The 57671-nt window shown below is 55.2% G+C and carries 52 protein-coding genes and 1 pseudogene (2 of these 53 running past the window's edge); 20 read left to right on the top strand and 33 right to left on the bottom strand.

Features of this window, described 5'->3' with window-relative positions; translation table 11 throughout:
• On the bottom strand, positions 1-368 hold the start of the coding sequence (locus BBB56_RS13345; RefSeq protein ID WP_123801436.1) for a sensor domain-containing diguanylate cyclase. It extends 1180 nt beyond the left edge of the window; 368 of the gene's 1548 nt are visible here — the first part of the coding sequence; it begins with the start codon at positions 366-368; its stop codon lies off the left edge, out of view.
• A gap of 312 nt (positions 369-680) precedes the next feature.
• Here BBB56_RS13345 and BBB56_RS13340 point away from each other — a divergent pair, with 312 nt between their 5' ends.
• Positions 681-1442, top strand: coding sequence for a hypothetical protein (locus BBB56_RS13340; RefSeq protein ID WP_123801435.1), 762 nt, complete (start codon positions 681-683; stop codon positions 1440-1442).
• Between the two features lie 87 nt (positions 1443-1529).
• Positions 1530-2393, top strand: a complete 864-nt coding sequence (locus tag BBB56_RS13335) for an oxidoreductase (RefSeq protein WP_123801434.1) — start codon at positions 1530-1532, stop codon at positions 2391-2393.
• Between the two features lie 23 nt (positions 2394-2416).
• On the opposite strand, the gene BBB56_RS13330 is transcribed toward BBB56_RS13335, so the two are convergent.
• The 4 genes from BBB56_RS13330 to BBB56_RS13315 all read right to left on the bottom strand — a co-directional run bounded on the left by BBB56_RS13330 (position 2417) and on the right by BBB56_RS13315 (position 6055).
• Positions 2417-4741: an FdhF/YdeP family oxidoreductase gene (locus BBB56_RS13330; protein ID WP_123801433.1), complete on the bottom strand. Its 2325-nt coding sequence runs from the start codon at positions 4739-4741 to the stop codon at positions 2417-2419.
• 101 nt (positions 4742-4842) lie between these two features.
• Entirely contained in the window at positions 4843-5361 is a 519-nt protein-coding gene (locus tag BBB56_RS13325; RefSeq protein WP_123801432.1) for a DUF4865 family protein, read from the bottom strand.
• Positions 5358-5747, bottom strand: coding sequence for a tautomerase family protein (locus BBB56_RS13320; protein WP_123801431.1), 390 nt, complete (start codon positions 5745-5747; stop codon positions 5358-5360). Before BBB56_RS13320 ends, BBB56_RS13325 begins: the two co-directional genes overlap by 4 nt.
• Positions 5738-6055: a carboxymuconolactone decarboxylase family protein gene (locus BBB56_RS13315; RefSeq protein ID WP_123801430.1), complete on the bottom strand. Its 318-nt coding sequence runs from the start codon at positions 6053-6055 to the stop codon at positions 5738-5740. Before BBB56_RS13315 ends, BBB56_RS13320 begins: the two co-directional genes overlap by 10 nt.
• A gap of 98 nt (positions 6056-6153) precedes the next feature.
• On the opposite strand from BBB56_RS13315, the gene BBB56_RS13310 reads away from it, so the two are divergent.
• The 3 genes from BBB56_RS13310 (at position 6154) to BBB56_RS13300 (ending at position 10349) form a co-directional block, all read left to right on the top strand.
• Complete coding sequence (locus BBB56_RS13310) at positions 6154-7038, top strand: LysR substrate-binding domain-containing protein (RefSeq protein WP_123801429.1); 885 nt, start codon at positions 6154-6156, stop codon at positions 7036-7038.
• A gap of 443 nt (positions 7039-7481) precedes the next feature.
• On the top strand, positions 7482-8864 hold the full coding sequence (locus tag BBB56_RS13305; RefSeq protein ID WP_123801428.1) for a diaminobutyrate--2-oxoglutarate transaminase: 1383 nt from the start codon (positions 7482-7484) through the stop codon (positions 8862-8864).
• 18 nt (positions 8865-8882) lie between these two features.
• On the top strand, positions 8883-10349 hold the full coding sequence (locus BBB56_RS13300) for a pyridoxal phosphate-dependent decarboxylase family protein (RefSeq protein ID WP_123801427.1): 1467 nt from the start codon (positions 8883-8885) through the stop codon (positions 10347-10349).
• A 57-nt stretch (positions 10350-10406) separates the two neighbouring features.
• Here BBB56_RS13300 and BBB56_RS13295 read toward each other — a convergent pair whose 3' ends face one another.
• From BBB56_RS13295 to BBB56_RS13255, 9 genes are all read right to left on the bottom strand, one after another.
• On the bottom strand, positions 10407-11954 hold the full coding sequence (locus tag BBB56_RS13295) for a UbiD family decarboxylase (RefSeq protein ID WP_123801426.1): 1548 nt from the start codon (positions 11952-11954) through the stop codon (positions 10407-10409).
• 12 nt (positions 11955-11966) lie between these two features.
• The gene (locus BBB56_RS13290) at positions 11967-12368 is read right to left on the bottom strand and encodes an SRPBCC domain-containing protein (protein ID WP_123801425.1); all 402 of its coding nucleotides are present in this window, start codon (positions 12366-12368) and stop codon (positions 11967-11969) included.
• Positions 12369-12506: 138 nt separating this feature from the next.
• Complete coding sequence (locus BBB56_RS13285; protein ID WP_123801424.1) at positions 12507-13259, bottom strand: YoaK family protein; 753 nt, start codon at positions 13257-13259, stop codon at positions 12507-12509.
• Between the two features lie 216 nt (positions 13260-13475).
• The gene (narI, locus tag BBB56_RS13280; protein ID WP_123801423.1) at positions 13476-14153 is read right to left on the bottom strand and encodes a respiratory nitrate reductase subunit gamma; all 678 of its coding nucleotides are present in this window, start codon (positions 14151-14153) and stop codon (positions 13476-13478) included.
• Complete coding sequence (gene narJ / locus BBB56_RS13275) at positions 14153-14842, bottom strand: nitrate reductase molybdenum cofactor assembly chaperone (protein ID WP_123801422.1); 690 nt, start codon at positions 14840-14842, stop codon at positions 14153-14155. The genes narI and narJ overlap by 1 nt, the downstream gene beginning before the upstream one ends.
• Positions 14842-16377 carry a nitrate reductase subunit beta gene (gene narH, locus BBB56_RS13270; RefSeq protein ID WP_123801421.1) on the bottom strand — a complete coding sequence of 512 codons (1536 nt, stop codon included), beginning with the start codon at positions 16375-16377 and terminating at the stop codon, positions 14842-14844. The genes narJ and narH overlap by 1 nt, the downstream gene beginning before the upstream one ends.
• Positions 16374-20108 (bottom strand): nitrate reductase subunit alpha, encoded by a 3735-nt coding sequence (locus BBB56_RS13265; RefSeq protein WP_123801420.1) that lies wholly within the window; start codon positions 20106-20108, stop codon positions 16374-16376. The genes narH and BBB56_RS13265 overlap by 4 nt, the downstream gene beginning before the upstream one ends.
• 37 nt (positions 20109-20145) lie before the next feature.
• Complete coding sequence (locus BBB56_RS13260; protein WP_233593031.1) at positions 20146-21519, bottom strand: NarK family nitrate/nitrite MFS transporter; 1374 nt, start codon at positions 21517-21519, stop codon at positions 20146-20148.
• 851 nt (positions 21520-22370) lie between these two features.
• Positions 22371-22922, bottom strand: a complete 552-nt coding sequence (locus BBB56_RS13255) for a TetR/AcrR family transcriptional regulator (protein ID WP_123801418.1) — start codon at positions 22920-22922, stop codon at positions 22371-22373.
• Between the two features lie 118 nt (positions 22923-23040).
• On the opposite strand from BBB56_RS13255, the gene BBB56_RS13250 reads away from it, so the two are divergent.
• Positions 23041-24243 (top strand): MFS transporter, encoded by a 1203-nt coding sequence (locus BBB56_RS13250; protein ID WP_123801417.1) that lies wholly within the window; start codon positions 23041-23043, stop codon positions 24241-24243.
• A gap of 31 nt (positions 24244-24274) precedes the next feature.
• Here the strand turns inward: BBB56_RS13250 and BBB56_RS13245 are convergent, their stop codons facing one another.
• Positions 24275-24598, bottom strand: coding sequence for a KPN_00521 family repetitive protein (locus BBB56_RS13245; protein ID WP_123801416.1), 324 nt, complete (start codon positions 24596-24598; stop codon positions 24275-24277).
• Between the two features lie 191 nt (positions 24599-24789).
• On the opposite strand from BBB56_RS13245, the gene BBB56_RS13240 reads away from it, so the two are divergent.
• On the top strand, positions 24790-25485 hold the full coding sequence (locus BBB56_RS13240) for a B3/B4 domain-containing protein (RefSeq protein WP_123801415.1): 696 nt from the start codon (positions 24790-24792) through the stop codon (positions 25483-25485).
• A gap of 229 nt (positions 25486-25714) precedes the next feature.
• Complete coding sequence (locus tag BBB56_RS13235; RefSeq protein ID WP_123801414.1) at positions 25715-26707, top strand: sugar phosphate isomerase/epimerase family protein; 993 nt, start codon at positions 25715-25717, stop codon at positions 26705-26707.
• A 42-nt stretch (positions 26708-26749) separates the two neighbouring features.
• Here BBB56_RS13235 and corA read toward each other — a convergent pair whose 3' ends face one another.
• Together corA and BBB56_RS13225 are read right to left on the bottom strand one after the other, a co-directional pair.
• Positions 26750-27715, bottom strand: a complete 966-nt coding sequence (gene corA / locus BBB56_RS13230; RefSeq protein WP_123801413.1) for a magnesium/cobalt transporter CorA — start codon at positions 27713-27715, stop codon at positions 26750-26752.
• Between the two features lie 171 nt (positions 27716-27886).
• Complete coding sequence (locus BBB56_RS13225) at positions 27887-28930, bottom strand: LacI family DNA-binding transcriptional regulator (RefSeq protein WP_123801412.1); 1044 nt, start codon at positions 28928-28930, stop codon at positions 27887-27889.
• Positions 28931-29152: 222 nt separating this feature from the next.
• Here BBB56_RS13225 and BBB56_RS13220 point away from each other — a divergent pair, with 222 nt between their 5' ends.
• The 7 genes from BBB56_RS13220 to BBB56_RS13190 all read left to right on the top strand — a co-directional run bounded on the left by BBB56_RS13220 (position 29153) and on the right by BBB56_RS13190 (position 34128).
• A complete protein-coding gene (locus BBB56_RS13220; RefSeq protein WP_123801411.1) occupies positions 29153-29596 on the top strand; it encodes a PTS sugar transporter subunit IIA in 444 nt (147 codons plus the stop codon).
• A 7-nt stretch (positions 29597-29603) separates the two neighbouring features.
• Positions 29604-29870 (top strand): PTS sugar transporter subunit IIB, encoded by a 267-nt coding sequence (locus BBB56_RS13215; protein ID WP_123801410.1) that lies wholly within the window; start codon positions 29604-29606, stop codon positions 29868-29870.
• A gap of 31 nt (positions 29871-29901) precedes the next feature.
• Positions 29902-31164, top strand: a complete 1263-nt coding sequence (gene ulaA, locus BBB56_RS13210) for a PTS ascorbate transporter subunit IIC (protein WP_123801409.1) — start codon at positions 29902-29904, stop codon at positions 31162-31164.
• Positions 31165-31182: 18 nt separating this feature from the next.
• Positions 31183-31860 carry a D-allulose 6-phosphate 3-epimerase gene (alsE, locus tag BBB56_RS13205; RefSeq protein ID WP_123801408.1) on the top strand — a complete coding sequence of 226 codons (678 nt, stop codon included), beginning with the start codon at positions 31183-31185 and terminating at the stop codon, positions 31858-31860.
• A gap of 276 nt (positions 31861-32136) precedes the next feature.
• The gene (locus BBB56_RS13200) at positions 32137-32607 is read left to right on the top strand and encodes a PTS sugar transporter subunit IIA (protein ID WP_123801407.1); all 471 of its coding nucleotides are present in this window, start codon (positions 32137-32139) and stop codon (positions 32605-32607) included.
• A gap of 60 nt (positions 32608-32667) precedes the next feature.
• Positions 32668-32979, top strand: a complete 312-nt coding sequence (locus tag BBB56_RS13195) for a PTS fructose transporter subunit IIB (protein ID WP_123801406.1) — start codon at positions 32668-32670, stop codon at positions 32977-32979.
• Between the two features lie 42 nt (positions 32980-33021).
• A complete protein-coding gene (locus BBB56_RS13190; protein ID WP_123801405.1) occupies positions 33022-34128 on the top strand; it encodes a PTS fructose transporter subunit IIC in 1107 nt (368 codons plus the stop codon).
• A 432-nt stretch (positions 34129-34560) separates the two neighbouring features.
• On the opposite strand, the gene BBB56_RS13185 is transcribed toward BBB56_RS13190, so the two are convergent.
• On the bottom strand, positions 34561-35688 hold the full coding sequence (locus BBB56_RS13185; protein WP_123801445.1) for an acyltransferase family protein: 1128 nt from the start codon (positions 35686-35688) through the stop codon (positions 34561-34563).
• Between the two features lie 628 nt (positions 35689-36316).
• Here BBB56_RS13185 and BBB56_RS13180 point away from each other — a divergent pair.
• On the top strand, positions 36317-37090 hold the full coding sequence (locus BBB56_RS13180; protein ID WP_123801404.1) for an SGNH/GDSL hydrolase family protein: 774 nt from the start codon (positions 36317-36319) through the stop codon (positions 37088-37090).
• Here BBB56_RS13180 and BBB56_RS13175 read toward each other — a convergent pair.
• The 7 genes from BBB56_RS13175 to BBB56_RS13145 form a co-directional block, all read right to left on the bottom strand.
• Positions 37087-37764 carry an SDR family NAD(P)-dependent oxidoreductase gene (locus tag BBB56_RS13175; RefSeq protein ID WP_123801403.1) on the bottom strand — a complete coding sequence of 226 codons (678 nt, stop codon included), beginning with the start codon at positions 37762-37764 and terminating at the stop codon, positions 37087-37089. The genes BBB56_RS13180 and BBB56_RS13175 overlap by 4 nt on opposite strands.
• Positions 37765-38235, bottom strand: coding sequence for a NanQ anomerase/TabA/YiaL family protein (locus tag BBB56_RS13170; RefSeq protein WP_123801402.1), 471 nt, complete (start codon positions 38233-38235; stop codon positions 37765-37767).
• On the bottom strand, positions 38232-39401 hold the full coding sequence (locus BBB56_RS13165) for a sialidase family protein (RefSeq protein ID WP_123801401.1): 1170 nt from the start codon (positions 39399-39401) through the stop codon (positions 38232-38234). The genes BBB56_RS13170 and BBB56_RS13165 overlap by 4 nt, the downstream gene beginning before the upstream one ends.
• Position 39402: 1 nt before the next feature.
• Positions 39403-40815 (bottom strand): sodium:solute symporter family protein, encoded by a 1413-nt coding sequence (locus BBB56_RS13160; RefSeq protein WP_123801400.1) that lies wholly within the window; start codon positions 40813-40815, stop codon positions 39403-39405.
• 464 nt (positions 40816-41279) lie between these two features.
• Positions 41280-41678, bottom strand: coding sequence for a hypothetical protein (locus BBB56_RS13155; RefSeq protein ID WP_123801399.1), 399 nt, complete (start codon positions 41676-41678; stop codon positions 41280-41282).
• A gap of 136 nt (positions 41679-41814) precedes the next feature.
• On the bottom strand, positions 41815-42843 hold the full coding sequence (locus BBB56_RS13150) for an ABC transporter substrate-binding protein (protein WP_123801398.1): 1029 nt from the start codon (positions 42841-42843) through the stop codon (positions 41815-41817).
• A 12-nt stretch (positions 42844-42855) separates the two neighbouring features.
• Positions 42856-44985, bottom strand: a complete 2130-nt coding sequence (locus tag BBB56_RS13145) for a TonB-dependent receptor (protein WP_370661860.1) — start codon at positions 44983-44985, stop codon at positions 42856-42858.
• Positions 44986-45246: 261 nt separating this feature from the next.
• On the opposite strand from BBB56_RS13145, the pseudogene BBB56_RS13140 reads away from it, so the two are divergent.
• Both BBB56_RS13140 and BBB56_RS13135 read left to right on the top strand, forming a co-directional pair.
• Positions 45247-45624: pseudogene (locus BBB56_RS13140) on the top strand (RidA family protein).
• 376 nt (positions 45625-46000) lie between these two features.
• Positions 46001-47275 carry a Glu/Leu/Phe/Val family dehydrogenase gene (locus BBB56_RS13135; RefSeq protein ID WP_123801397.1) on the top strand — a complete coding sequence of 425 codons (1275 nt, stop codon included), beginning with the start codon at positions 46001-46003 and terminating at the stop codon, positions 47273-47275.
• A 30-nt stretch (positions 47276-47305) separates the two neighbouring features.
• Here BBB56_RS13135 and BBB56_RS13130 read toward each other — a convergent pair whose 3' ends face one another.
• Positions 47306-48046, bottom strand: coding sequence for an SDR family oxidoreductase (locus BBB56_RS13130; RefSeq protein WP_123801396.1), 741 nt, complete (start codon positions 48044-48046; stop codon positions 47306-47308).
• A 531-nt stretch (positions 48047-48577) separates the two neighbouring features.
• Here BBB56_RS13130 and proP point away from each other — a divergent pair.
• Positions 48578-50038 carry a glycine betaine/L-proline transporter ProP gene (proP, locus tag BBB56_RS13125; RefSeq protein ID WP_123801395.1) on the top strand — a complete coding sequence of 487 codons (1461 nt, stop codon included), beginning with the start codon at positions 48578-48580 and terminating at the stop codon, positions 50036-50038.
• A 55-nt stretch (positions 50039-50093) separates the two neighbouring features.
• Here proP and BBB56_RS13120 read toward each other — a convergent pair whose 3' ends face one another.
• Positions 50094-51032, bottom strand: coding sequence for an omptin family outer membrane protease (locus tag BBB56_RS13120; RefSeq protein WP_123801394.1), 939 nt, complete (start codon positions 51030-51032; stop codon positions 50094-50096).
• A 454-nt stretch (positions 51033-51486) separates the two neighbouring features.
• On the opposite strand from BBB56_RS13120, the gene BBB56_RS13115 reads away from it, so the two are divergent.
• Complete coding sequence (locus BBB56_RS13115; protein ID WP_123801393.1) at positions 51487-52842, top strand: amidohydrolase family protein; 1356 nt, start codon at positions 51487-51489, stop codon at positions 52840-52842.
• 350 nt (positions 52843-53192) lie between these two features.
• On the opposite strand, the gene BBB56_RS13110 is transcribed toward BBB56_RS13115, so the two are convergent.
• From BBB56_RS13110 to BBB56_RS13085, 6 genes are all read right to left on the bottom strand, one after another.
• Complete coding sequence (locus BBB56_RS13110) at positions 53193-53543, bottom strand: YebG family protein (protein ID WP_123801392.1); 351 nt, start codon at positions 53541-53543, stop codon at positions 53193-53195.
• A 101-nt stretch (positions 53544-53644) separates the two neighbouring features.
• Positions 53645-54442, bottom strand: a complete 798-nt coding sequence (locus BBB56_RS13105; protein ID WP_123801391.1) for an SIR2 family protein — start codon at positions 54440-54442, stop codon at positions 53645-53647.
• Positions 54439-54999 (bottom strand): non-canonical purine NTP pyrophosphatase, encoded by a 561-nt coding sequence (locus BBB56_RS13100; RefSeq protein WP_123801390.1) that lies wholly within the window; start codon positions 54997-54999, stop codon positions 54439-54441. The genes BBB56_RS13105 and BBB56_RS13100 overlap by 4 nt, the downstream gene beginning before the upstream one ends.
• A 624-nt stretch (positions 55000-55623) precedes the next feature.
• Positions 55624-56523 carry an ABC transporter substrate-binding protein gene (locus BBB56_RS13095; protein WP_123801389.1) on the bottom strand — a complete coding sequence of 300 codons (900 nt, stop codon included), beginning with the start codon at positions 56521-56523 and terminating at the stop codon, positions 55624-55626.
• A gap of 10 nt (positions 56524-56533) precedes the next feature.
• Positions 56534-57328, bottom strand: a complete 795-nt coding sequence (locus BBB56_RS13090; protein ID WP_123801388.1) for an amino acid ABC transporter ATP-binding protein — start codon at positions 57326-57328, stop codon at positions 56534-56536.
• On the bottom strand, positions 57312-57671 hold the 3' end of the coding sequence (locus BBB56_RS13085) for an amino acid ABC transporter permease (RefSeq protein WP_123801387.1). It continues 570 nt past the right edge of the window; the window shows 360 of its 930 coding nt (coding positions 571-930); its start codon lies off the right edge, out of view — the gene reads right to left on this strand; it ends in the stop codon at positions 57312-57314. Before BBB56_RS13085 ends, BBB56_RS13090 begins: the two co-directional genes overlap by 17 nt.

Below are 57671 nucleotides of genomic sequence, written 5' to 3'. Positions count from 1 at the left end.
CATTTACCCTGAGCATCGTAATAGAACAGACCGTGCAGCTGAGGCAGGCGACTCTGTAGCTCCCGCATGGTCTGGCTGAGCGCCGCGCCATCCACACCTGTCGACGCTTGATCCAGTACTTTATGCTGAACTTCGCGCAGCGATAGCTCGGTCTGAAGCAGCGTGTCATCCGCCTGGCGCGCCTGGGAAAGTGAAAGGTTGACCGCCATCTGCTGCGCCTGATTGAGGGTATCGCGCCAGGTTTCCCGCAGCGTCCAGATATTGAGTCCAATAACGGCCAGAGTAAGAATGATGCCGGATAACGCGATAATTCTCGGTAGCGAGCGATTTAGCGACCTTAGCCGGTCAGCTTTCCTTTTTAGCTTCATATTGTGTCCTGTTTAAATGCTCTTAATGAGTTAAGCACATGTAAGACACCAGGATGGGGCATTCGGGCAACTTATTCATCTGGCGCGCGCGCTGCCTGTTTCAGGAAAGGTAAAGGTGCATCTCTAATAAAAGTTTCATATTCGCCAGCCAGGCTTTAAGTCGCTAATTCGCAACGGCATTTGTGCACGACGGCGCAGACGCCAGTTAAAACAATATTTTATGCTGTATCATTTTGGACTTTGCAGGTTCACACTGTGTATTCATCCACTGTATGCACCAGTGGCTATTCGCTTTCCGATTAAGGACAGCACATGACCTATTCTTCAGAAACCATCTGCGCGCTGTCAGGCGCCGATCGCCTTAATTTAAAACGCTGGTATCGCAGTGGTCTAATTAAAGGCGCTGGCGCAGCCCAGGAGTGGTCTGACGCTCAGCTTCAGGACGTTCTGCATATGACGCAGATGACCAGAGAGGGCGCAACGATCAGGGAGATCAAAATAGCGCAGGATGCCCAATTGCCCGTGCGCACCGGAGGCTGGGCGGCAAGGCGCGGTGACATGCTGTGGCAGCTGGAGTTTGGCAGCGACCACTCCCTGACGCGTCTGCTGCGCAAACTGGCCAGTAATTTTACCGGCGATGATTTGGTGCTTAAGCTATTGCGGCCGCTCAATCACTGGCTGCGCGACGACACGCGTTCCGGGGCAGATCGACGCAGGGCGCGCTTTCACCTGCTAATCCTCGATCACGCCGACAGCGTCAACCGTAGCTCGCAGCGTTTCGCTGCTGTTCCGCTGCTGCTGGAAAGCCTGAGCGAAAGAGATAAGACTGAAGTCTGGCTGGAGTCGATCAGGCTCAGCAGTCAGGGATTCAGGGTAGAACTGCGTCCGCTGGCTGCGGCTGTGGACGTCGGCGCGCACGATCATGAACATCATCTGCTATGGTGCGGCGCAGGCATCACCGAGGTGATGCATCAGGACTTCCTTACGCGTCTTGCCGAAGGCCAGCACGTCATGCTATGCGGACCAGACAGCCGCCTGCATCACCATTACCCGCAGCTCCCCGCGGTTGCCTGAGCGGCCGCGTTTTTTCCCGTCACCCTGTTCTGCTGAAAGTGCCCGCAACGGTTACACTTACTGAGTATTTTTATTCAGGAGGTTGCTATGTCTCAGATTTCCCTTCGCTACCGTCTGGGTGACGATGAAGTCGGTCGTATCGGCTACGGCGCCATGCAGCTAGCCGGACCCGGCGTATTTGGTCCGCCCAAAGATGAAGCGCGTGCGATTCAGGTGCTACGTGATGCGGTAGCGGCTGGCGTCCGTCATATCGATACCAGTGACTTTTACGGTCCGCACCTGACGAATAAACTGATTAACAAGGCGCTACACCCCTACCCGGAAGATCTTATTATCGTCACCAAAGTGGGCGCGCGGCGTGATGCGAAAGGCGGCTGGCTGCCTGCATTTACGCCGGACGAGTTGGTCAGCGCGGTTGAAGATAACCTGCGCCATCTCGATCTTGGGGTGCTGGAAGTGGTAAACCTGCGCAGCATGCTCAACCCGCAAAAACCGGCTGAAGGCTCGCTGGTTCCGCAGCTAAAAGCGCTGATTAACCTGAAAGAGCAAGGCATTATCCGCCACATTGGGCTGAGCAACGTGACGGCGCGGCAGGTTGAAGAGGCGCAGCAGCTAACCGAGATTGCCTGCGTGCAAAACCTCTACAATCTCGCCAATCGCGAAGATGATCCCCTGATCGACTCGCTGGCCGCACAGGGTATCGCCTACGTGCCCTTTTTCCCGCTGGGCGGCTTTACGCCGTTGCAGTCAACGCAGCTTACGCAGGTGGCGCAGCAGCTTAATGCCACGCCAATGCAGGTGGCGCTCGCCTGGCTGCTACAGCGTTCGCCGAATATTTTGCTGATCCCCGGCACGTCATCGCCAGAGCATCTGCGTGAAAACCTGGCGGCGGCGCAGCTGACCTTACCGGATGAGGCGATCAAGACACTGGATGAGATTGCGAAAAAATAAGGCCGCTGATGCGGCCTTTATTTTTAGCGTAGCGCGCCTGAGGTTTCGGCAGGCGCCTCGCACAGCTCCAGTTCGACCGGAATACTTTTATAGGCAGGAATGCCGCTTTCGGTGTCATGACTGTCGAGCGGCACCATAACGTTGGCTTCGGGGTAGTAAGCCGCCACCGAACCCGGCGCCATGTCGTATACCACTACGGTAAGGTTATCCAGCCGCCGCGCAGTACGATTGCCTTGCGGATCGAGCGCGACCATATTGACTTTGTCCCCGACGCGAAACTGCCGCTTTTCGGCTTCATCAGCCGCCATAAAGAGCACGTCGCGCCGACCGGTGACGCCGCGATAGCGATCGTTCAGGCCATACAGCGTGGTGTTGTACTGATCGTGACTGCGCAGCGTGGTGAGCACCAGATCGTGACACTTCAGCGAACGCGGGTCTTCGTTGATACCCTGCATCACCTTGAACTGCGCCTTGCCGCTCGGCGTCATCCACTTGCGCTGCGAGGCGGGAACAGGCAGGCGAAAACCCCCTGGCTTCATGATGCGCTGGTTATACTCGTCAAAGCCTGGGAAGACAGCCTCAATGGCATCACGAATAAAACTGTAGTCGCCTACCATTTTATCCCACTCGACCCGTGAGTTGCGCAGCGTGGCTTTCGCCAGCGCGGCCACCAGCGCCGGTTCCGATTTCAGATGGGGTGACGCAGGCTTCAGCGTGCCGCGCGAAGCGTGCACCATCGACATAGAGTCTTCGACGGTGACGCTTTGCTCGCCCGATGCCTGACGATCGATTTCAGTGCGGCCCAGCACCGGAAACAGATAGTTATGCTTGCCGAGCAGCAGATGCGAACGGTTAAGTTTGGTGGCCATATGCACCACCAGGTCGAGCTTGCGCATCGCCTCAAAGGTCACCTGGGGATCGGAGATCGCCTCTGCCAGATTGCCGCCCAGACACAGCAGCGCTTTGGCCTTGCCGTCACGCATCGCCTGAATGGCCGCTACCGCGCCGTGACCGTGCTTCTGCGGCGGCCTGAAGCCAAAGACCTTCTCAATATTGTCCAGCATCCACTGCGGCGGAATTTCAGTAATGCCGACCGTGCGATCGCCCTGAACGTTGGAGTGACCGCGTAACGGACAGATGCCTGCGCCCTTTTTACCAATATTGCCGCGCAGCAGCAGCAGGTTGGCGATCTGCTGGACATTTTGCGTGCCGTATTGGTGTTGGGTAATCCCCATGCCGTAACAGATAATGGTGTTTTCCGCTGCGGCATAGAGATGGGCGATATTTTGAATCTCATCCCGCTCCATTCCGGAAACTTTCAAAATATGGTCCCAGTCGGTGGCGTCCAGATCGGCCTTCAGCGCGTCGAAGCCTTCGGTGTGTTGGCGGATAAAATCAAGGTCCAGCACCCCCGGTTCGCCCGCCGCCAGCGCTTTGTCATGCATTGACAGCAGACACTTCATCACGCCCTTCAGCATCGCCGCGTCGCCGCCGACGCGCACTTTATAATAGGTGGACGCCAGCTGGGTCGATCCCATCGACAGCATTTCAATCGGGCTTTGCGGCGAGGTAAAACGTTCCAGACCGCGCTCGCGCAGCGGATTGATCGCGACGATGGTTTTGCCGCGCTTCGACACATCGCGCAGCGTCGCCAGCATGCGCGGATGGTTGGTGCCGGGATTATGACCGATGCAGAGCACTAAATCGCAGTGATTGAAGTCCTCCAGCTCTACCGTGCCTTTGCCTACGCCGATCGACTGCGGCAGCCCGACGCTGGTGGGTTCGTGACACATGTTTGAGCAGTCGGGAAAGTTATTGGTGCCGTATTCGCGGGCAAACAGCTGCCAGAGAAAAGCCGCTTCGTTGGAGGCGCGGCCAGAGGTGTAAAACTCGACGCTGTCAGGATCCTCATAGCTCCGCAGCAGCGCGCCGATTTCGCTAAAGGCGGTTTCCCATTCTATCGGCTGGTAGGTGTCGCTGGCGGCATCATATTTCATCGGGTGCGTTAAGCGCCCTTCGCCTTCCAGTTCAAAGGCGTTGCGCTGCCAAAGCTCGCTGACGGTATGCGCGGCGAAAAATTCCGGCGTGGTGCGCTTATTGGTGGCCTCCCACGACACCGCCTTGGCGCCGTTCTCGCAGAACTCAAAGGAGGAACGATGCTGCGGATCGGGCCAGGCGCAGCCAGGACAGTCAAATCCTTCCGGCTGGTTAACCTTAAACAGCGCAATCACGTCCTGCTTAACTGACATCTGGCCGCGAATCGCGTCCGCTACCGCTTTCAACGCGCCCCAGCCGCCTGCTGAGCCGCCATAAGGCGCAATACCAATGTTTCTGTTTTGATGTTTCATACGACATGGCTCTCCAGTGCTAAACCTTTTTAGCGTAGGCGAGCAGGCTTCAGCTGCGGCGGCGGCGGCAACAAAGATGTTAAATTTATTCTTTCAGAATGTTACCGCGTCTCGCATAACGTCTGGCCGCAGGCTACATAGCCGATACGGTAAATATCACCGCGCAGGCATGCCCTGTCGTCTGCAAAATCGGCCTGAAGCAGCGTCTGGTGGTGAACATCCCAGCCGGTCAGCGCGGCATCGGTATTGAGCGTGGCTAGATCACTGTAGGGCTTGACCGCGTCGTAATGCAGCGCAGCGAAGCGCGCATGGATTAGCGCCTCACGCTCAGGACAGGTCAGCGTCAGCCAGAGCGTGATGGTCGGCCAGCCGAAATCCGCTATGAGTCTGGCAAAACCCGCGCTTTGTAAAAAACGCGTCAGACCGGCCGTATTCTGCCAGACATAGAGCGGCGCATAGCAGTTGGCGGGCGCGCCGTCATCGCGGCGCGCATAGAGATAAGCTTTAAAGTAGAGATGCGGAAAGCCATCGAGTTTTGCCGCGTTATCTCTGATGCGCCGCTCAATAATATCCATGTCGTAATCAGCTGGCAGTATGATGCGATATTGCATAGCGATCATGGCGTCTCCTCAACGTGCATTTTTCCGTTACTGAAGCTCCAGTCCGCTGTGGTGTTGAACTGAATGACCACCATAACGTCATCGGGATGGATATTGAGCTGCTGCTCCAGACGCTGCGTCAGCCGTTGATACAGGGCGGATTTTTGCGCTGCGGAACGCGGTTTGCCGGCCAGCAGCGTAAACAGGATGAAATTATCGCTGCGCGTACCGCTCAGATAGTGCCGGTCATAAATACGCTGCGCAGCGGGCAGTCGCTCAATGATCTGAAATTTATCTTGTACAGGCACGTCAAAGGTCTCCACCAGCGTGCTGTGCAGGATCTCTGAGAGGGTCGCAATGTGGGCGGCGCTGAGGTCCTGATGAAGCGTGATACGCGTTAGCGGCATGGACGGTTCTCCTCAGACAGATAGCTCAGCGCGGTAACGGCAGCGGGCCAGCCCGCATAGAAAGCCAGATGAGTGAAAGCCTCGCTCAGCTCCTCCGCCCCTAATCCGTTTTGTTTCGCGAAATGAACATGCCAGGCAAGCTGCTTTTCTCGCCCCAGCGCGGCCAGGCACGCCAGCGTAATCAGGCTACGTTCGCGCGGCGTCAACACGCCCCGCTGCCAGATGTCGCCAAACAGCACGTTTTCAGTGATTTCAGCCAGTTTGGGCGACAGCTGCTTCAGGCTGTTGCGAACGATGTGATGGTTCATGACGACTCCTCTTTTTTCGCTCTCTCTCAGTGTCGTCTTCTGCTACCATCCTTAAAATCAAATTATTCAGCACAGACCATCCCAAAAAGCAGGATGATATGACTAAGCTCCCCGTCTCTCTGGATATGGATGCGCTGCGAAGTTTTGTCGCGGGCATCGAATACGGCAGTTTTACGCTTGCCGCCCAACGGCTATGCCGCTCGACCTCTGCCGTCAGCGCGCAGCTAAAAAAGCTGGAAATGCAGTGCGAGGCTGAACTGGTGGTAAAGCAAGGCCGCAAGCTCGCATTAACGCCCAGCGGCGAGATTATGTTGAGCTATGCGCGTCGCCTGCTGGCGTTAAATGACGAAGCGCACTATGCGGTGCGCGGCGAGCAGCTCAACGGCGAGTTGCGCATTGGCATGCAGGAAGACTTCGGCGAGTCCATTATGCCAGGTCTGTTGAGTCAGCTCAGTCGCCAGCACCCAGGGCTTAACATTACCGCGCGGATCGAGCGCAACCGCGCGCTACGACAGGCCGCAACTGAAAAAAGCGTGGACATCGCCCTGCTGTGGCAGCCCGAACAGGCCATTGAGGACAGCGATTTTTTAGGCGAATGTCCGCTGGTGTGGATTGGTTCCCCGCAGCTCAATGTCGCTGACCTGCTGGCAAGCGGCGAACCATTACCTCTGGTGATGTTTGATGCCCCCTGCCTGATGCGTTCGCGCGCCATTGCCGCACTGGATCGCGCCGGGATAGCCTGGCGCGTCGCCTTTACCAGCCTGAGTCTCAGCGGCATCTGGGCGGCGGTTCAGGCAGGGCTGGGCATTACGCTGCGCTCTCCAGTCGGCCTGCCGTCCTCTCTTCAGGTTACTGATGGCCCGCTGCCTGCGGCAGGTACCTTTGGCATTACGCTGTGGCTCAATCGCAATCTCGATCATAAAGCCCAAAGCCTGTTGCAGGATTCCATTTCCGGTGCGCTTGTTCCCTTCCTGCTTCGCTAAAGATCGGGCTTTTAAAGAATTTAGTTTAAATATGTTTCCCGCACGCAAGGTTAAGTCTTTTATATAACTTAACCTTCGCGCTGCGGATTAATTTACCAGGTGATAATTTTTACCGAGTCGTTTGTTTATAACATCAACAGTACAGGCGTTTAATTGCCTGTTTCTTCCACGATTTTCTGAGGATGGATTCAACTTTTCACTCTCCTCTGGCTCCCTTGTTACACCCTGTTAACACCGGCGCTATCAGGCCTGGCGATGCTCTCATCCCAGCCGTCCGGCTTAGAAAGGATTCGTTTAAATAAGCGCAAACAAATCTAAACAAAATAAAAGATTGAGCCAGAAACGCAAAAGCTCTATATTGGCCGCGCCTAAAATCAGGTAACCCGTTTTTTTTACATTTATTCAACTGCGGCACATGAGATTGCCCCGGTTGTAGGAGAGATATGATGACGGATAAAGTCCGTATTGATTCTTTAGATGCCACTTCAAACGCAAACAATGAAACCTATTTGGCCCGTCAGGCTGAGTTCGAATCAAACGTCAGAAGTTATCCCCGCAAGTTACCGTTAGCGATTACCCAGGCGAAAGGCGTATGGATCACCGACGCCGACAATAAAGAGTATCTCGACTGCCTGGCAGGCGCGGGAACGCTGGCGCTGGGCCACAATCATCCTGACGTGTTGCAGAGCATCCAAAATGTCATTACCAGCGGCTTGCCGTTACATACTCTCGATCTGACGACGCCATTGAAAGATGCGTTCTCTGAATACCTGCTGTCACTGCTGCCTGGCCAGGGTAAAGAGTACAAGCTTCAGTTCACCGGTCCATCCGGCGCTGACGCCGTAGAAGCCGCTATTAAGCTGGCGAAAAAAGCCACCGGCCGTTCTGGCGTGATCGCCTTCTCCGGCGGCTACCACGGTATGACGCACGGCGCGCTTTCTGTGACCGGCAACCTGTCGCCGAAAGAAGCCGTTAACGGCATGATGCCGGAAGTGCAGTTTATGCCCTATCCGCACCTTTACCGCTGCCCGCTGGGCATTGGCGGCGAAGCGGGCGTGAAAGCGCTGACCTACTACTTCGAAAACCTGATCAATGACGTAGAAAGCGGCGTTCGTAAGCCTGCGGCGGTGATCCTTGAAGCCGTTCAGGGTGAAGGCGGCGTGAACCCGGCACCTGCCGAGTGGCTGCAACGCATCCGTAAAGTTACGGAAGAGCACGGCATTCTGCTGATTATCGACGAAGTTCAGGCGGGCTTTGCGCGTACCGGTAAATTCTTTGCCTTTGAACACGCTGGCATTCAGCCTGACATTATCGTGATGTCTAAAGCTGTAGGCGGCGGTCTGCCTCTGGCCGTTCTGGGCATTAAAAAACAGTTCGACGCCTGGGCGCCGGGTCACCACACCGGGACGTTCCGCGGCAACCAGCTGGCGATGGCGACCGGCCTGACCACGCTGAAGATTCTGAAAGAGCAGAACATTGCCGGTAAAGTGGCTGAGCAAGGCGAGTGGCTGAAAGGCAAACTGGCTGAGATGCAGAAGCGCTTCCCGGTTATTGGCCACGTTCGCGGCCTGGGGCTGATGATCGGTATTGAGATCGTTAAGCCGAACGAAGCGAAAGATCAGCTGGGCTGCTATCCGGCGGACGGCGATCTCTCTGCGCTGCTCCAGAAGAAATGCTTTGAAGCCGGCCTGATCCTTGAGCGCGGCGGACGTCACGGCTGCGTGCTGCGTCTGCTGCCTTCTCTGCTGATCACCAACCATGAGCTGGAAGTGTTCCTCGATAAATTCGAGCAGGCGCTGCTGGCTGCGGGCGTAAAGCCGGTTTAAGTGGAGCAGAAGAAGATCATGTCTGAATTAAACCCGATCCTGGCCGGTTCTGCGCAGAGCATTGAAGCCTACCAGCAGGTGATTGAGCAGAGCAGCAAAGCCGTTGTTGAATGGCTTAAGCAGCCTGAGATGTACCAGGGTAAAACCGTCGCTGAGCTGCGCGAGCGCATTGCGCTGGACTTCAATCCACACGGTCTGGGCAACCAGGCCGCCATTGAGCGCGCGGTTGAGTTCTTCCTGAAAGACAGCCTGGCGGTGCATCATCCGCAGTGCGTGGCGCATCTGCACTGTCCGAGCCTGGTGGTGAGCCAGGCGGCGGAAGTGCTGATCAACGCCACTAACCAGAGCATGGACTCCTGGGATCAAAGCCCGTCGGCCACCATCATTGAGATGAAGCTGATCGAGTGGCTGCGCGCGCAGGTCGGCTATGAAGCGGGCGATGCGGGCGTTTTCACCAGCGGCGGCACCCAGAGCAACCTGATGGGGCTGATGCTGGCGCGCGACGCCTTCTTCGCTCGTCAGGGACACTCGGTTCAGCAGGATGGCCTGACGGGCGACCTGCGTAAGCTGAAAGTGTTCTGTTCTGAGAATGCGCACTTCTCCGTGCAAAAAAACATGGCGCTGCTTGGTCTCGGCTATCAGTGCGTCACCCAGGTGAAAACCGACGACTATGCGCGCATGGACGTCACCGACCTGGCAGAAAAGATCGCTCAGGCGAAAGCCAATGGCGATCAGATTCTGGCCATTGTCGCCACGGCGGGCACCACCGATGCGGGCGCGATCGATCCGCTGCGCGACATCGCCGCGCTGGCGGCCCAGAACAATATCTGGGTGCATGTCGATGCAGCATGGGGCGGCGCGCTGCTGCTGTCGGAAAAATATCGCGACTATCTGGACGGTCTGGAGTTAGTGGATTCCGTTACCCTGGATTTCCACAAGCAGTACTTCCAGACCATTAGCTGCGGCGCGTTCCTGCTGAAAGATGCGGCGAACTATGAGCTGATGCGTTATCAGGCGGCTTACCTGAACTCTGAGTTCGACGAAGAGGCAGGCGTACCGAATCTGGTCTCTAAATCACTGCAAACCACGCGTCGTTTTGACGCGCTGAAGCTGTGGATGGGTCTGGAAGCGCTGGGTCAGAAGCAGTATGCGGCGATTATCGATCACGGCGTGACGCTGGCGCAGCAGGTGGCGAAGTATGTCAGTGCGCATCCGCTGCTGGAGCTGGTTATGAAGCCGCAGCTGGCGAGCGTTCTGTTCCGCTTCCATCCGGAAACCGGCTGTCGCGATCTGGCGGAAACGGCGCTACTGAACCAGCGTATCGGCGACGCGCTGCTGGAGTCGGGCCGCGCTAACGTGGGCGTGACCGAGCATAACGGCGTAACCTGCCTGAAGCTGACGCTGCTTAACCCGACCGTGACGCTGGAGGATATTAAAGTTCTGCTGGCGCTGGTTGAGAAAACCGCGAAACCGCTGGTGGGCTAACCCTCACAGGCAGAACGCAAAAGCCGATAACCTGAGTTATCGGCTTTTTTATTGGCTTTACTTAGCGAACAGGTCTGGTGCCCACAGGCTGGCGTCAACCTCTTTGAATTGCGCACGCACAAAGTGCTCTTTCAAATGGTATGGCACAGTGCAGTCAAAAATGGTTTTACTGGTGGTACCCTTCGCCGTCAGGCGCGGATCGTAAAAAGGCTGCTGGGACGGATCGAGAACATGCCCCGCTACGCCGGGTACAAACAGCGTATCAATATCCCCAACGTAGCGCGTCTGCATCGCCCAAAGCACATCATCGGTATCAAAGAGGTCAACATCCTCATCCACCAGAATCACGTTTTTCAGCTCGCGATAGACGGCCAGCGCAATCAGCGCCGCCTGGCGCGTCATACCGTCATCGCCCGCGTTGCGCTTCTGCACCTGCAACACCGCCAGAAATTTCCCGCCGCCTGCGCTGTGGGCATAAACGTTTTTCACCAGTCCCGGCAGTGCGTCTTCGCATTCGATATGGATGCTGGCTTCAGTCGGAATCCCCGCCAGGCTGACATGCTCTTCGCCCGGACCGACCAGCGTTTGCAGGATGGGATTGTGTCGCGTAGTAATCGCCTTAACCTTAATTACCGGCAGTGACGGATTTGCTTCACCGGTATAGCCAGGAAACTCCGGCATTGCTTTGCCGGTATGACTGTTCTGATCCTCTTCAACGCGCACGTTGGGCAGGATCTCCCCTTCTATCACGATTTCCGCGCGGGCGATGGCGCGCTGATTTACACTCAGGCACTCCACCAGTTCAACTGGCCTGCCGCGCAATCCGCCTGCCACACACAGCTCATTAAAACCGAACGGCGTCGTCGGCGCTTCAAATTCCGCGCCGATGTAGATAGCCGGATCCAGTCCCATATTAATCGACACCGGCAGTGGTTTACCGGCGGCTTCCGCTTTCTGGCGAAACGCATCAATATGGCGGCCCGGCGCGAAGAAGATGGAAAGCTCATCTTTGCTCTGCACGCACAGGCGGTGAATAGTCACGTCCGCGTTGTCGCGATCGTCAGGATCGCTGCCAAGCACTAACCCGAGGCAAAAATAGGGACCGGCGTCTTCGCTGGTGTTGGTGGGCGCAGGAAGAATTTTGCGCAGATCGAAACCCTCATCGTCGGCGCGATAAACAACCTCCTGGCAGGGCGCCTGCGCTTTATCTACCATAACCGGCGGCGTGACGTTCCTTCGCGCTTCCGCCATCTGGATGCCCAGCTCACGCACCGGCGCGCCCAGCAACGCACTCACTCGCTCGCGGCTTGCCATCAATCCCACCAGCACGCGCGCATCTGGAAAACCTTTGATGTTGTTGAAGGTCATCGCCGGGCCGATACGCGTCGGCCGCATCACGGTGCCGCCCGCTCCGATATAGCGATAGACGCCCGCCAGCTCAGCGTTGGGATCGACCTCGCGATCGGTTTCGATGTAGTGGCCCGGTAATGTTTTCAGTAGCTTAATGGCAGAGCGGAGATCGTTAACAGGGGGGACCTGCCAGCCCTGCGGATGCGGTTCACCGGGTTTTACGATGCGATAACTGTCAGGTTTTTTCTGCGGCATTGCGGCTTCTCCTTAAGCGGTTTCCAGAAAGGTTTTCAGATGAAACAGCACCTCACCCCAGTAGGTGTTGCAAAACGGCAGATGCGGATCGTCTTCGGCCCATTCACCGTGCGTTAGCGCCACCAGCGTGCGTCCATCCTCCAGGTCGGAGAGCTGAAAACAGAGCCTTTTCCCCGCATGGCTGTCAGTTTCGACCAGCGATGTTTGCACGATATCGGCATTGGTCTTCAGCGTCTCAGTGCGCCAGCTAAAATGGGTTTCTGGTTTCGGGCGTAGCGTGAAAATTTTGCCTGGGGCAATCTCTCCTTCCACGCTGCCCGCATGCCATGCAGCCATCTTTTCAAGTGAGGTGAGCGCCTCGTAGACCGCTGAGCGCGGCGCAGCAATCTTAATGGCGTGATGAAGCGTGATCATAATTAGCCTCGTATGCAGATGCCCTTGCGGGCCAGATGAATGGAATGCAGAACCGGGAAAAGTATAGGCAGATTGTCAGCGCACTCCGTTGCGCTCAGGCATTGATTTGTAACTAAACTATTAAAAGCCTCTAAATGATCATTCTGTTCCACGCGCTTTGACCAGCACGGTTCTCCTGACTCGCATCAACGTCAGCGCCATCGAGACCAGCGCCAGGAGAATAAGTCCTGCACCCAATGCAGCCATCGCGTGAAACCCCGCCAGACGAAACAGCCAGAGTCCGGCAATCCCTCCGCCCAGAAAGGAAAAAATGGTCGTCAGATGCGTTTTCAGCTGCTTCTTTTGCGCATGTGCGTTCTTCGAGGGATCGCGGCGCAGTATGGCGCTCAATACAGAAGCAAGCGAGATGCCGGCATCGGTCAGCGTCCCGGTGATATGCGTAGCGCGTACCCGACCGTTAGAGAGCTGCGTCGAGGTGGAATTATGCACGCCCATTAAAAAACCCAGCAGCACCAGCACTTCACGATTGTTGCCGGAAGAGTAGAAAAAGATTTCAAACAGCGACAGGCATAAAAGTATCGCCCCTTCCGCGACCAGCACCTGACAAAAAATCGTGCGCAGATTGTATTTAAGGCCGGCAATGACCGCCAGCCGCGCGGTGACCGCGCCAGCGACAAACGCCAGCAGCAAACAGCCAAGAAAGGTGAGATCGCGCAGGTCGCTGTTATTCACCTCGCTGGAGAGTTGCGACGTATTGCCCGACATATGGGAAGGAAAAAAACCAAATGCGCCCAGCGCCATCGCATTCAGCAGGCCGGCCGCCGTCGCCAGCCAGACGGCAAGATAGCGGTCTTCCGTATGCGATCGCTCTCGCTTCATTTTTATTAACATGCACGCTTCACCTTTTTTTATTACCTGAGATTAAGCGTAGGGAGAAATGCGATCGCTGTCGCATAGGGAAACTCAAAGGAGTTAATAAAAATGTTAAATAACTTAAAAAAAACGGCACTATCTCTATTACTGTAAAGACGGGTGCAGCCGGGGAAAAGTCAATCAGAGGCGACGTAATATGGCGCCCGCTGCGAAAACAGCAGACGCCAGAGGTAATTATCGACGTGCTCGTACTACCTGGTAGCGGCGGGTAAGATACTCCACCGGCGCGCTCCAGACGTGCACCAGACGCGTAAAGGGAAATACCAGGAAAATCGTCATGCCCAGCACCAGATGGACGCGATAAATCCACTCTACCCCATCCAGCCAGTGCGACGCGCCGCCCTGAAAAGTCACGATTGCCTGCGCCCAGCCGACCAGCTTCATCATGTCCGCGCCGTCAAGATGACGCATAGAGAAGAGAATAGACGTCAGGCCCAGCGCGCACTGCACCACCAGGATGCCGAGAATAACCATATCGGCACGCGTCGAGGTTGCGCGGATACGCGGATTCAACAGACGACGTTTCAGCAGCAGGAAGCCGCCGACCAGCGTCATCATGCCGAATACGCCACCTGCGGCCATAGCCAGCTTTTGCTTGGTGGCGATAGCCAGAAACGGCGCGTACATCCAGTGCGGCGTCAGCAGACCAAAAAGATGGCCGAAGAAAATGCCCAGGATGCCGATGTGGAACAGGTTCGAGGCCAGGCGCATACCCTTTTTGTCCAGCATCTGGCTGGAAGAGGCGCGCCAGGTGTACTGGCCGTAGTCGTAACGCAGCCAGCTTCCTGCCAGAAATACGGTGCCGCACAGATAAGGGTAAATATCAAAGAACAACAGGTTCAAAAAGTGCATCAGGCTGTTCCTCCAGCGGAGAGATCAAGATATTGCGGCGCGGTTTCATGACGAAAACGCCGCTGATGTTGCTGCCGGGCCGAATTGCCGCAGGTATTGTCATCAATAAACTTCACCTGCTCCTCTTCCCAGACCGCGTCCATGGCGGCTGGCGTATCATCGCGCTCCTCAGCGGCCACCTGCGCGGCGACGCTTTCGCTGCTAAGCGGGCTGTCCGCCACCCTTAACAGCGCATCGAACAGCATATGGAAATCGCTGCCGCGCTCTTTCAGCCGCCCGCCGACCAGCGCCAGAATAGGCGCGACGTCCAGCAGTCCCTGCCGCACATCGGCGGCAGGCTGAAGGCTGAGATACTCCAGATAAAGAGGCAGATAGTCAGGCAGCTCACGGCAGTCCAGCTCCAGGCCGGCGCGTTCGTACTGCGCCATTAAATCGACCATGGCCTGACCGCGGTCGCGCGACTCGGCGTGAACATGCTCAAACAGCAGCAATGAGGTTGTGCGACCGCGTTCGAACAGCGCGCACCAGTCGGCCTGCCTGTCCAGCGGCGCCGTGGCGAAATAGCGCGTCACAAACGGCAGTAGCTCCGGCTGTTGAGCCGCAACCAGCGCGCTTATTTCTTCCTGCTCCTGCCAGAGCGCTTCGTCGGGATACTCCAGCAGCAGAGCGATGAGTTTAATCAGCGCCATTACTCGCCTCCCGCGCTGTCACCGATGTTGATCGCATCAATGCGGCGGCTGTTGAACAGGTTGAATTTCGTATCGCTGCCGTGGCAGCCATCGCCAAAGCTAAAGCCGCAACCATTACGCTCCGGGAAGGCTTCTCGCGCCAGTTCGCGATGGCTGCCCGGAATGACGAAGCGATCTTCGTAGTTGGCGATAGCCAGATAGCGATACATCTCTTCGACCTGCGCCTCGCTCAGCCCTACCTCTTCAATGGCGCGCGTATCGGCAACGCCGTCTACGCTCTGAGCGCGTTTGTAGTGACGCATCGCCATCATGCGCTTCAGCGCGCGCAGCACCGGCGCGGTGTCGCCGGCCGTCAGCATATTGGCAAGATACTGCACGGGAATGCGCAGGCTCTCGACGTCCGGCAGCACGCTGCTTTGCGACACCAGTCCGCCTGCATCCGCCACCGACTGAATCGGCGACAACGGCGGCACATACCAGACCATCGGCAGCGTGCGGTATTCAGGGTGCAGCGGCAGCGCCAGTTTCCAGTCCATCGCCAGTTTCCACACCGGCGACGCCTGCGCGGCATCGATAACGCTCTGCGGAATGCCCTGTTTTAACGCCTCTTCGATCACCTCCGGATCGTAAGGATCGAGGAAAACGTCGCACTGGCGCTGGTAGAGATCGGTTTCATGCTCCGTGCTGGCGGCTTCGGCGATCTTGTCGGCGTCATACAGCAGCACGCCAAGATAGCGGATACGGCCTACGCAGGTTTCAGAGCAGACGGTGGGCATGCCTGACTCGATACGCGGATAGCAGAAAATGCATTTTTCTGACTTGCCGCTCTTCCAGTTAAAGTAGATTTTTTTGTACGGGCAGCCGCTGACACACAGACGCCAGCCGCGACATTTGTCCTGATCGATCAGGACAATGCCGTCCTCTTCACGCTTATAAATGGCGCCGCTTGGGCAGGTCGCCGCGCACGCCGGGTTGAGGCAGTGCTCACACAGGCGCGGCAGATACATCATAAAGGTGTTCTCAAACTGGCCGTACATCTCCTTCTGCATCGCGTCGAAGTTCTTATCGGCCGAGCGCTTACTGAACTCGCCGCCCAGAATTTCTTCCCAGTTCGGGCCGCCGTGAATTTTATCCATACGCTGACCGCTGATTAGCGAGCGCGGGCGCGCCGTCGGCTGACTTTTACCGGCTTTCGCGGTATGCAGATGCTGGTAATCGAAAGTAAAAGGCTCGTAGTAGTCGTCAATGCCAGGCACAACCGGGTTGGCGAAGATTTTCATCAACACCGAGGAGCGGTTGCCGAGGCGCGGCTCAAGACGACCTTTGATATTACGGATCCAGCCGCCGCGCCATTTTTCCTGATCTTCCCAGGCGTGGGGATAGCCGACGCCGGGCTTGGTTTCCACATTATTGAACCAGGCGTACTCCATGCCTTCACGGCTGGTCCAGACATTTTTACAGGTGACGGAACAGGTATGACAGCCGATACACTTGTCGAGATTCAGCACCATGCCGACCTGAGAGCGGATTTTCATTTTGTCGCCTCCTGTACCTGATCGCGGCCTTCGTCATCCAGCCAGTTCACCTTGTTCATCTTACGCACCATGATAAATTCATCGCGGTTTGAGCCGACGGTACCGTAATAGTTAAAGCCGTACGCCAGCTGGGCATAGCCGCCAATCATATGGGTCGGCTTCGGAGAGACGCGCGTCACGGAGTTATGAATGCCGCCGCGCTGGCCGGTGACCTCTGAACCTGGAATATTTACCAGTCGTTCCTGCGCGTGGTACATCATGGTCATGCCCGCCGGGACACGCTGGCTGACCACCGCGCGGGCCGTCAGCGCGCCGTTGGCGTTAAACACCTCAATCCAGTCGTTATCCTCAATGCCCAGCTCTCTGGCGTCCTCTTCGCTCATCCAGACAATCGGACCGCCGCGCGACAGCGTCAGCATCAGCAGGTTGTCGCTGTAGGTTGAGTGAATGCCCCATTTCTGGTGCGGCGTCAGAAAGTTGAGCGCTTTTTCCGGGAAGCCGTTGGATGGAATATGCTCCAGATTCTGCACGCTGCGCGTATCGACCGGCGGACGGTAGGCGCAGAAGGATTCACCAAAGGCGCGCATCCACGGGTGGTCCTGGTAAAGCTGTTGACGACCCGAAAGCGTGCGCCAGGGGATCAGCTCATGCACGTTGGTGTAGCCCGCGTTATAGGAGACATGCTCGTCTTCCAGACCGGACCAGGTGGGGCTGGAGATAATTTTGCGCGGCTGTGCCTGAATATCGCGGAAGCGAATTTTCTCTTCTTCTTTGGGCCGTGCCAGGTGGGTATGGTCGCGACCGGTAAACTCGCCCAGCGCCTGCCAGGCTTTCACCGCCACCTGACCATTGGTTTCCGGCGCCAGCGTCAGGATCACTTCGGCGGCGTCAATGGCGCTGTTGATCATCGGCTGACCTTTCGCCGCGCCGTCTGCTTTGGTGTAGTTCAGACGACGCAGCAGGTCGACTTCTTTATCCGTATTCCAGCTAATGCCTTTGCCGCCGTTGCCCAGTTTTTCCAGCAGCGGACCGACAGAGGTAAAGCGCTCGTACACCGCCGGATAGTCGCGCTGTACGCTGACGATCTGCGGCGCTGTCTGACCAGGAATAAGATCGCACTCGCCTTTTTTCCAGTCGCGCACTTCGCCCGCAGCCAGCTCGCCCGGCGAATCATGCTGCAAGGGTTGCAGCACCACGTCAGTTTCCTGGCCAAGATGACCCACACAGAGATCGGAGAAGGTTTTCGCAATGCCTTTATAGATTTCCCAGTCGCTTTTTGACTCCCAGGCCGGATCCACTGCCGCAGAGAGCGGATGAATAAAGGGATGCATATCCGAAGTATTCATATCGTCTTTTTCATACCAGGTGGCGGTAGGCAGGACGATGTCAGAGAACAGGCAGGTGCTGGACATGCGGAAGTCGAGCGTCACCAGCAGATCGAGCTTGCCTTCCAGGGCGGCGTTGCGCCACTCCAGCTCTTCCGGACGATCCTCCGCGTCGCTCAGCGGTTCGCCCTGAATGCCGCTTTCGGTGCCGAGCAGATAGCGCAGCATATATTCATGGCCTTTACCGGAGGATCCGAGCAGGTTTGAACGCCAGATAAACATATTGCGCGGATGGTTGCTGCCGCTGTCGGGATCTTCACAGGCCATGCGCAGCTTGCCTGATTTAAGCGCGTCGACGGTCCAGGCCTGTTCAGACTGGCCTGCGCGTTTGGCCTCGTCGGCGATACGCAGCGGGTTAATCGCGAGCTGCGGCGAAGAAGGCAGCCATCCCATACGTTCGGCGCGCACGTTGAAGTCAATAAGCTGACCGCTATACTGGCTGGCATCGGCCAGCGGCGACAGCAGTTCGCTGACCTGCAATTTTTCATAGCGCCACTGGCTGGCGTGGTTATAGAAGTAAGAGGTGCTGTTCATCTGACGCGGCGGACGGTGCCAGTCCAGCGCGAACGCCAGCGGCGCCCAGCCGGTTTGCGGACGCAGCTTCTCCTGACCCACATAGTGCGCCCAGCCGCCGCCGGTTTGCCCTACGCAGCCGCAGAACACCAGCATATTGATCAGACCACGGTAGTTCATGTCCATGTGATACCAGTGGTTCATGCCTGCGCCGACGATGATCATCGAGCGTCCGTGAGTTTTGTGCGCATTTTCGCCGAACTCGCGCGCGATTTTTTCAATCTCGCTGCGCGGCACGCCGCAAATTTGCTCTGCCCAGGCGGGCGAATAGGCGCGGACGTCGCCGTAGTCGCGCGCGCAATTGACGTCATCCAGACCGCGATCGAGACCGTAATGCGCCAGCGTCAGATCGTAAACCGAGGCGACCGGCAGCTGACGGCCATCGGCCAGCGTCAGGGTTTTCACCGGCACTTTGTGCAGCAGTACGTCGTCCTGCTTCACGTGGCGGAAATGGGGGTTTTCCACGCCGCCGAAGTAGGGAAAGGCGACATCCAGCACCGCATCATGCCGATCCAGCAGCGAGAGATTCAGCTCTGTCGGCGTTCCTGCCGCTTTCTGCTCCAGGTTCCACTTGCCCTTTTCTCCCCAGCGGAAACCGATTGAGCCGTTTGGCACCACCAGTTCGCCAGCCTGGTTACAGGCCACCGTTTTCCATTCGGGATTATTTTCTTCGCCCAGGCAGTCGGTCAGATCCGCCGCGCGCAGCTGGCGTCCCGGCACATAGCTGCCGTCTTCACGCGGCTCCAGCAGTACCAGCATAGGCATGTCAGTGTATTGACGCGCGTAGCTCAGGAAATAGTCGCTGGGATTTTTCAGGTGAAATTCATTAAGGATCACGTGACCCATCGCCATCGCCAGCGCGCTGTCGGTGCCCTGCTTCGGCGCCAGCCACTGATCGGTCAGTTTGGCCACTTCTGAATAGTCTGGGGTGATCGCGACGGTTTTGGTGCCCTTGTAGCGCACTTCCGTAAAGAAGTGCGCATCCGGGGTACGCGTCTGCGGCACGTTGGAACCCCAGGCGATAAGGTAACTGGAGTTGTACCAGTCAGCGGATTCCGGCACATCGGTCTGTTCGCCCCAGGTCATAGGAGACGCAGGCGGCAGATCGCAATACCAGTCGTAGAAGCTCAGACAGGTTCCGCCCAGCAGCGACAGATAGCGCGTACCCGCCGCGTAGGAGACCATCGACATGGCCGGAATCGGCGAGAAGCCCGCGACGCGGTCCGGACCATAGTTTTTGATCGTCCAGATATTGGCCGCCGCAATCAGCTGATTCATCTCTTTCCAGCTGGCGCGGACGAACCCGCCACGGCCGCGCTGCGCCTTGTAGGTTTTGCTCTTTTCACCGTCCGTCATCAGCGCGCTCCAGGCCTCGACCGGATCGCTGTGCTGCGCCAGCGCATCACGCCACATCTCCAGCAGCACCTTGCGCACCAGCGGATACTTCAGCCGGTTAGCGCTGTACAGATACCAGGAGTAGCTGGCGCCGCGCGGGCAGCCGCGCGGTTCATGATTGGGCAGATCGGGACGCGTTCTGGGATAATCCGTCTGCTGCGTTTCCCAGGTGACCAGTCCGTTTTTAACGTAGATTTTCCAGCTACAGGAACCTGTGCAGTTAACGCCGTGCGTCGAACGCACAATCTTGTCGTATTGCCAGCGTTGCCGATAACCGTCTTCCCAGTCACGGTTGGTGTTGTACACCTGGCCATGACCTTCTGCGAAGCTGTCGCCTTTCTGCTTGAAATAGCGGAAGCGGTCGAGAAGTTTACTCATTGCGCATCTCCAGTATGGTTAGTGCTCATTGCTCTGCTTAGTTGTTATGTGTTTTGCGACGGCCATACAGCAGCCAGGTCACCAGCAGGCAGACGATGTAGAAAAAGAGGAAAATTTTCATTGCGCCGACAGGGGAGCCGGTCAGCGTCAGCGAAGTGCCGAAAGCCTTAGGTATAAAGAAGCCGCCGACCGCGCCGAGGGCAGAAATAAAGCCCAGAGCGGCAGCGGTATCGGTGACTGCGGCATGCTGCGCCTCTTCAGGAGTGCGGCCCAGCTTTGTCATACGCTCCAGCGTGATCTGACGGAAGATCACCGCGATCATCTGGAAGGTCGATCCGCTGCCCAGGCCGGCGGTGAGGAAAAGCCCCATAAACACCACATAGAATCCCAGGAAGGAGCCGCCTGTTGTGCCGGGCAGGGTCAGGAAAAGCAGCGCCGAGAACATCGTCATCAGCAGGAAGTTGATGGAGGTAACGCGTACGCCGCCGAACTTATCCGAGAGGAACCCGCCGGCGGAGCGCGCCAGCGCCCCCAGGAACGGGCCGAAAAAGGCCAGGTGAATAATGTCGACCTGCGGAAACTGGGTTTTCGCCAGCATGGCAAAACCCGCGGAAAAACCGATAAAGGAGCCGAAGGTAGCCAGATAGAGCAGACCCAGCGTCCAGAGATGGCCCTGCTTCAGCACGGGAAGCTGGTCGCGCAGTGACGCGCGCATACCGGCGATGTCGTTCATTCCGCACCATGCGGCGACAGAGGCCAGCGCAAGCAGCGGCACCCAGACCCATGCGGCGTTTGCCAGCCAGAGCTGGCTGCCGTCAGCCAGAGTTGTGCCGGCGACAAAGAATGGCACCACAATGATCAGGGGCGCGATCAGCTGCATAACGCTAACGCCGAGGTTGCCCAGGCCGCCGTTGATGCCAAGCGCCGCGCCCTGTTTATTTTTCGGATAGAACAGGCTGATGTTGCCCATGCTGGAGGCGAAGTTTGCGCCTGCCAGTCCGCAGAACAGCGAGATAATGATAAAGACGCCGTAGGGCGTTGACGGGTCCTGTACGGCAAATCCCAGCCACACGCAGGGAATGATCAGTACGGCGGTGCTGATGACCGTCCACAGACGACCGCCGACAACCGGCACGACAAAAGAGTACGGCACGCGAAACAGCGCGCCGGAAAGTGAAGGTAATGCGGTGAGTAAGAAAAGCTGATCGACGGTAAAATTGAAGCCTACCCGATTCAGATTCACGGCGACGGCGCTAAAGAGCATCCAGACGCAGAAAGCCAGCAGCAGCGCGCAGACGGAAATAATTAAATTGCGCCGCGCGACGGATTTACCCTGACTTTCCCAGAACTGCTGATCTTCGGGCGCCCATTTCTCCAGCGCGCCATGCCCGGAACGAGAATTTTCGCTCACACATCCTCCCAATAAGCAGCAGCCGGATTTATCCCGCTGTCTGCGCGTTGTCATAAAAGATTAATGGATATAAAAATGAATAAATCTGTGCCTGAATAAGCGCGAATTTAAAAGGATGGCAATAATCCCTTTTTCACGATCTAAAAATGAATTAATGGCGAACTCTTTAAGCGCAAGAGACCATTATTTGACAGTGTGGCTCACCCTTTAGAATGGTTAATAAGCCTAACGCAGGGGGATAAAAAAACAAGAGGATTTGTAGGGGCTTTTATGATGCAGCGCAAAGCAACAGCGGGTTGGCGGAAACCAGATGTCAGGCTAACTACCTAATTATAGGTAGGTTACCCGAAGGGAAATATAGTGAACAACCATTACAAGAAAACAATTTGATAATAGTCAAAGAAAAATAACAAAGGTAAATAAACGTTATTTTAAACACGGGCTAAATAAGGAATATTTAAAAGCCTTTCTGTTCTGCCAGGCGCTGCACGCAAAACAGTGTACTCTTTAGTATCAGTGTGTCGTTATTTATATCACGCTATAGCGAGAAGAATTTATCTTTTTTATAAAGCCAGGCTGGTATGGTCGCTCTCTGCCTGCTCTGCCCCGGCAGAGACAGTTTTTTTACTCGTTCAGGGCATAAGAACAGAATAAATCCTGACAGCACTATCGCGTTGCTTATGCCACTCCCTGATTAAATCCTGGGTGAGAAAGGCACTAATGCCGATGGTGTTACGTAAAACCATTAAAGTATGTTGTAACTATATGCCGTAGGTGATCGGCTTTACTCTCTTCCGCCTTTACTCGTTGATCGCCTTGCAGACGCCCGGCCAGCCAGGCGCCCTGCTTAGTTAGCCATGAAAAAGCCGCGCCACCAGTTGCAGGCAGTAGTCAGGCGTGGGGGCGCTGTCTTTGAAAAGAATATGGTAAATCACAGGAGCCACAACGAAATCCACCACGTCTTCAACAGAAAACCCCGCTTCGCCGCGCGCGATAGCGCGACTGTTGATAGTTTCCAGGTAGACATATGTGAAGCCGCAGCACTTAACTGTTGCCTGGCTCCCGCCGCCGCCGATTACATCAGCCAGCATCTGACGGCCTACTCTGGAAGACATCTCTTCTGCGTATTGCAGGATAAAACTCTCAATATCACGCTGCGTATCGCCGGTATTTTCAGGCTCCCCCTGAGGACGCATATGCGCTACCGCGACGTCGGCGAACAATTGCGCCAGGTCGCCCCAGCGACGATAAACCGTTGACGGCGTCACGCCTGCCCTTTCCGCAACCATAGGTACGGTGATCTCGCTGCGGTCGTGCGTTTTCAACAGGGCATTCACTGCCTTATGAACCTCTTCCTGAATACGCGCGCTACGACCGCCTTGTCTGATCATTTCCCTGGCCATTGATCCTCCTCTCTGGATGAAAATGCAGGCTAAAATTGTTAATGCAAAGATATTGCATTAACGACAAAAGGCAAGTATACCTCTCTTAAAGCTAATAATTTGCTTTAAGGTGAATCCCATGTCTTCTGCCTGTGTTGCTCTGCCTGCGGCCGCTGCGCGGCGCATTACGCTTTACGGCTTTATCTGCGCCGCGCTTTTTTCGGCTACCAGTAGCGCGCCCACGCCGCTTTATCCGCTCTATCGCAGCCTGTACCATTTATCGCCTGTAGATATAACAGTGATTTTCGCCAGCTACGCTTTTGCCCTGCTGATTGCGCTGTTGACCTTAGGCAGGCTGTCCGATTTTACCGGTCGTCGCGCAATGATGCTAACCGCGCTTCTGATTAACAGCGTTGCGCTGGCCGTTTTTATGCTGGCAGACTCTGCTGGTATGTTAATTGCCGCGCGCGTTATCCAGGGGCTGGCCACCGGCATCGCGCTGCCAACCTTCGGCGCGGCTATTCTTGACGGCGATAAGAACAGAGGTCCGCTGCTGAACTCAGTCACGGCATTTCTGGGCCTGCTGGCAGGCAGCCTGGCGAGCACGGTGCTGGTGACCTTTGCGCCTCTGCCCACCGTGCTGGTTTATGCGCTGCTGCTTGCGCTGATGCTAATCGCCTTTGCGCTGCTGCCTTTGATGCCCGAAACCGTCACGCCCGTTGCTGGCGCGCTGGGCGCGTTAAGGCCCCGAATCGCCATCCCGCCGCGCGCGCTGGGGCCGCTGCTGCGCATGGCGCCGGTTAATGTGGCAACCTGGTCTCTGGGGGGATTTTATCTTTCGCTGATGCCCTCGCTGATGATGGTGGCAACAGGCGTACATTCGCCCTTTATCGGCGGCTCGGTTGTCGCGACGCTGATGCTGAGCGCGACGGCGTCCGTGTTGATTTTTCGGCGCTGGTCGCCGCCGCGCGCGCTGTTTATCGGAACCATTGCCCTGATGGCAGGCACCGGCCTCACCCTGATGGGGATCAATCATCACCATGCGCTGCTGCTTTTTATCGGCACGGCCATAGCCGGACAGGGATTTGGCTCTCTTTTCGCAACCATGATGAAAATTATTTTGCCGCTGGCGGAAAGCCATGAACGCGCCGGGCTGTTTTCTGCCTTTCTGGTCAAAAGTTATCTGACCTTCGCGTTGCCGGCGATGCTGGCAGGTTTTGCGGTGCCGCGGCTGGGTCTGGCCGAAACGGCTAACGACTACTGTCTGGGAATTTTGCTGATGGCGGCGTTGTCATTAATCGCCGGACGGATGCCGGAGAGATTGAGCGCAGAAAGAAGATAAAAAAATGGCCGGTTAAACCGGCCATTACTGATTAATTAGTTGCTTTATTTTTCAGGTCTTCAGCGCCCTGCTTGGTTTTATCCCAGGCTTTCTCGCTGCCTTCTTTGGTGCCGTTCCAGGCTTTTTGCGAACCTTCGCTGATTTTGCTGGTGGTCGCATCGCTTTTACCTTCGGCAGCATGTTCTGCTTTCAGCTTCTGCTCGGCCCCTTGATGCTGTGCTTTGTGCAGTTTCTCTTTTGCGGTATCTGCGCCTTTATGGGCTTCAGCCACGGTTTCATCGGTAGCATGTGTAGTTGCCGCAAATACCGGCGCTGCCAGCATCAGAGCAGAAAGTGCAATAATTGTCTTTTTCATGATTCCCTCACTAATTATCAAGTCCACTCTCAGTATAGACAGTTAACGCAGCCGTGCTGAAAATTTCGCAGGATTCATCGTGAATTAGGCATATTCCTGGATTTTTATCTGGTCTGCTTTTTTGACTTTATCGGGCAGCTGCAGCTATCCCTCGCTACACTTTATGCAGGATTCACCGATAAGGTATGCCCATGTTCTCTTTCTCTCCCGACGTCGAACTTACCGTTATTGCGCTGGCGCCAGGCTTTCGCGCCATCAGCATCCTCGTTGAAGCCAGCGGCGTACAACATCCTCAGGTCGCGCGTGACGCGCTGGAAGATGCCTGCCGCGCCATGACGTCGAAGGATGTTCCCTGGGCCGACGCGCACATCGCCGCCTGGGGCGAAGCCTTTAAGCAGTTCGGCGCAAAACCCGCCCGGACGCCCAGCTCGGTTGAAGCGCTGCGTAAGCGCGTGCTGCGCGACGGCTCCTTGCCCTCAAGCGATCCTGTGGTGGATCTGTATAACGCGATTAGCATTAAATACGCCTTACCCATCGGTGGTGAAAACGCCGCGGCTTACGTCGGCAACCCGCGCCTGGTGCGGGCTGACGGCAGCGAAGCTTTTGATACCCTGAAAGACGGCGCGCCTGCCACTGAGCGGCCCGAACCGGGTGAGGTTATCTGGCGCGATGACGCAGGCGTGACCTGCCGGCGCTGGAACTGGCGTCAGGGCCTGCGCACCCGGCTGGACGCCAGCGCGCAGAAGATGTGGTTTATTCTGGAGAGCTTGCCGGAGATGCCGATAGACGCGCTGCATCAGGCCAGCGACGAGCTTGTTGCCGGACTGGAAGCGATGATGCCCGGCTCCCGCATTGAAAAACAGCTGCTGGGGGCGGGCTTTAACTGATGTTCTCTTGCGCCGATACGGTTACCGCGGCCGTATCGGCCTGCTCCTTATCCGAAACCCACGATTTAATGTGACCTGCTTTGCAGTTATGGCGCTGCTCGCTGGCAACGTCGCCGTTTTCGCCCGCACAATGGAATATATAATCCTTACTGAATATATATTCAAATCACGGATTGCAGCGGCAATCCACACGCATTTTTGTCCTGATCCTTAACGGAGAATATCGGCGATGAGTAGCTATACATACCCCAAATTTGGCGCGGGCCTGTGGCATTTTGCGAATTACATCGATCGCTATGCGGTTGACGGCTATGGTCCGGCGCTCAGCACCCTGGAGCAGATAAAGCTGGCGGGCGAAGTAGAGGATCTCTCTTACGTCGATGTTCCTTATCCTTTCACGCCCGGCGTTTCGGTAAGTGATGTGAAACAGGCATTGCAGGAGGCGGGTCTGCAAGCGATTGGCGTAACTCCGGAGATTTATCTGCGTAAATTTTCTCGCGGCGCCTTTACTCACCCTGACGCGACCGTTCGCGCCGAGGCGCTGGCGCTGATGAATGAGGCCGCTGACGTGGTGCGCGAACTGGGCGCAAACTATGTCAAAGTGTGGCCGGGTCAGGACGGCTGGGATTATCCTTTCCAGGTGGATCACAAGAATCTGTGGAAGCTGGCGGTGGACGGTATGCGGGAGCTGGCCGGAGCCAACCCCGACGTCAAATTCGCCATTGAATATAAACCGCGCGAGCCGCGCGTAAAAATGACCTGGGATTCGGCGGCAAAATCACTGCTGGGCATTGAAGAGATTGGTCTTGATAATGTGGGCATTTTGCTGGACTTCGGCCATGCGTTGTTCGCTGGCGAATCACCGGCCGGTTCTGCACAGCTGATTATCGACCGTGGCCGTCTGTTTGGCATGGATGTTAACGATAACCTGCGCGGCTGGGACGACGATCTGGTGGTCGGCACCGTGCATATGACGGAGATCTTCGAGTTCTTCTATGTGCTGAAGTGCAATAACTGGGACGGCGTCTGGCAGCTCGACCAGTTCCCGTTCCGTGAAGATCACGTCGAGGCCGCCAACCTCTCAATTCGCTTCCTGAAGCATATCTATCGCGCGCTCGATAAGCTGGATATGCCCGCCCTTCAGGCGGCGCAGCTGGAACAGAACCCGCTGAAAGCACAGCGCATTATCCAGAATGCGCTGCTGACCTCGATTGAAGAATAAGGGTTCGCCGCGACGGTCACCGCGTCGCGGCGCCCCTCTTATTCACAGCCAGCCCGATTTACGCAGGCGTCGCCAGAGTCCAAAGCAGGCAATAAAGGTCACGCCAAGCGCCAGGGGATAACCGAGAGGTGAATCCAGCTCAGGCATCTCTTTGAAGTTCATGCCGTACATGCTGAATATGATGGTGGGGATCACCAGAATCGCACCCCAACCCGCCAGCTTTTTCGTTACCTCATTCTGCTGCACCGCCACCATTGCCAGGTTGACGTGCATGGCGCTGGTCAGCATTTCACGCATATCTTCTGCGTCTGTGACCACATGGCGGGCATGGTCCTGTACGTCGCGCAGATAGGCGCGCAGCTCTTTGGGGACGATGTCTTCATGCAGACGAATGAGCTGCTGGCAAATCTCTTCCAGCGGCTGTGCCGCATTTCGCAGACTAAGCAATTCACGTCGCAGGCGATAGACCTTTTTCACGGCGACATTATCGAATTCTGAACGAAACAGCGCGGCTTCCAGTTCACTGATGTTTTCGCCGAGCGAGGCGGTGAATTCAGAGTAGCGATCAACCACAAAATCCAGAATGCAGTAGAGTGGATAACCTGGTCCGTGGTCCAGCATCTCGCTGTTTTGTGTAATGCGCTCGCGCACCGGCGCGTAGCTGTCAGATGCGCCGTGGCGCAGAGAAATCAGGAAGTTCTTGCCGACAAAAAAGTGGGTTTCGCCGAAACGCAGATGTTCATTCTCCGAGCTTACGGTCTTTACCACGATAAACATCGACTCGCCGTACTGCTCAATCTTAGGCCGCTGGTGCGCGCACAGCGCATCCTCTACCGCCAGGTCGTGCAATCCAAATTCACCCTGGATCTTATGCATGAAGGCTTCTTCAGGCTGATAAAGCCCCAGCCAGATAAACGCGTCTTGCTCAGCTAAAACGTCGCTGATTTTCTCAATGTCTAATTCCTGCCCAGACTGCCCTGGACGATATACCATGCAATTAACAATCATGATCCCTTCGCTACACGGTTGTGTTAAGTATTAACAGCATAACGGGTTTTCACGGGGCCATCTGGGGAGGTTTGTAACAGAATGCCCCTTTAGCATCAGGGCCAAAGGAAATAGCGCTAACGAAGCCGATAAAAGGATCAAACAAGCCGGATTTCAACTGTCCTGTGGCGTTCAGGTGCTGGCGCGTATTTGTAACCTTGAGGGTAACTCAATGAGGTTCTCTGTCGACTTGCCAGCCAGAATATCCAGCAGGGTTTTGCCTGCAAGCGTTCCCGTTTCACTCCAGGGGAATTCGACGGCGGTCAGGGCCGGTGAGCAAACGGCGGCCAGAGTACCGCCGCTCAGACTCGCTAAAGCCAGAACGTCAGGCACTTTCAACCCCGCACTCTGGCAAGCCATAATGCAGCCGCAGGCGATTTCATCTGAAGTACAAATCAGCGCATCCAGCTCTGGCCAGGTGATACGTATATCGCCCAACAGATTTAGCCCCATTGTGATGCCCGCTGGCAAATGAGAGGTCACAACACGATGTGGAGAGTGGTTAACCGAGAGCATGGCACTGTTCCACCCGCTCAGTAGCTGGCGGAACATCACGTTATTCGAGGCGGTGCAGAGCAGGCCGATATTTTTATAGCCAGTCTGCACCAGTGACGTTACCAGCTTTTTGATGGCCGCAGCGTAATCAACGCCAATACTGACCCAGCCTACGTCACGGTTGATAGCGCCTATCTCAACCACCGGGACGCCACTGTTAAGTAACATCTGTGAACAGCTGCTGATGTTATCGATATTGAATTGAACAATTGCCGCCGGATTGTAGGCCAGCATGTGTGCGAAGGCTTTCTCTTCACTCTGTCCCCCCTGGCCAGACTCAATAAACATCATGCTGTAACCCTGGGTTGCGATCGCAGACTGCAACGTTTCTGACACGGCAAGAAAGCCCGGAGAGGAAAACGAAGGCACCACCCCCATGACCAGGCTGGAGTCGGCAGATGCGAGGCTACGAGCCTGTAGGTTTGGCACATAGCCCAGCTCGCTTACCGCCGCTTCAATGCGGGTGAGCAGTTCAGGATTCACTTTTTCGGGCATACGTAACGCACGTGACACCGTCATCGTGCTGACGCCAACGCGTTTGGCAACTTCAGCAAGGGTGATTTTACCGGTGTTTTTCCTGCGTTTTTCTCTGGCGATATCGTCCGCTTGTAACGTCCGCACTGATCTGCTCCTTCAACCTGACTGGGCGGTTAGTGTAAATGAAATTTAACGTTATGCGCATCGTCCATCTGCAAAGTCACTTTTAAACCGCTCCGCAAAGTTAGCGCTAACAATAATTTTAACATTGCAGCCATGTTAGCGCTAACTTTGGGAGGATGATCACGGTATGCCCTAAATGCATTCCTCTATAGTAGAGCCACTTTCAACGCTGTTGGGGAATATATGATTACGGCCTGGTTGCCTGCGGAGAATATTCGGATTGTTGAGTCAGTCAGCGACTGGAAACATGCCATCTGGTTATCGGCTCAGCCCTTGCTGGCGAAAAAAGCTATCACTGAAAATTATATTCAATCTATTTTTGACAGTCATCAGAAACTTGGCCCTTATTATGTTTTGGCGCCTGGACTGGCTATGCCTCATGCTCGCCCGGAGCAAGGAGCCATTAAAAACGGCTTATCACTACTACATATTAAACAGGGCGTTCATTTTGAGACAGATGAGAATGACCCGGTTTACGTCGTAATAATGCTGTGCGCGCTTTCGGGAGATGAGCACATCAAAATGATTACCGCACTGGCGAACATTTTCAGCGATGATGAACGGCTCCCGGAACTGCTGAAAGCAGCAACATTAGAAGAAATTCAAACAGTTATAAACAGAGAATGAGGTAAGGATGAAAAAGATTCTGATTGTTTGCGGGAATGGCCTGGGCAGCAGCTTTATCGTTGAAATGAACGTTAAGAAAATAATTAGCGAGCTGAATAAAGAAGCAGAAGTATCTCATACCGATCTGACTTCAGCTAAAGGTGAAGCGGCCGACATTATTATTAGCGCAAAAGATATTGCTGAACATCTGTCCAGCCATTCTGCACAGGTCTTTGGCTTATCGAACCTGCTGGATAATGAAAAGATAAAACACATCCTCTCTCAGAATCTCTGATGAATTATTTGCGGCCTCACGGAGTCATTCTATGTTGCAGTTTATCATTCATGATGTATTAGGCACGCCCGCAATTTTAGTTGGTTTATTTTCCCTGACTGGCTTGTTATTACAGAAAAAAGCCTTTTCCGATGTTATTTCAGGAACCCTTAAAACCATTATGGGTTTTGTGATATTAACCTCCGGCGCGGCAATTATTGCCACTACATTAACCACCTTTAGCCAGCTCTTCGAGCACTCATTTCATATTCAGGGCGTCGTACCCAATACTGACGCCATGGCGGCGCTGGCGCAGAAAAACTACGGCACTGCGACAGCAATGATCATGGTGCTGGGGATGCTGTTCAACATTGTTCTTGCTCGTATTACGCCGCTGAAATACATCTTTCTGACGGGGCATCATACGCTTTATATGTCAGCGATGCTGGCTGTAATCCTCTCTGTCGGCGGCCTGTCGCCGTTCTGGGTGGTAGTGGGAGGAGCGATGATCCTGGGGATCATGATGGTGGTTTCTCCAGCCATCCTCCAGCCGTTTACACGCAAAATAACAGGCACTGACGACCTGGCGCTCGGCCATTTTGGTTCAACCGGCTATTTGCTGTCTGCGCTGGTGGGCAAACTCGTGGGGAAAGGCAGCCCGTCGATTGAAGAGCTGAAAGTGCCCAAATCCATGAACTTCCTGCGTGACTCCTCGGTCGCCATCTCGCTGACGATGCTGATCCTGTTCGTGGTCCTGGTGCTGACAGCAGGAAAGGCGTTCGTTGAGACCCGCGTCAGCGAGGGCCAAAACTTTATCATTTTCGCCATTATTCAATCGCTGACCTTCGCGGCGGGCGTGTGGATTATCCTGGCGGGCGTGCGCATGATCATTGCCGAAATCGTGCCGGCCTTTAAAGGCATTGCGGACAAACTGGTTAAGGACGCTAAACCGGCGCTCGACTGCCCTACTGTCTTTCCGTTCGCCCCGAACGCGGTGATCATTGGGTTTCTTTCAAGCTTTGCCGCTGGCCTGGTCAGCATGTTTCTGTGCCCGCTGTTTGGTTTGAGCGTCATCGTTCCTGGCCTGGTGCCGCATTTCTTTTGCGGCGCGACGGCGGGCGTGTACGGCAACATTTGCGGCGGGCGCCGTGGCGCGGTATTGGGCGCCTTTGCTCACGGCCTGTTAATTTCATTTTTGCCTGCAATTTTACTGCCTTTGATGGGCGACCTGGGTTTTGCATCCACCACCTTTGGCGATGCGGACTTCGGCGTTGTTGGCATCATCCTTGGACATGTCGTGTCACTGTTTAATTAACGATTCTGGAGATTACCTATGGCGGCTAAGTTTTCACCCTCGCTGATGTGTATGGATTTGACGCAGTTCAGAGAGCAAATTACAGCAATGAACAGTCGGGCTGATTTTTATCACGTTGATATCATGGACGGTAGCTACGTGAAGAACATTACGCTATCCCCGTTCTTTATTGAGAACCTGAAAAAGATTACCGATGTGCCTGTTGACGTCCACCTGATGGTCAATCATCCGGAGGATATTATTCCGATGTGCATTGATGCAGGGGCCGATATTATCAGTTTCCATCCAGAGACGGCGAATAACAAAATCTTCCGCCTGTTGAATCAGATTAAAGATGCGGGACGCCGCTGTGGCGTGGTGCTGAATCCTGCCACCCCGGCGGAGGCAATTAAAGAGTACGCGCACCTGCTGGATAAAGTGACGGTGATGTCAGTTGACCCAGGCTATGCAGGGCAGAAATTTATTCCGGAATCACTCAACAAAATTAAACAGCTGATTGCGATGCGCGAAGCGCAAGGTTACCACTACCTGACTGAAATTGATGGCTCCTGCAACGAGAAAACATTCAATATTATCGCCCAGTCCGGCGTTGACGTCTTTATTGTGGGCACGTCCGGACTCTTCTCTCTGGCAGACAATGTCAGCGATGCCTGGGATAAAATGGTTGATATCTTCCAGCGGGAAGTCGCTGCCTGAAATTTGCGACGCGCTTAGCCCGGCCGGACGATTGCACAGGGCAAAGCCGCAGGTAATCTGACTTGTTGCTGGCAACCGGTTTCAGGTTTGACAAAGGGTTGTCGCAGTAAGCGCCAGAAGGCGTGTGGTTGCAAGAGCCAATAGTATTATCTGCACATTCAGCCGGTGGGCCAGGGACATGCCCCTGAAACGGAACGTGGCGCTATGGCAACCCAGCGTAATGCAAGCCATCGATATTGCCCTTACTATCTTAACCCTGAATAAATAAGGTAAATCATGGATATTACGGATGTACTTAATGTCAAAAACATTACATTAAATATGGCAGCTAAAAGTAAAGAGGAAGCCATTGAGGAGCTGACTGACTTACTGGTGAAATCCGGCGCTGTGATTAATAAAGATGACTTTCTCAAAGACGTCTGGCTACGCGAAGAGCAAGGTTCTACTGGGTTCGAAAATCATATTGCTATTCCACACGGCAAATCCTCTGGCGTCGCCCATACCGCACTGGCAATTGGACGAACCCAGCATGAAATACCCTGGGAAACCATGGATGGTAGCGATGTTCGCTGCATTATTTTATTTGCTGTCAGCCTGGTGGATCAGAATGCAACCCACATCCGGTTATTATCGCAGGTATCAGGCTCGCTGGCTGATGAAGAAATAATAGCAAAACTGTTACAGGAAAATGAACCGCAGAAAATCATAGCGCTTCTCACCCCTGAGTCTGAAGGCGCTAAATCGTAGCTATCTGTTGATTAACCTTTTTTAATCCTGTGGTAATGAAATCACTTAAGGGAAACAGTCATGAATATTGTTGGCATCACAGCCTGTACTGTAGGCATTGCACACACCTATATTGCACAAAAGAAAATCGAAATCGCAGCAAAAAAAGCCGGCCATAACGTAAAAATTGAAACCCAGGGAACGATTGGGATCGAAAATGCGTTAACCGCCGATGAGATTGCCCAGGCTGATATTGTACTGCTGGCGGCTGACGTTCAGGTATCTGGCGAGGAAAGATTTGCCGGAAAAAAAGTTGTTAAAGTACCCACGGAAATGGCGGTCAAATCGCCTAATAAACTCATTGAAAAACTTAGTGAGCTAGTTAATTCATAACCAGTAAAGCGACTATTCGATATAAAATGAAGAGCGTAAATTATGAATATAAAAGAAATATGGAAAGCAGCAAACCCTAAGGGTCATTTGCTGACGGCTATCTCGTTCTTGATTCCAGTTGTCTGTGGGGCTGGGTTTATTATTGCCATCGGTATGGGTTTGGGGGGAACGGTTCAGGACGCCTTAGAACCCGGCCAGTTTGATCTGTGGCAGGCCTTAGCGACTATGGGCGCTAAGGCACTTGGACTTTTACCCGTCGTGATTGCCATCGGGATTTCCGGCTCGATTGCGGGTAAACCCGGTATTGCACCAGGTTTTATCGTAGGTCTGGCAGCGAACGCTATTGGCGCGGGTTTCATTGGCGGCATGATCGGCGGCTATATTTCGGGGTATATCGCTCTTGCAATTATAAAGAATGTCAAGGTTCCGGGCTGGGCCAGAGGGTTGATGCCCACCCTGATTGTTCCCTTTTTTGCATCAATGTTAAGTGCCCTGATTATGGTCTACATCATCGGCACGCCTGTTGGTATTTTTACCGATGCTCTCACCTCTTTCCTCAGAGGTATGGGGACCTCGTCTAATTTACTCCTGGGCGCCGTTATTGGAGCCTTGTGTATCATTGATTTTGGCGGCCCAGTCAATAAAACCTGCTTTGCATTTGTACTCACCCTGCAAGCGCAAGGCATAAATGAACCCGTTACGGCACTTCAGTTAGTTAACACGGCAACGCCCGTCGGTTTCGGACTTGCTTTTTTTATCGCCAGACTCTTTCGCAAAAATATCTACACTAACGAAGAGATTGAAATGTTAAAGTCGGCGGTCCCGATGGGAGTAGTCAATATCGTTGAAGGCGCTATTCCAATAGTAATGAATGACATCGTGCGGGGCATTACGGCGGCGGCTATAGGTGGTGCATGCGGCGGGGCAGTCACCATGGTATATGGCGCGGATGCAACCGTTCCTTTTGGCGGTGTGTTGATGATACCGACAATGTCACACCCTGTGGCGGGTATTATGGCATTGATGGTCAATATTTTCGTCACCGCAACGGTTTATGCCGTCATCAAAAAAGATGTCCCTCGCGATGCGATTAGTCATACCGAGCCTGAAGAAGAGGATATTAATCTGGATGATATTAAAATAAGCTAAATATCGACAGAAAAGCGCTCAGAACAGCGCTCAGAACAGCGCTCAGAACAGCGCTCAGAACAGCGTAATAACATCAGAGCTTTACCGCATTCGTCAACTCAATATTCAAAATTAATGTTTTGCTGAAGTTACCTGTTTGAATCGTTTCATTACTACTCCTGTCCTCTTTTATGCCTGAGAGCTGTCTCGACTACTGATGCTGAGGGGGCTGGTAAAGCCCTCAGCCAGATAAGCTGTCTGCTCAGCTAACTATCGCTACTGTCTCAGGCAGTTCAGTTTATGACATGCTGACAGGCTATTATTGACTCTCCTGATGCCTTCCCTTTGCGGCTGTCTGAAGGCGGAACCGCCTGATAAATATCAGCAGCATCTGAAGAGGCTACAGGTAGAAAGCCCGCCAGACGCGGTCTGGCGGGCTTTGGGAAAAACATGTTAGCCGCGGGATTTAATGGCTGAGACCTTTTGAACCCTCGCCGGTTTCAGACCAAACAGCAGCGACAGCAGCGGTAGCTGTTTAATGACCAGATAGATCAGGGTACTACAGGCCAGCCCCAGCAAAGTCACTACGGCGACATAGGTGACCGGCAGCGTATCCGGCAAGCGTCTATCCAGCATCCAGGCGAAAGTAATCACCACCGGATAGTGCATCAGGTAAATCACCAGCGCCGAATCCACCACCCCGGTAACCAGCCGGTTCTCTTTCATGCGCAGTTTTTCAAAGGTGAAAACCACCCAGTAGGAGAAAATAACCGAGAAGACGCTGGCGCTCAGCACCGGTAAATATTTCAGGCTACTGGTAATGTTAAAATGAAAAATGGCATAGAACACCAGCCAGCAGAAGACGCCCAGAGCCACCACTACCTTTGTATTGACCAGAAAACTACGTGCCTGGCGGGGGATCTGATCGCTATTAAGGTAAAGCGCATAGCCCGCCGCATAAAACACCATAAAGCGTAGCGTGACGGGAATCAGGCTGACCCATTCCCCCGCGTCTTTGACGAAAAACTTTACGACAAAGAAAGCGTTGGCAGCAACAATCAGCGCCGCTATCAGCACAGGAAAAGGCAGGCGTCGCATCAATGCCGCCGCGCCCTGATAAAAACGCGGCGGTACAAAAAATGACATCAGAGACAGCGAAACCAGGAACCACAGATGATGCATATAGGTATAAGCCCCCAGCGCGCCCTGAGTCGTTAACCTTTCGCCCTTAATTTCAGCGCTAATAAGATACATGAGTCCCGGAATGAACAGAAATGCCGTAATTAACGGCACCAGCACGCGTTTGCGTCGGTTGCTATAGAAAAAAGAGCTGCCTTTGCGCAGGATCACCATGGCCGAAAACATTCCTGACAGGAAAAAAAACGCCTCCATTCGAAAGGTATGCATAAATTCAATCAGCGCGCTAAAACCGTCTGCTTCATTTTTACCTGAGATATAGTACCAATTATTTCCGCCCGGAAGGCTCCGCGCCGCGTGGTATAAAACGCCTTCCAGAATTAACAGCGCACGCAGGAAATCCAGGCCGATATTTCGGCTGGAGAGAAACGTTCTGTTTTCCACATTATACCCTTCTTTTAAATTGTCAGGACACCTCGCGTCGCCGCCACGGTTAAATGGCGATATGCGAGAAGTATATAGGTCTGACCTGGTGGTGGAAGCCGCAGAAATCAGAATTACCCCGTACGGCTTGCGTAAGTAAAGCGTATCATTACTTAAGGTTAAAAAGCATTCCGCCAGCCGGACATTAGGAATATGCCTGGAAAGAATCATCTTTTTTAGGAATAAAGCCAGAGCGAAAAGGCCTTTCCTCTGTGCTTTCTTTTCCGACAAAATAAAATTAAAGTATAAAATACATGATGTTAGTAAAGACACCCCGCTACCTGCGCTGACGACTCCAGATAAAACTGGTCTCATCAGGATGCCTGGAGACCGCCATTCAGGCCATCGAATAAAAGAAATGTCGCTTATAAATCAACATGCGCAACCTTTACTGGCGGCATCGGCAAACCCTGCCTCACGCGCGCTTATTTCGCTGCTAATTGCGCATATTGTTTAGCAACGCGTTGATATAAACTCACTATTGTCGATTAAGACTAATTGCGTTGCTGACAGATAACAAAGTTTGTTATCGTCATCTCTCTTGTCGTTTAACCTCGACTTCCTGTGAAAATAAAACGCTGAGAGTAATATGCCGCCAAAAAAAAGAGTTTTTACACTCGCGCTCTATGGCGCGCTGAGCCAGCTTATTTCCTTTGCCGCCGCTGCGCATAACTCTCCGCCAGGCACCTTTATTATTGAAGCCTGGGGAGGCTCCAGCACTAGAGGGGTCATGGCCGTGCGTGAAGGTGACCGGCTGCGTAATATCGTCGCCGAACATAATGAAATCGCCGTACTCAATCAGCTTTTGCAGGAAAAATATGGCAGCGGCGTGCGGGTAATTAACAGAGGCGCCCCCTCAGCGCAGGCGATTGAGTTACTCAATGGCCGCTATAAGTACGCTCATAATCCGCCGTGGCAGGAGGCGATGCAGCGCTCAGACGCCAGCCTGATACTGCTGAATTTCGCCACTAACGACGCGCGACATTTCCATTTTCATGATATTGAAGAGCCGTATCAGGTAAGTCCGCAGCGGTACAGCGAAGTCATGAAAGCGCTCATTGACAGCGCTCAGGCGAAGGGTAAAGCCGTGGTGTTGCAGGAGCCGCATCCGCTGTGCGGCCGGGCAGAAAAATGGGATGTGGCGCCCTATGCCGCGCGGCTTGAGGCTATTGCCCGCGCGGAAAAAGTCCCGCTGGTCAGCCAGTACCAGCGGATAAAAAAGATGCCTGACTGGCGCGCCATGATGTCGCCCGACTGTATTCACCCCTCCGAACAGCTTTATCGTATCAAAGCGCTGGAAACCTTTAAGGTGATCGAGCAACATTTCGGCGCGCAGCTCGCTGCGCTTCATACGCGCTCTTAAAACAGCGAGGCGCCGCCGCAAATCACCATCTCCTGCCCGGTAATGGCGGCGGCCTGCGGAGACAGCAGGTACGCGGTCAGCGCGGCAACTTCCTGTGGTTTAATCAGCCGACCTATCGGCGGCATAACGGGTTTCGACGCCTCGCGGCCAGGCTGAGAGAGCATCGGCGTCTCCGTCGCGCCAGGCGCCACCACATTAACGGTTACGCCGCGCGCCGCCAGCTCGATCGCCCAGCTACGCGCCATCGCCACCAGCGCCGCTTTAGTGGCGACGTACTGCGAACGGTTAGCGGCCCCGCGCGATGTGCGGCTGCCAATCAGTACGATGCGCCCTCCTGCGCCCATTTCAGGCGCAAAATGGCTGGCCAGAATTTCCGCCGCGCGCACGTGCAGCGACCAGAGGCGCGAGCTGACGCCGAGATTGATGTCGCCGACGGGCGCGGCGGCCATTAGCCCGGCGGCATGGACCAGCGCATCCGGTATCGCTATGTCGGCGATGGCGCGTATAAGCGCCGGCTCATCCGTCATATCCACCTGTACGCTGCGAAAACCTTCGTTATCACGCGTTACCTTGCTGCGGCTTAACCCGGTCACCTGCCACCCGTTTACAAGCAGCTCAGTGACGATGGCCTCGCCGATACCGGAGCTGGCCCCCGTAACAATCGCATGCGGCATCTAGCCCTCCAGAAGCAGACGTGGGATTTTGAATACGGCTTTACGCACCGTTTGCGGCTGCGACGCGGCGCATAGCGCCTGATGAGGTTCGCCAGGCAGAAACACCACAAAATCGCCAGTGCTCAGGAGCATTGAGACCGGCAAAGCACGCACGGCAGCAATAAACAGATCCGCTTTTCTCTCCTCATCGCCCGGCTGCGCCAGGCTCTGCTGGCTGGCATTAATGATTTCATTACCGTGAAGCACCACCTGAATATCGGCGTATTGATGGTGATACTCGGTATGCCGCTGCGTTGCGGGTTGAGTCTGTGCCGGACCGATCTGGCAAAACCACGGCACCCCTTCCGGTTGAAAATAGCCGTCTTCACGCTGTTGCAGCGCCTCAAGCGTACAGTCGTCACGCTCAAGAATAGCGCGCAGCGCGGCGGGCAGTCCGGCCATCGATAAGGTCAGCAAATTACCAATGATCATGTTGCCTCCCTGACCCAATCCGGCGATAAACGCACATATTTGATCGCCTGGCGGAACCAGGTATAGGCGATATGCAGCTCGCCGTCCGCGCCCTGTTTGATACTCGGATAGGAATACTCGCGATTCAGCTTCTGCTGAGAGTTATTGGTCATACAGTAGCCGTCGCCCTCGTCGAGATTGCGCTGCCACGGCCAGCTTTTGCCGCCGTCCGGTGACAGCGCTACCGTCATAGGCGCGCGCGGCGCGCCCCAGAAGGCGCTGCGCCCTTCACGCGCCTGCGGCTCCTGACGACTGTCGTCGCCGTCATCGATTTCGTCATACAGCGAGGCGCGCCGCTCCGTTGCGCCCGCCGCGCTCATAGGGTTGAACACCAGCGCCAGGGCGCCGTCCTGTAGGGTGGTGACCTGTATCGATGAATTATTGTTGGGCAGCGTCGTCGGTTCTGGCTGCGACCAGCTTTCGCCGCCGTCCGTGGACTGGCTGTAATAGATATTGTCAGCCCAGCGGCTGCGAAACAGCGCGGTCAGCGTGCCATCGGGCAGCGCGGTAATGTTCATATGCACGCAGCCCAGGCTGTTGGGCACCTCAACATCGCGCCAGCTGTTGCCTCCGTCGCTGGAGATCTTCACCGCGCTGATGTCATCGTTACCCACCCACTTCTCCCCTGGCCGGGTGCGGCAGTAAAATACCGGCAGCAGCCAGTTGCCGTTCTCCAGCACGGTAATCGGCTGACGGATAAAGGTGCCGGGCTGATCAAGCAGCGTGCTGATTTCGCCCCAGGTTACGCCCAGATCCCGCGACTGGCGGAAGCGCACGATAGCGGTGTCCTGATTGCCGGAGATCTGCGCCGTCCACAGCAGCCACAGCACATTATCAGGTGCCAGAAACAGCACCGGATTCTGCTCGGAACGCTCAGGATCGTCGGAGCATTTTTCCGCTTCGCTCCAGCGATCGCTCCCTGCTGCCAGCCGCGAGCTATAGATGGATATATCGGCCACCCCTTCCTGGGTGCCGCCAAACCAGACGCACATCAACGAACCATCCGGCAAGGGTAAGATATTGGCCGCATGGTTTTGCGGACAGGGTGACGGCAGCATTGCCGTGACTACGCGAGCGTCCTGCTCGCTCGGACGCAGCACGCCATCGCGAATGACGGTTTCAGACATATTACACTCCCCTCTGTTCAACGCCGTGGCGCGTTTTACTGTCTTGTCGGTTAGGAATCAGATAATCAATCGCCATAATGATGGCCGGTGTGACCAGCGCGATATACATATTGTTGATGCCGAACGGATCGCCCAGCAGATACCAGACTGATGTCACTACGCAGGCGCCAATCAGACCGGCGTTAGCGCCGCGCGCGCTTTTAAAGAAAGGGGCGTAGAAGGCAATAACCGCCACGACCGAGATAGAGAGACGAATCGCGCGCGTGAAGAACGACAGCTTCAGCACTTCAGGCACAAGCAGGACAAAAATTAGCGGCAGGAAGCCGATAATCAGCGACAGCCAGCGGGTAGCCTTGAACTCCTGCTCCTGGGTGGGTTTGCGATACGGCACGTAGAAATCTTTTACCACCAGCGAAGCGATGGCCAGCGCGACGGTACTGACGCTGACAAAAATCGACGCCACCAGCGAGGTGGTCACAATGCCGGCCATCCACGGATTCATATCCTGCAAGAAGATGGGCATCGCATAGAGGCTATTGATGTCCGGGTGCAGATATTTTGCCGCCACGCCGATAACCGCAATCGCCAGGCCAATAGGCAAACAGAAAAAGAACGCCACCCAGGTGGCGCGCTTCGCCGAGCGCACATCTTTTGTTGAGGAGATAGCCTGAATAACGAACTGGGTACAGAAAATAGACCCGATGGTGCCAATCAGCCAGGCGACAATCGTGCTTGCGCCGATATTACCGTCCCACGTCCAGTAGTAGTCCGGCATCTGCTCGATCATCGGCGTGAAGCCGCCGGTCCGGTAAAGCGCAAAGCCCATAATGGCGAGGATGCCAAAGTATTTCAGCGCGCTGTGCAGCATGGTGACCCAGGCCAGCCCTTTCATTCCCCCAAAGCAGAAGTAAAACGTGCTGACAATGGCGGTAATAAAGGCGGCTACGGGCAAATTGACCTTGAGAATGGTGGCAATGGCCGCCGCGCCGCTGACATAGTTGCCGACATTCACCAGCAGCAGCGCATAAATCATAATCACCGAAATAATACACTTGGTGGTGTTGCCATATTTTTCCGCGATCGCGCCGGAGATAGTAATTTTTCCGGTGCTGTAGATGCGTTTTACCAGCAGGAAACCAAACAGGGGAAAACCGATCGCCGCGCCGATAACCGACCAGGAGGCGGCGAAGCCATCTTCAAACGCCGCCTGCGCGGTGCCAATGGTGGATTTTGCGCCGATATACTCCGACATCAGTAAAATCCCGACCACCAGCGCCGGCATAGCGCGGGAGCCTTCCATAAAATCACCGCTGCTTTTACTGCGCAGCCGCCAGGTCAGCCAGGTGGTGAACGCAATATAGGCCACCACGATGCCGACAATAATCAGGGTATCTTCAGCATTAAACGTATTCATCTGAGCCTCTCTTGAGGACGAGCGAAACCGTGAGGGATATTCCCCCGTTTATTTTCTGATGAGTTGGTGTGAGCTGGCGAGTTAGCGCATTTGCGCGATGACGCCTGCGCCGCTGGCGCGTTCGGCTCTGCTCGGCTGGCGCAGGCGCGCCGCTGAGCAGAGCCGAAAGACAGATCCGTTGTTTTTCTGTGCCACGTTGATCTCCTGTAGGGAAGCAGATTGATTGAATTTAATCAGCGCACTTTCTTAGTGAAGGCGTCACAGCTGCATTTATAGGATATGCGGCAGAGGAATAAATTGATCGTGCTCACATATAGTCAATGATGATTACATATAATCACAAACAAGGAGCATTAAGACGCGCGGTTTCTCAGTAGACCCGCGCGAAAAGAGAAGATCAGGAGGAAAACAGCCTGGCCGGCAGGCATTTACCGGCCAGGAAAAGAGAACGGCAGGCTTAGCCCTTAGCCCTCAGAAGGTGGGGTCCATTCGGTGAAAGTCGGTTTGTCGCTTTTAACTTCATAGGCGACGTGTTTCACTTCGCCCTGCGCGGTGGTGATCTCAACCGGATTAATGGTCACGCGCCCAAGTCCGAACAGCGTCGACACGTAACCGCCGATTTTGTGTTTGCCAGGCGTCAGAAACAGATCTTTGTTCTGGCCGCCATTAAGCATACCGGCATCTTTGCCATCGACGGTCACAAAAACCGAGGAGCCGTCATCGGTACGCGTCTTCACATGGGAAACGCTCACCAGTGCGGGACCGGCCGTGAACGAAGGATCGTCCTGCGCGGCGTTTTTTTTCGCACATCCGCTGAGCGCCACCACGGCGAGAATAGCTATCGGGGAAAAACGTGAAATCATTATCTTTGTCAGACCTCTGCTGCGACTAAGCTTCTATTTTAGCGCTGCGTCACACTTTCTCCCACCAGACAATGCGTCAGCATGTTCCTAATTCCTGTGACTTGCTGCTTTTTACGCCAGCCGCCGCACTTAGTGCTTAGTCATCTCTGTCGCTCAGGGGCGGCAAAGCGGCCAGAATCCTTTTCGCCTCATCGACGCGCAGCGGGTAGTGATAAAAGCGCTGATAAAAGTCTCTGGTGGCGGCGATAATATCTGACTGAGCAAATAGCTGCGGATGCAGCTGCTGTGCCGCCCACTGAATTTGCAACGCGAATTCCGTACCATAGCGATCCCAGGGAAAAACGCCGGATGGATTTTGCCAGACGCGGTGCTGCTTCACGGCTTTCGTTACGCTGAACAGCGCCGCATAACTGGAATCTTCCAGCCTGCCTGCGCCCGCGCCGATAATGATAACGTCGGGATCCCAGGCAATAACTTGTTCGGGCGACACCTCTTTCATATTACCTGTTACCTGTGCCGCCGCGTTTCTTCCTCCGGCAAGCCTGATCCAGCTATCGATTAGCGTCTGGCTGCCGTCGATTTTCAGGGGGTGCAATGACTGTATATGCAGCACGCGCGGCCGTTCGCTGTCAGTCAGCAACGCGGTCTTCGCGCCGATCGTCGCAATCTGCGCATCCAGATAGTGGTTGTACGCCAGCGCCCGACGCCTTGCTTCCGCCGTGCCGACCACGGCGGCCGTAGTCAGTAGCGAACGCTTCATTGATTCAACATCGTCAAACTGCATACTCAGCGTGGGTAGTCCCGCCTGACGATAGCTCATCGCGTCAGGATCCTGCGCAGGGACAAATACCGCATCAACCTGCCGCGCCACCAGCGCCTCGCTGGAAAAGGTTTTGCCGCGCGCCTGAAGCGCCTGATTCAGCGATGGCTGCACGGTAAACATCCAGGGCTGGCTTTGGGGATGGTTGACCGTCGCGACAATTAAATCGCCCGCGCCCAGCGTCATTAACAGAGAGTGATGGGCATACCAGGCATCGGCAATGCGCCGCGCCGGATGAGGCAACGCCACGCGCTGACCTGAATCATCCGTTAAGGTGGCCGCCGAGGCTGCCATCCCTGCTATGCTCAGCGCCAGCCACAGGCTGGCCTGCCACACTTTTTTCATGCTGTCGGCTCCTTAAAAATCAAGCTGCATTGAGAGCTGAACCTGACGCGGCGCGCCAATCGAGGCGCTGGCAAGGCCCGCTCCGCTATAGCCATTCAATCCGCCCGGTACGATATTGGTCCAGTAGTGGCGATTGGTGAGGTTGGTGACGTCCAGGCGAAAGGTCGTATCGGTTTTCATCAGGCGGGTTTTCCAGGCCGCGCCCGCATCCAGCGTGGTATAGCCGCTGACCCAGCCGTTATTGGCATTATCTGTTGCGCGCGCCGCGACGTAGCGTGCGCCGCTATGAAGTTCCGTTCCGGTAATCCAGGGCAGGTCCCAGGCGGCGAACAGACTGGCGGTATAGCGCGGCAGCCCAACGACCTGCTTGCCCTGTGTCGCGCTGCTGGCCGTATCGAACAGGCGCGGATCGAGCCAGGTCATACCGCCATAGACATGAACGGCGTCGGTCACATCGCCGTCCGCCATCAGTTCCAGCCCCCGGTTACGCTGCTGGCCATCCACCGCGTAATCGCCGCCGTCGAGGGTATAGGCAAAGGGACGCTTGATCTCAAATAACGCCGCCGTCAACAGCAGCCGGTGAATCGCCAGTTTGGCGCCGAATTCGACCTGCCTGCTGCGGTAAGGCGCAAGAATATTTCCTGCATTATTCGCGCCTGCGGGCGCGGTGTCGCCCTGTTGCAGGCTATCTGCCCAGGTCAGATACAGCGTCAGAGGATCGACCGGCTTATAAAGCAGGCTGGCAGAGCCGGAGAAGCCGCTGTCAGACGACTCGCTGCTGCGCGCGCCGGTTTTAGCGTAGTTGGCGGAACTGAGCTGGCTTTCACTCCCCGCCAGCAGCAGGCTCCACTGCGGCGAAAATTGCAAATTATCACTCAGCAGGAAGGCGTGCTGGGTGGCTGTGGCAGAGTGATACCGGTCGGTAAAGTCGGGATAGTCAGGCGGATTAAAGCGCGCCGGCCGATCCAGCGAGGCGCTGCCCAGCGTTGAGGTGCCGCCAGAAACCGGGTTCCAGTTTTTCCACACAAAACCGCGCACGCCCACGGCAATCTGGTGATGTAGCCAGCCAGTGTCCACTTCGCCGTTAAGGTTCGCCATATAACTATTGATCGTGAAGCGGCTGGCCGTTGAGGATGAGGTTGTGGTGGTGTAATGACCGGTATTATCGGTAAAGGTATTGGTCACGCCGGTTGACTCGCGATCGGCGATCTGGCGCAGTACGCCGATTTCACCCTGCCAGTTGCCGTCGAAATCGTGTTTCAGGCGCGCCGCAGCGATAAGAGTATGGTTGTTATCGCCCGCGTAATTTTGTCCCAGTCCGGCTTTTTTGGGGTCGGGCGCGGCCGGAAAGGTTAATCCGCTCCCCAGGGCGAATTTACCCGGCAAACCTTTATCATAGTAATGGTAGGCGCTGACATTCGTCTCCAGCACGGTGCGGTCGCTGAGGTTGGCATCCAGCGCCAGGCTAACCAGCTGGCGACGCACTTTACTGCCGCTGACGTAGCCGCCGCCCTCATCGTCCAGCAGATTCAGGCGATAGCGCAGACGATCGTTCTGATCCAGCGGTCCGCTGAAGTCTCCAGCCAGCTTGTGGTTGCCGCCGCTCCCCCCTCCCACCGTCAGGCGATGCTGCGGCAGATCGGCGCCACGCTTTGCCACAAAGTTGAACAACCCAGCCGGATTGGCTGGGCCATACAGCGAACCCGCCAGTCCATTCAGCACTTCAATATGGTCAAACTGCTCGGCGGCGTAATCGGTGGTAGAGACGACGTTCAGGCCGTCAATCATCGTATTCTGCACTACGCTTCCCTGCATACCGCGCGTTTGCGGTCGCGCGCCGTCGCCCTGCACGGAGGGCATATAGCGATAAAGGTCGCTGACGCTTTTCAGCTGCTGCTGCTTCATCATTTCACGGGAAAGCGACTGAAGCGCAAAAGGGGTGTTGCGCACCCTTTGGTTGCCTGCGTTGCCCAGCATGGCGCTTTTTTGCGTCGCATCTTCATGAGAAGGGGCTGATGTCGGTGCAGCAGAAACAACCAGCATACTATCGTTATCGGCTTGTGCGCCCTGAGCCTGACAAGTGGAACAGAGAAAGAGGTTCAACACACAGATTTCAGCGAACGCGCGGGAAGGGAATTTCATTTTTAATTATGGCCATTTTTACAGGTGATATTAACGCATGGAAATGGTGATAAAAGGAAACCACTATCGTTGTGTTTTCAATTATATAACGAAAGTTTTAACCAGGAGTAGCGGCAATCTGTTATGGCGCAATCAGAACGGTCAATGATCGGCATACAATGAAGATAAACCCTAAAGCAATTATCCTTTCCGCACGCTGACATTGGTTAGAAATAAGATAACCGTCAGCACGATTCGATTTTCACTGCTAAGGAGTCGCCTGTGTCAGCATTAGAAAGAATTAATTATCCCGTATTAGGTGAAGTGACCGCGCCCTATGTTCACGCCGTCAGACACAACACTACCCTGTATATTTCCGGTCTTACCGCTTTTGGCAGCGCAGCACAAAAAGGGACGATCACCGAGCAGGCGGAAGTGATTTTTCAGCAAATCCAGCTCATCGCCGAAGCGGAAAACACGACGCTCGGCGCGCTGATAAAAGTGACGATTTTTATTACCTCATTCGATGACATTGACGCGCTGCGCGCCGTGCTGTTTCGCTATTAGGGCGACGCGCTGCCAGCCAGCGCTTTAGTGCAGGTCAGCGGGCTTTTTTCCCCCGATCTGAAAATTGAAATTGAGGCTATATTAGCGCTTTAAGCCACCCGTCCGGCTCTGGCATTACAAAAAGTAATCCACCCATTAGCTGTGCTCATGCAGATAATTTTGGGTGGTAAAGTCAATACGCAGGCGCGCCATTTGTGCAATTTATGAGGTATCTCAAGGAACTGAAAAGACGTTTAAAAACCTGTCTATGCAACAATCATGCAACATCCTCACATCTTTATTCAGTGTAATCGTCTTCAGCCGCATTATTTATGCACCAGGCTGCACCAAAATGTGGCAAAAGTGTTTTTTTTAGCCGCGTAAGAAAAATTATCTTTCTCCTGTAAGTGGTAAATTAACCGGGTGCGGTCATATCCGCTCTGTATCCACGGCAACTCATAATAAACGACTTTAAAAAAGAAAGGTCTTTATGGAAAAGCTATCCTACGCGTCTGAAAACAGTACATCCGCCTGGTCTACCTACCTTCAACAAATCGACCGCGTGGCTCCCTATCTGGGCGAGCTGGCGCGTTGGATCGATACGTTGCGCCATCCGAAACGCGCGCTGATTGTCGATATTCCCCTGCAAATGGATGACGGCTCTATTCGCCACTTTGAAGGCTACCGCGTTCAGCACAATCTGTCGCGCGGGCCGGGTAAAGGCGGGGTGCGCTACCATCCTAATGTCGATCTAAACGAAGTGATGGCGCTTTCCGCCTGGATGACCATCAAGTGCGCCGCCGTCAATCTGCCCTACGGCGGCGCGAAAGGCGGCATTCGTTGCGATCCTTTCGCCTTGTCGGAAGGCGAGCTGGAGCGCCTGACGCGCCGCTACACCAGCGAAATCGGCATTATCATCGGGCCGCAAAAAGACATCCCCGCGCCGGACGTGGGCACCAACAGCAAAGTGATGGCGTGGATGATGGACACCTACTCCATGAATCACGGCACCACCGTTACCGGCGTGGTCACCGGCAAACCGGTGCATCTGGGCGGCTCGCTGGGGCGCGAAAAGGCCACCGGCCGCGGCGTGTTTATTACCGGTCGCGAAGTGGCGCGCCGTGCCGGCATTCCGGTCGAAGGCGCGCGCGTAGCGGTACAGGGATTCGGTAACGTGGGCAGCGAGGCGGCGCGACTGTTTAGCGAAGCGGGCGCGCTCGTGGTCGCGATTCAGGATCACACCGCGACGCTGGTTAATTCCGACGGTATTGATATGGCCGAGCTGACGCGCTGGCAGCAGGAGAATAAACAGATCCTCGGTTTCCCAGGCGCGCAAAAGGTCGATGATGACGCCTTCTGGCAGACCCAGATGGACATTCTGATCCCGGCGGCGCTGGAAGGACAGATCACTCAGGCTCGCGCCGCGATGCTTAGCTGCAAACTGGTGCTGGAGGGCGCAAACGGCCCGACCTATCCGGAAGCGGATGATGTGCTGGCCGAACGCGGCATCATCGTGGTGCCGGACGTTATCTGCAACGCAGGCGGCGTTACCGTGAGCTACTTCGAATGGGTGCAGGATATGGCCAGCTACTTCTGGAGCGAAGAGGAGATCAACGCGCGGATGGATAAGATTATGACCGATGCGATGGTGCACGTCTGGAATAAGGCTAAAGAGAAAGCGTGCTCGTTGCGTACCGCGGCCTATATCGTGGCCTGTGAGCGTATTCTGATGGCGCGTAAAGAGCGCGGCATCTATCCGGGCTAAAGATAGCGGGCAGCGCAGGCTGCCCGTCTTTTAGTAACGCACCAGTCCCCCATCCACAGCATACTGGCTGCCGGTAACATAGGAGGCGTCGCTGGAGAGCAGAAACAGCGCGACCGCCGCCGCCTCTTCCGCTTTGCCCGCGCGTTTCAGCGGAACCTGACTAACGATAAAATCTTCAAACTGCTGCCGCGCGGTTTCCGGCAGAAAATCGCGAAAGTGAGTCTCAATCGGCCCAGGAATCACCACATTCACCCGAATGCCGCGCGGCGCCAGCGCCGAAGCCCAGCTGCGCGCCATCGCCACCAGCGCGCCTTTGGTGGCGGCATACAGGCTGGTGGTCGCCGCCCCCTCGTAGGTTGATGAGGAAGAGGTCACCACAACCGACGCGCCTGGATTCAGTAAAGACGACAGGCGCGCCATCTGTAGCATCGGCCCGCGCACGTTGGCGTTCATCATCGCGTTAAACGCCTCCGCCGTGACTGACTCAATTTCGCCCAGCTCGGCGTAGCCTGCGTTCAGCCACAGGCCGTCCAGCTTGCCCCACCTTTCAATCGCCTCGCCCAGCGCATCGATGTCTGCCTCCAGCGAGGCGTCATTGCGTAATACCAGCGCGTTGTCGTGCAGCACGCTGTTGGCATATTGCAGGCGACTGGCATTACGTCCCGTTACCGCGACGCGACCGCCCTCCGCCTGAATACGCTGGGCCCCTGCCAGCCCCATCCCGCTGGTGCCTCCGGTGATAAGAATGCGTTTGTCGCTAAATCGGGCCATAGATTTTCCTCCAGCATAGCCGCATGCCTGGGCAGCGACAGATTCAGTGGTGATCTCATCCCTGAATGTTAGCTGGCGTCAGCAATAACGCGGCATTTTATGCGTGATGATTTAATGACGCGGGCTGACATAAAGGCGCAATTATTATGTGGCTATCATCAGCTAAACGCCCTGAGACGATGTTGGTTAAATTTACCCACAAACTGAGTCCGGGTATTTCATTATTTTCGGAGAGCCTGTGGCTCGATGACAAAATAGCGGCAGGCTCGCTGTTTTGTATTCGGCGATAACGCTCTGATGCAGAGTGATAATCTTTGAAAGCGCCACCGCCTTGCTATCAATCGCGCTGTTAACCTCCGGCAACAGTCTAAAAATCTGCTAATTTGTAAACGTAGCCGTTTTTATAGTAAGGTAAATTGTTGTAAACACGCTGCCGTAAATTAATTGACAGGCTGCTTATAGCTTTCTTTCCCTTGGTTTGTCGTTCGGCGACGAAAGCTATAAGAGCCTCATTATTTTGATGAGGATAATATGAGCACCGGGAATCCATCGACAGAGAAACCCAGAAAACATTTCTGGCAGAAAAAACAAAAAGAGCTAACGGTTGACGATATTACTATCGTCGATAACGACATGCTGAAGCGGGCGGTAGGCGCAGCCGCGCTGGGTAACGCCATGGAGTGGTTCGATTTCGGCGTATACAGCTATCTTGCCGTGACCATCGGTAAAGTTTTTTTCGCTAACGCCAGCAATACCGCGCAGCTTATCGCAGCGTTCGGCACCTTTGCCGCCGCCTTCCTGGTGCGCCCGATTGGCGGGCTGGTATTTGGCCCGCTGGGCGACCGCATCGGCCGCCAGAAAGTGCTGGCGATGACCATGATTATGATGTCGATCGGCACCTTCTGTATCGGCCTGATCCCCTCTTACGCCAGCATAGGCATTCTGGCGCCGATACTGCTGCTGGTGGCGCGCCTGGTACAGGGCTTCTCTACCGGCGGCGAATATGGCGGCGCGGCCACCTTTATCGCCGAGTACTCCACCGATAATCGTCGCGGCTTTATGGGCAGCTTTCTGGAGTTCGGCACGCTCGGCGGCTATCTGCTGGGCGCAGGATTCGTCACAGCGCTGACCTCGATTCTGCCAGAGCAAACCATGCTGGACTGGGGCTGGCGCGTGCCGTTCTTTATCGCCGCGCCGCTCGGCCTGTTTGGACTTTATGTCCGACTCAAACTGGAAGAAACCCCTGCCTTTCAGCAGCATATGGAAAAGCAGGAGGCGCTTGAGCACAGCAAGCCGACGCTCACCGTGGTGCAGATGCTGAAGAAGTACCATAAACCGATGCTGAAATGTATCGGGCTGGTGCTGCTGTTCAACGTTTCCAACTATATGCTGACGTCTTATATGCCGAGCTACCTTACCGGTATTCTCGGCATGGGCGAGCTGAGCAGCCTGCTGCTGATTATGGTGGTGATGTTTGTCATGATGCCGCTGACGCTGTTCTGGGGACACTGGGCGGATCGTCTGGGTCGTCGCCCGGTTATCGGCAGCGGCGCGGTAGGTCTGATCCTGCTGGCCATTCCCTGCATGATGCTGATCACCTCAGGCAATATGTGGCTGGTGTTTGCGGGTCTGATCGTGCTGGGCGTTCTGCACACCTGCTTTAGCGGCACCATGCCCGCCACGCTGCCCGCCCTGTTTACCACAGATATTCGCTACAGCGCGCTGGCAATCGGCTTTAACCTGTCGGTCTCTCTGTTCGGCGGCACCACGCCGTTAATTACCGCCTGGCTGGTGGACACCACCCATAACCTGATGATGCCGGCTTATTACCTGATGGGGGCTGGCGTGGTTGGCTTGCTGACCGTTCTGACGCTGCATGAGTCTGCGCGCAAACCGCTGCGCGGCTCCTCGCCTGCGGTCGCCAGCGAGGCTGAAGCGCATCGACTGGTGAAAAAGCTACGCTCGCGTAATAAACAGCAGGCGGCACAGTAACCCGTCGCCCGCCTTGCTTGCATAAAAAAACCCGCCATCGGCGGGTTTTCTTTTATCAGAAGCGATATTGCAGACCGGCGGTCACCGTGTAGTTTTTGTTGGAAATACCCGCTGCGTCTCCGCCATAAGAGGCGGACTCGCCGGTCGGCGTATAAATCACCTGAGTGCCGCCCTTGCCTTCGCTGTATTTGCTCCAGGCAAACTCAGCAAACACTTTCGCGTGTTCCGTCAGGTAATAGCCTGCATCGACCGTGGCGCCGTAGTAGCGTGAGTCAGAGGTTTTCTCACGGAACGTCAGATCGCGCATATAGTGTTCGTCGTTGTCGTGCGCACGCACCCAGTCGCTGAATTTGAACAGCGCATTAAATTCGAAATCATTAATGCGATACTGTCCTACCAGACCGATATAAGGCATGGAGAAGCGCTGGCTGTAGCCGATGCCGCGTTCGCGGTCAGCGAAGTTGCCAGTCACGTTGCCATTATCGTAGTTGAATGAGCCGCCATAGGCGGTCCAGCTAAAACGCGTTTCCTGATAGCCTGCCACCGCTCCGACTTTGTAATCGTCGTCCTGAAGGAACCAGCCCTTCACGTTCAGATCGTATTCGTTGGCATAATTGACATCGGTGCTCGGATGCGAAGAGTGATCGGTCCAGCTGGACTGACGCGGATCCTGCCAGTCGTAGTCATCCATATGACCAGAGCCTGAACCCAGCGACGTCCAGCCGCGCGCGTTCAGCGTCAAAAAGGAGTAGGCATCCCAGGAAATGTCGCCTTTCAGAATGGCGACATTTTTAATTTTCCAGTCCAGCTGGCTGACTTTACGCGCACTGCTGGCATCGTAAACCAGTTCTTTAGATTTTCCGCCCAGCATGCCCACAGAGGTGGAGACGCTCAGGCTGCTGGCTGATAAATCAGGCGCGTAAGGAGAAGACTCAGCTAAAACGCTTCCTGAACATGCGGCCATCATCATTACCGCAAGGGTGCTCTTTTTCATTAAATATCCTGCTATAAAAATTAAGTGATCCCTGAATGGCGAGCACAGACTAAGAGCCAGGATAACGTGAAACAAGTGTAAATTTATCGTAAAAAAACAGGCAAGGAGAGTTCAGGAAAATTAATTAATATTTTGTTTTGACAGGTCGATAACAGCTAACTGTTTGCCAGACAGGAATGGCGATTAATTGCTCAGAATGGTTGATTTTTTCTATTTCCCGTCTCTTTTTCGAGCTACTTTTCATCATTTCTGCCTTAATCTTCTCTCCTCTTAAAGTTCCCCTTTCTGACACGAAATATTTTCATGTCTCCTCTTAAGTCAAATATTTTACCCTGGCTGTAGAGTTTATTCTCACCTGAGCAGGCAGAAGGCTGTCAGTTTGCTTTCCTCGCCTGGCGAACTTTTTTTTTATCGCTATATTAAATGAAATTTACATTTCACCTCAGGAGACGCCATGCTCGCTCTCTCACGCCGGATGCCTGCCGCGCTGCTTGCCATGCTCGTTCCCTTAGCGACCTGGGCTTCCGCTGACAGGCCGTTACTGATTCGCGACGGCTATATCATGCCGATGACGCCTGGCGGACAGGATCTGCCGCGCGGCGATGTGCTGATTCGCGGCGACACCATTGTTGCAGTGGGGGAAAAGCTCAGCGTTCCTGATGCGGAAATCATTGATGCTAAAGGCCGCTTTGTTCTGCCTGGCTTTGTTGACGCCCATTCTCACCTGTGGGTGACGACCCTGCGCGGCCAGTTTCGCAACGCCGGAGGAAAATTTTTTCCGGTCAGCAACGCCCTGGGAAGCAAAATGCAGCCAGACGATATTTATACCGCTATGTATACCGGCGCGCTTGAGCTGCTAAACGGCGGCATTACCACCAGCGGCGACTTTTTTGATAACGTTCGCGGTCCGGCATGGGCTGAGGCAGGCTTTAGCGCACTCAGGGATGCCGGTATCCGCGCCATTATGTACTACGGCGGGCCGGATAAATCCACACGCTTCCCTGTGGATCTTAACCATGCGACTGCCCTGGCCGCGCGTCAGGATCCGCTGGTGAAAGTGGGCCTGGCATGGCGTTTGCCGCGTCAGCTTAACGATGAGCAGAACTGGGCAGTGCGCGATCGTGAATACCGCTGGGCTAAAGCGCGTGGTCTGCCGATACAGGTTCACGTGAGCGGAGACGCCGACGCCATGTTTGAGGCGCTGATTGCGCGCCGCTATCTCGCGCCTTCTGTGACGCTGGTGCATGCCACCAACGCCAGAGCCAGCCAGCTTCAGGCGCTGAACCACGCCGGCGCTTCGCTGGCCATTACGCCATTAAGCGAGCAGCGCGTTGGCTATGGTCTGACGCGCCTCGATCATTTTGACGGCGTAACGCGAATCGGTTTCGGCATTGACGGCAACAGCCTGGCAGGCAGCGGGGATATGTTCGCCACAATGCGGCTGGCGGCCTTAACCCTGAGCGGCGCGACTGCCGATGAATCCCGCCCCGATCCTCGTCAGCTGCTGATAATGGCAACGCGCGGGGGCGCCGAAACGCTTGGTCTCGATAAGGAAACCGGATCGCTGGCACCCGGCAAGCGCGCCGATATTCAAATTATCTCTCCCGATTCTCTCACTATGAGCGGCTATGGCGGCGGCGATCCGGCCGCCCTGCTGCTCTATTCGGCGCAGCCGCACAATGTCGCCACGGTGATTATTAACGGCCGCATTGTGAAGCAGGACGGCAAGCTTAACGCGGTCGATCTTGCCGAGGTGCTGGCAACCGCACAGCGTTCAGCCGAGGCGCTGCAACAGCGCGCCGTCGAATAAGCCTTAAGCGGAAGGCGGTTTTTGATATAAGTTCTTTTAGCTTTGAACCGCCGCAAGCCGCTTTATTGATCTGAAACAAATCACGCAGCTGTGCCTTCTGTCAGTTTGTGTCAACGAGATGCACAAACGCATACTGGAGAGGGCTTATGACAATCAAATTTGGTCTGGCAGGTGGAATCGTGGTATGGCTGGCCTACGTAGCATGGATGGCGAGCTACTATTCAGGCACTTTTTCTCTGTTCTCTCATTAATACCGGGCAGAGCAACAGAAACCCGTTTAATGCAGATTTTCAGGCATAAAAAAACGCGCCGCAGGCAAAAGCACTGGGGCGCGTTTTTTAGCGGCTGCATCAGGCGGCTTTAACGGCGCGCACTTTTCTGGCCGGTGCGGTTTCACCGTCCTGACTCGCGTCTGAGGTCTCAGCCGCGTCGGCTTTTTTCGCCGCGCCGGCGGCGTCAGCGGCATCCGGAAGCTTACTGGTGCGCAGAATATGCTGGATCGTCTCTTTCTGCTCGGCGAGCAGCAGACCAAGCGTTTCCGTCTGAGACTCATCCATATCGGGCTGATGCTGCGTTAACCAGTCGGTAAAGGCTTCCGCCAAATCGAGCATTTTGTCGTAGGCATCCGCCTCTTTTTTGCTGACAAACGTCATTTTCTCTTCACCCTTCCTGACGACTACGTATTTAATTTCGACAGCCATTTTCGCCTCTCCGATACTGTTAATATATACAGTATATCCCTCCTGCGGCGAGATTGCATCCTTTTTTCCCGTCAGCCATCAGGTAAAGTAGAGAATTTTTTCTATTGCGAAATCAGTTCATTAAGGAAGTCGGCAAGGGCTTTGCGCGGATCATCCTCTTCGGACACGATCATCTCAATGCCCCACTGGCCTAACACCTCGCGTGCCACAGGATTGTTTCGATTGGTAAAGAGATAGGACTTCGGCCGGGCGGTAGCCAGTCCCGTTCTGCCCCACATTTTCGTCAGGCGATAAAACAGCAGGCGGATGTTGAAGTCACTGATGCTATAGCCGACAAACAGCACCGAATTGCCCATCACATCATGGGTAAGTTTGATGTCCAGCGGCGAGTCAAAATAGAGCCGCTCAAAATAGCTGCTTTCATCCAGCACAATCGAGGTGTCGTCATCAAAATCGCCGTGCAGCTTAATGATATGCCGCTTATCTTCCGTTAACGCCACCAGATCGGCCGCATTGGCGACCTTACTGTAGGGCACGCCGTGCGCCTCGTGCGCGGCTTCCAGCCAGCGATCGTAATTAGTGGTATAGATACGGCTAAAATTCCCCTGGGTGATCATGGTGTGAATTTCAGAGCTTCGAACATCGATGTCAGGCCGATGCCACTCGCGATCCATCCAGCTGCGTAGCGGTCCCAGCGAGCCTTTTTTCTGTTTGTAATACTCAGCCAGCGAAAGATGGGTGCCGTAAGAGTTAAAGATTTTTGGGTCGTAACCCAGCTCGTTCGCCAGGTGGGCAATCAACTCATGCCATTCCGGCAGGCCAAGGTTGCGCGAAATGCCTGCGCCAGCGAACAAAATAAGCTTACCGGCGTCGTAAGCGCGTTTTATTTCCGGGATCATGCCACTCCTCGCGCGGTTTTCAGAAAATCAGCAAAGCGATCGAGCGCCAGCTTACGCATCGATATCTCGTTTTTAAGCTCGCCCATTTCAGCAAAGGTCTGGCTATAGCCTTCGGGAATAAAGATGCAGTCCCACTGAAACTCCTGCGACCCGGCCGGTTTCGCGGCGATGGTCCCGCGCACTTCGCCATGAAACTGATACATTTTACGACCGTCACAGTAGCCCAGCACGGTCTTCGCCGTGACGGCCTGGCTGTCCAGCCCCTGTACCAGCTTGGCGAAGCGCTCTGCTTCCAGACGGTTCCAGAAAATGCGCGTTAGCCCGGCGGGCAAACCATTGAGCCCGTCGAGATAGAGACCGGTATGCTCAACAAAGAGTGGACGACCAATAAGAGAAAAGGCTTTGGTCAGCTTATCGCGTACCAGTTCCAGCTCATTTTCCGTCTGGATTTCTTCAATACGACGCGCAATGGGCAATACGTCAACGCCGACCGGTTCAAGGATTTTGCGTACCTCGGTCAACTTATATTCGTTGGCCGATAAAAAACGGATTTTCATTACCACCCTACTCAATACGGTTCTGCGACAGGGTATTGTCCTGAAAGCGGCTGACGCAGGACCAGCGCCAGGCCAGCATCGGGACGGAATGACTAGAGTCTAGCCCGACTGGGGCAGGCTGAAAAATAATTCTGTGATGAATTACAGGGTGATGGCTGGCCTGCGGCAGCTTTGCGGTCGGGCAAAAGGAGCGAACAGGCCCATCGCCCGCATTTCTGTTATCCAACTCGAAAAGGCGCTGGCTGAACGCCAGGGACGCGCCTTCAAAAGAAATGATGCGTCGTTGAGTTCGCGCGCCCTGCCTCGCTGGACGGCATGCCGGTCCCAGCCCGCTTAAATCCTTGCAGTCCCGCGACGGGACCACCCTGTTAGCCCCGGTATGGGACAGCGAGTTATCTCTCCAGCAACGCCAGGAGACGCAGTGTCAGGCAGAGCAGGCTTTAACAGCGGGATGAAGTCAGTAAGGCCCGCCGCATACGGGCTTTTACTGCTCCTGCGGCGGAGGGTTACATGACGGGTCACAGGCGGCGTTAACCCTTTCCTTAAGGCTCGCGCGTATCAGCTCCGCTTTCGCCGCCTTGCCCCGTGCGTGGTTCATTCAGCGCACAGCCACGCGCGCCTGCGTCAGTAAACAATCCCCGGCGGATTAACCGTGGATGCCTTGACCGCCTCATTCTCTTCTCCCCAGCGGTTCAGCACCTGCTGATACTGACCGCCAGCAATAGCGCCGTTGATGGCGCTCTGTAACGCCTGCGCCAGGCCATTGCCTTTTTTCGTCGTCACCGCCACCCAGGATCGCACCGGTCCGTAGCCCGCGATTCGGGTATCTCCGCGCGAGGCTACCTTCCAGGCCGCCATCGACTGCGGACCAAACAGCGCATCGGCACGGCCCGAAAGCAGCGTCAGCGTCGCGGCCGCCTCATCGGTCAGGTAAACCGGCGTGACGGGCTTAAGCCCCTGCGCGCGGTTTTTCTCATCCCAGCCGAGCAGGATACGTTCCTGATTAGTGCCGGAGCCGACGATAATGCGCTTGCCTGCTATATCCTCCGCCTGCCTGATAGCGCGAATTGGGCTATCGGCCTTGACCAGAAAAGCATGGCCGTCTGCGCGGTAGGTAGCGAAGTCAAATTTCTTCTTGCGCTCCTCCGTCACGGCGATATTAAACATGGCCACGTCGTAGCGTCCGGCGGTCACGCCCAGCGGCCAGTCTTCCCACGAGGCAGGCACCAGCCGCAGCTTTAATCCCAGGCTATCAGCCAGCAGCCGCGCAAAATCGGCATCGCTGCCGATGCGCGTTTTATTGTCGGACGCCAGCAGTCCCAGCGGCGGGGAATTGGTATTGGATGTCGCGACGGTCAGATAGCCCGGCTCCACAAAATGAAAACCGGCCGGGATCAGGCGGATCGCCTGCGGATTCGCCGGCGCCGCTATCGGCGTCTCATTCTTCGTAACATCCAGACGCTCCGCCGCCAGCAGCGGCTGCGCGGCGCACAGCAGCAGCGCGGTTAATAACGCTATTCTCATCGCCGCCGCCTTATAAAACGCGCGCAAGGAAGCGTCGCGTGCGCTCATGGCGCGGATTGCTCAGCACCTGCGCAGCGCTGCCCTGCTCAACAATTTTGCCGTCGACCATAAACACCACGTTATCGGCCACTTCACGAGCAAAGCCAATCTCATGCGTCACGATCACCAGCGTAGTGCCGGAGCGCGCCAGTTTTTTAATGACGTCCAGCACTTCGCCCACCAGCTCAGGGTCAAGCGCTGAGGTCGGTTCGTCAAACAGCATCACGCGCGGATTGAGCATCAGCGCGCGCGCAATGGCGATACGCTGCTGCTGTCCGCCGGACAGATGACGCGGCCAGGCGTCGGCTTTATGGCGCAGCCCGACGATCTCCAGCAGTTCGCCGGCGCGCGTAATGGCGTCGCGCTTTGACAGCTGACGATGCGCGACAGGCGCTTCAATCAGGTTCTCCAGCACCGTGAGGTGCGGGAACAGATTAAAGTTCTGAAACACATAGCCGACGTTGATGCGCTGGCGCAGAATCGCCTTCTCTTTCAGCTCATAGAGCTTATCGCCGCGCCGCTGATAGCCGATGTAGTCGCCGTCAATCTGGATAAAGCCTTCATCAACGCGCTCCAGGTGATTCAGGGTGCGCAGCAGGGTGGATTTGCCGGAGCCGGACGGACCGACAATCACCGTTACCGAACCAGGTTCCAGCTCAAGCGAAACGTTATCCAGCGCCTTATGGCGGCCGTAACTTTTACTGACGCCGGTGATACTAATCGCGCCGGTCGCGTGCGCCTGACGATAATCAATGGCTTCGGACATGGCTAATCTCCTCATTTGCGGCAACGGGTTTCAGGCGGCTGCGCCACTGACGCCAGCGCGAAGGCTGCGGATCGCGGGTGACACTGCGCGCCAGCCAGCGCTCAACGCTGTGCTGGATCACCGACAGCACGGTGGTAATGATCAGATACCAGGCCGCTCCGACCATCAGCAGCGGGATCACTTCCTGGTTGCGGTTGTAAATCATCTGGATGGTGTAAAAAAGCTCCGGCATCGCCAGCACGTATACCATCGCCGTCCCTTTGGCGAGGCTGATGATCTCGTTAAAGGCAGTAGGAATAATGGCGCGCAGCGCCTGCGGCAAAATAATGCGAAAGGTACGCCG

Origin of the sequence: Candidatus Pantoea deserta, from assembly GCF_003813865.1 — a bacterium.
Lineage (GTDB): Bacteria > Pseudomonadota > Gammaproteobacteria > Enterobacterales > Enterobacteriaceae > Pantoea > Pantoea deserta.
Note: the sequence above shows the minus strand (reverse complement) of the source record. Positions and strands in the feature narration are given on the sequence as shown.

What these genes read in the sequence shown, in the direction of transcription:
- BBB56_RS13155 (WP_123801399.1), bottom strand. Translation starts at nt 41,678, where the DNA reads ATGATTTCACGTTTTTCCCCGATAGCTATTCTCGCCGTGGTGGCGCTC.
- BBB56_RS13145 (WP_370661860.1), bottom strand. Translation starts at nt 44,985, where the DNA reads ATGAAATTCCCTTCCCGCGCGTTCGCTGAAATCTGTGTGTTGAACCTC.
- narH (WP_123801421.1), bottom strand. Translation starts at nt 16,377, where the DNA reads ATGAAAATCCGCTCTCAGGTCGGCATGGTGCTGAATCTCGACAAGTGT.
- BBB56_RS13250 (WP_123801417.1), top strand. Translation starts at nt 23,041, where the DNA reads ATGTCTTCTGCCTGTGTTGCTCTGCCTGCGGCCGCTGCGCGGCGCATT.
- corA (WP_123801413.1), bottom strand. Translation starts at nt 27,715, where the DNA reads ATGATTGTTAATTGCATGGTATATCGTCCAGGGCAGTCTGGGCAGGAA.
- BBB56_RS13335 (WP_123801434.1), top strand. Translation starts at nt 1,530, where the DNA reads ATGTCTCAGATTTCCCTTCGCTACCGTCTGGGTGACGATGAAGTCGGT.
- BBB56_RS13170 (WP_123801402.1), bottom strand. Translation starts at nt 38,235, where the DNA reads ATGATCATTGGTAATTTGCTGACCTTATCGATGGCCGGACTGCCCGCC.
- BBB56_RS13150 (WP_123801398.1), bottom strand. Translation starts at nt 42,843, where the DNA reads ATGAAAAAAGTGTGGCAGGCCAGCCTGTGGCTGGCGCTGAGCATAGCA.
- BBB56_RS13130 (WP_123801396.1), bottom strand. Translation starts at nt 48,046, where the DNA reads ATGGCCCGATTTAGCGACAAACGCATTCTTATCACCGGAGGCACCAGC.
- BBB56_RS13180 (WP_123801404.1), top strand. Translation starts at nt 36,317, where the DNA reads ATGCCGCCAAAAAAAAGAGTTTTTACACTCGCGCTCTATGGCGCGCTG.
- narI (WP_123801423.1), bottom strand. Translation starts at nt 14,153, where the DNA reads ATGCACTTTTTGAACCTGTTGTTCTTTGATATTTACCCTTATCTGTGC.
- BBB56_RS13300 (WP_123801427.1), top strand. Translation starts at nt 8,883, where the DNA reads ATGTCTGAATTAAACCCGATCCTGGCCGGTTCTGCGCAGAGCATTGAA.
- BBB56_RS13100 (WP_123801390.1), bottom strand. Translation starts at nt 54,999, where the DNA reads ATGAAAATCCGTTTTTTATCGGCCAACGAATATAAGTTGACCGAGGTA.
- BBB56_RS13265 (WP_123801420.1), bottom strand. Translation starts at nt 20,108, where the DNA reads ATGAGTAAACTTCTCGACCGCTTCCGCTATTTCAAGCAGAAAGGCGAC.
- BBB56_RS13305 (WP_123801428.1), top strand. Translation starts at nt 7,482, where the DNA reads ATGATGACGGATAAAGTCCGTATTGATTCTTTAGATGCCACTTCAAAC.
- BBB56_RS13220 (WP_123801411.1), top strand. Translation starts at nt 29,153, where the DNA reads ATGATTACGGCCTGGTTGCCTGCGGAGAATATTCGGATTGTTGAGTCA.
- BBB56_RS13255 (WP_123801418.1), bottom strand. Translation starts at nt 22,922, where the DNA reads ATGGCCAGGGAAATGATCAGACAAGGCGGTCGTAGCGCGCGTATTCAG.
- ulaA (WP_123801409.1), top strand. Translation starts at nt 29,902, where the DNA reads ATGTTGCAGTTTATCATTCATGATGTATTAGGCACGCCCGCAATTTTA.
- BBB56_RS13330 (WP_123801433.1), bottom strand. Translation starts at nt 4,741, where the DNA reads ATGAAACATCAAAACAGAAACATTGGTATTGCGCCTTATGGCGGCTCA.
- BBB56_RS13115 (WP_123801393.1), top strand. Translation starts at nt 51,487, where the DNA reads ATGCTCGCTCTCTCACGCCGGATGCCTGCCGCGCTGCTTGCCATGCTC.
- proP (WP_123801395.1), top strand. Translation starts at nt 48,578, where the DNA reads ATGAGCACCGGGAATCCATCGACAGAGAAACCCAGAAAACATTTCTGG.
- BBB56_RS13190 (WP_123801405.1), top strand. Translation starts at nt 33,022, where the DNA reads ATGAATATAAAAGAAATATGGAAAGCAGCAAACCCTAAGGGTCATTTG.
- BBB56_RS13240 (WP_123801415.1), top strand. Translation starts at nt 24,790, where the DNA reads ATGTTCTCTTTCTCTCCCGACGTCGAACTTACCGTTATTGCGCTGGCG.
- alsE (WP_123801408.1), top strand. Translation starts at nt 31,183, where the DNA reads ATGGCGGCTAAGTTTTCACCCTCGCTGATGTGTATGGATTTGACGCAG.
- BBB56_RS13315 (WP_123801430.1), bottom strand. Translation starts at nt 6,055, where the DNA reads ATGAACCATCACATCGTTCGCAACAGCCTGAAGCAGCTGTCGCCCAAA.
- BBB56_RS13135 (WP_123801397.1), top strand. Translation starts at nt 46,001, where the DNA reads ATGGAAAAGCTATCCTACGCGTCTGAAAACAGTACATCCGCCTGGTCT.
- BBB56_RS13320 (WP_123801431.1), bottom strand. Translation starts at nt 5,747, where the DNA reads ATGCCGCTAACGCGTATCACGCTTCATCAGGACCTCAGCGCCGCCCAC.
- BBB56_RS13175 (WP_123801403.1), bottom strand. Translation starts at nt 37,764, where the DNA reads ATGCCGCATGCGATTGTTACGGGGGCCAGCTCCGGTATCGGCGAGGCC.
- BBB56_RS13195 (WP_123801406.1), top strand. Translation starts at nt 32,668, where the DNA reads ATGAATATTGTTGGCATCACAGCCTGTACTGTAGGCATTGCACACACC.
- BBB56_RS13245 (WP_123801416.1), bottom strand. Translation starts at nt 24,598, where the DNA reads ATGAAAAAGACAATTATTGCACTTTCTGCTCTGATGCTGGCAGCGCCG.
- BBB56_RS13325 (WP_123801432.1), bottom strand. Translation starts at nt 5,361, where the DNA reads ATGATCGCTATGCAATATCGCATCATACTGCCAGCTGATTACGACATG.
- BBB56_RS13160 (WP_123801400.1), bottom strand. Translation starts at nt 40,815, where the DNA reads ATGAATACGTTTAATGCTGAAGATACCCTGATTATTGTCGGCATCGTG.
- BBB56_RS13310 (WP_123801429.1), top strand. Translation starts at nt 6,154, where the DNA reads ATGACTAAGCTCCCCGTCTCTCTGGATATGGATGCGCTGCGAAGTTTT.
- BBB56_RS13285 (WP_123801424.1), bottom strand. Translation starts at nt 13,259, where the DNA reads ATGTTAATAAAAATGAAGCGAGAGCGATCGCATACGGAAGACCGCTAT.
- BBB56_RS13110 (WP_123801392.1), bottom strand. Translation starts at nt 53,543, where the DNA reads ATGGCTGTCGAAATTAAATACGTAGTCGTCAGGAAGGGTGAAGAGAAA.
- BBB56_RS13120 (WP_123801394.1), bottom strand. Translation starts at nt 51,032, where the DNA reads ATGAAAAAGAGCACCCTTGCGGTAATGATGATGGCCGCATGTTCAGGA.
- narJ (WP_123801422.1), bottom strand. Translation starts at nt 14,842, where the DNA reads ATGGCGCTGATTAAACTCATCGCTCTGCTGCTGGAGTATCCCGACGAA.
- BBB56_RS13095 (WP_123801389.1), bottom strand. Translation starts at nt 56,523, where the DNA reads ATGAGAATAGCGTTATTAACCGCGCTGCTGCTGTGCGCCGCGCAGCCG.
- BBB56_RS13215 (WP_123801410.1), top strand. Translation starts at nt 29,604, where the DNA reads ATGAAAAAGATTCTGATTGTTTGCGGGAATGGCCTGGGCAGCAGCTTT.
- BBB56_RS13295 (WP_123801426.1), bottom strand. Translation starts at nt 11,954, where the DNA reads ATGCCGCAGAAAAAACCTGACAGTTATCGCATCGTAAAACCCGGTGAA.
- BBB56_RS13090 (WP_123801388.1), bottom strand. Translation starts at nt 57,328, where the DNA reads ATGTCCGAAGCCATTGATTATCGTCAGGCGCACGCGACCGGCGCGATT.
- BBB56_RS13290 (WP_123801425.1), bottom strand. Translation starts at nt 12,368, where the DNA reads ATGATCACGCTTCATCACGCCATTAAGATTGCTGCGCCGCGCTCAGCG.
- BBB56_RS13165 (WP_123801401.1), bottom strand. Translation starts at nt 39,401, where the DNA reads ATGTCTGAAACCGTCATTCGCGATGGCGTGCTGCGTCCGAGCGAGCAG.
- BBB56_RS13235 (WP_123801414.1), top strand. Translation starts at nt 25,715, where the DNA reads ATGAGTAGCTATACATACCCCAAATTTGGCGCGGGCCTGTGGCATTTT.
- BBB56_RS13340 (WP_123801435.1), top strand. Translation starts at nt 681, where the DNA reads ATGACCTATTCTTCAGAAACCATCTGCGCGCTGTCAGGCGCCGATCGC.
- BBB56_RS13105 (WP_123801391.1), bottom strand. Translation starts at nt 54,442, where the DNA reads ATGATCCCGGAAATAAAACGCGCTTACGACGCCGGTAAGCTTATTTTG.
- BBB56_RS13200 (WP_123801407.1), top strand. Translation starts at nt 32,137, where the DNA reads ATGGATATTACGGATGTACTTAATGTCAAAAACATTACATTAAATATG.